Here is a 43005-nt window from a genome sequence, read left to right on the forward strand (position 1 = left end):
TTCAATAGCGGTAAATGCTGCGACATCAATACCAAACATATCAGCCGCATAACCGGACTGGAAGTCGAGGTTTGCGTTCCAGGTGGAGTGAGAAAGGTTAGTCTTGTATTTGTCATGATCGGTAACGTCTTTACGGTCGCGCTCACGCTGCCAGTAATAAATGCCACCCGTTAAGGTAGAGTCATCAATAAAACCTTCGGCGTGAACCTGAGGAGCGACAACAAAACCCGACATTGCTGTGATACCGGCGATAGCCAGCGCCAGCGTACTACGTTTGCCACTAAACGTACGCATATGTTAATCCTCTTTGACGTATAAAAGCTGTCGACAAAAGCGAACAGCGAAAAAGCAAAAATTAAAAAAGTAGCGCTGAGAAAACCTCAGTGACTACAATGAATAGACTATTTTTCGCGACGCGAATTATCAATCTCTTTTTGTAACCAGTATGTAAGAACATGAGCAACCGCACATATTTCATTGCTTTCTGTTACATTTTCATTGGAAGATAAAAAAGCGTTGAATAATTGAAAAAAGACTTGTTTTCCATAAAGATGAAATCGGTTTCAGTCCAGAGTGACTGATAACACAAGGTTTTTGTTAGAAAAATATAAACAGCAAAAATCATTCCTGAATAACAATTATTTCGCTGCGCAAATAGAGTCTGCTAACCATTTTCAGGCGAAAAAAAACGCCGCAGAGTGCGGCGTTTGAAAGGATGCGTAACGACGGTTTATTCGCCTACTTTAGCCCATGTATCGCGCAGACCCACGGTGCGGTTAAACACCAGTTTGTCAGCTGTTGCATAGCGGCTGTCGAGGCAGAAGTACCCTTCACGCTCGAACTGGAACGCTTTACCAGCAACCGCGGCCTGTAGCGAAGGCTCACCATAGCCCTGTTTAATCACCAGCGACTCTGGGTTAATAACGGACAGGAAATCTTCCGCAGCACCCGGGTTAGGTACACTGAACAGACGATCGTACAGACGGATTTCAATCGGCAGCGCATGAGCCGCACTTACCCAATGAATAACGCCTTTTACTTTACGGCCATCGGCCGGGTCTTTACTCAGCGTGTCTGCATCGTAGGTGCAGAAAATAGTCGTGATATTCCCTTCCGCATCTTTCTCTACGCGCTCAGCTTTGATGACGTACGCATTACGCAGACGGACTTCTTTACCCATCACCAGACGCTTGTACTGTTTGTTGGCTTCTTCGCGGAAATCGGCCCTGTCGATCCAGATTTCACCGCTGAACGGTACTTCACGGCTGCCCATTTCCGGTTTGCTCGGATGGTTAGGCATAGTGACCAACTCGCTTTCGCCCTGTGGGTAGTTTTCGATAACCAGTTTCACCGGATCGATAACCGCCATTGCGCGCGGTGCGTTTTCGTTCAGATCTTCACGGATGCAGGATTCCAGAGAAGCGATTTCAATGGTGTTATCCTGTTTGGTCACACCGATGCGTTTGCAGAATTCACGAATTGCAGCAGCCGTGTAACCACGACGGCGCAGACCCGAGATAGTCGGCATGCGCGGATCGTCCCAGCCTTCAACGTGCTTATCAGTCACCAGCAGGTTCAGCTTACGCTTGGACATCACGGTGTATTCCAGATTCAGGCGCGAGAACTCGTACTGGCGCGGGTGAACCGGAATGGTGATGTTATCCAGCACCCAGTCGTACAGACGACGGTTATCTTGGAATTCCAGCGTACACAGTGAATGTGTGATGCCTTCCAGCGCATCGCTGATGCAATGGGTGAAGTCGTACATCGGATAGATGCACCACTTGTTGCCCGTCTGATGGTGTTCAGCAAACTTAATGCGGTACAGCACCGGGTCACGCATCACGATAAACGGCGAAGCCATATCGATTTTCGCACGCAGGCAGGCTTTACCTTCTTCAAAACCACCGGTACGCATTTTTTCAAACAGCGCGAGGTTTTCTTCAACGCTGCGATCGCGGAACGGGCTGTTTTTACCCGGCTGCGTCAGCGTGCCACGGTATTCACGGATTTCGTCGGCAGACAGTTCGTCGACATACGCCAGGCCTTTGTTAATAAGCTCTACCGCGTAAGCATGTAACTGATCGAAGTAATCCGAAGAGTAGCGAATATCGCCAGTCCAGTGGAAACCTAACCATTCAACGTCGTTTTTAATCGATTCAACGTACTCGATATCTTCTTTAACCGGGTTCGTATCATCAAAACGCAGGTTGCACTGGCCCTGGTAATCTTGCGCAATACCAAAGTTCAGACAAATGGATTTCGCGTGGCCAATGTGCAGATAGCCATTTGGCTCCGGCGGAAAACGGGTATGGATAGTGGTGTGCTTACCACTGGCCAGATCTTCATCGATGATCTGACGAATAAAGTTACTCGGGCGGGCTTCAGCCTCACTCATCGTGGATTCCTCAAAGCGTAAACAACGTATAACGGCGTATGATCTTATAAGCAGGACTGACTGACAACCTTTAGTTACGCAAAATACGTATCAGACAGCTATTATGCGGGCAATTGCTGCAAAAAAAAGCGGCGGAGGATTATCCCCCGCCGCTGTTAATCATCTCATCGTGCCGGATGGCGGCGCTTACGCCTTATCCAGCCTACGAGCAATTACTTACCTTTAATCTCATACAGTGGTGTTTGACCGGCAACCACATGACCTTCGGCTTTAACAACCAGACCACCGAAATCATCGCTATTGCTGCAAACAACCGGGCTAATCATGGAACGTGCGTTCGCGTTCAGGTATTCCAGATCCATTTCCAGAATCGGTTGACCTGCTGCAACAACCGCACCTTCTTCAACCAGACGTTTAAAGCCTTTACCTTCCAGTGCCACGGTATCGATACCCATATGGACCACGATTTCCGCGCCTTTTTCTGTTTCCAGACAGAACGCATGGTTGGTGTTGAAGATTTTCACAATGGTACCCGCTGCTGGAGAAACCACGATTTTATCCGTTGGTTTTACCGCCACGCCGTCACCCACTGCTTTGCTGGCGAAGGCTTCATCAGGCACTTGCTCCAGTGCAACCACATCACCGGTAATCGGAGAAACCAGCGCTTCAATGGTGGCTGCATTCGCTACCGCCTGCGGTTTTGCAACCGGGGCAGCCGCTGCAGGAGTACTGTCAGTAGACGCTGCCGCAACCGGGCCACGTGCCACAACTTTCTTCATTTCGTCGCCGATAGATTCAGCTTTCGCACCCACGATGACCTGAATAGTTTGTTTGTTCAGCTTAACCACACCCGATGCGCCTAAACGTTTGCACATCGCATCATTTACGCGGGCAGAATCGCCAACGGTCAGACGCAGGCGGGTGATACAGGCATCAATCGCTTTCAGGTTATCCGTACCGCCAACCGCCGCAATGTAGTTGGTTGCCAGTTGAGCTAAACCTTCTTCGGTATTGCTGTTCGCTTCGTCAGTAACAATCTCGTCTTCTTTATCTTCGCGACCCGGCGTTTTCAGGTTAAACATACGAATAACCGCGCTGAACAGGACGAAGTAAATAACGAAGAACACCAGACCCATGACGACCAGCATCCAGACGTTCTTACTTGCAGCCGGCAGGTTGTACATCAACACGTAGTCAATAGCACCTGCGGAGAAGGAGAAGCCGGCGTGAATCCCCAACAGCGTCGCAACGAACAGGCTGATACCTGTCAGAACAGCGTGCAAGAGGTACAGCAACGGAGCCAGGAACATAAACAGGAATTCCAGCGGCTCGGTAACACCGGTCAGGAATGCGGTGATAGCAACGGACAGCAGCATACCGCCGACCATAGGACGACGTGCTTTCGGCGCGGCGAAGTACATCGCCAGTGCCGCACCCGGCAGACCAAACATCATGATCGGGAAGAAGCCAGACATGAACATACCCGCAGTGCCGTCACCCGCGTAGAAGCGGTTGATATCACCATGGAATACTGTGCCTGCAGCGTTAGTGAATTCACCAATCTGGAACCAGGCGATGGTGTTCAGAACCTGATGCAGACCGGTTGGGATCAGCAGACGGTTGATGAAGCCAAAAATACCGGAACCCAGCGCGCCAGCGCCCACGATCCACTCACCACCCGCATGGATGGCGTTCTGCACCGGCGGCCACACGTAGCCGAAGATAGCAGCCAGCACCAAGCAGAAGAAGCCCGTGGCGATAGGTACAAAACGTTTGCCACCGAAGAAACTCAGGAAATCAGGCAGTTTGATGCCAGACCAACGGTTATACACAGCACCGCCGACCAGACCGGTGATGATACCTGCCAGAACGCCCATGTTGATCGCTGGGTTAATGGTAACCATTGCTTTGGTCAATATGAAATAACCAACCGCACCTGCCAGCGCTGCCGCACCCGCGCTGTCTTTAGACCAGCTGGAAGCCACACCGATAGCAAAAATTAACGCGAGGTTATCAAAGATAGCCCCACCCGCTTGCGCGATGAAGGGTACGTTCAGTAAATCTGGTTGGCCGAATCGCAGCAACAGTGCCGCGACTGGCAGCACCGCGATGGGGAGCTGTAACGCCCTACCCAGCCGCTGGAAAAAACCTAAAATATTCATTTTATTCCCCCTACGAGACCCCGATTAGGCTCCTTTGAAGCCATATTTTTATTGTGCGACCATTCCTAACTGCAACAGCAAGAGATTTTGGAACAACAACATTAACCATTCATCTACATTCAGAGTGTGTGAAAAATTAATTCGTATCGCAAATTAAAAGCGTGTTTTTTGTGATTCCAATCACCAAATATCGTTATTAACCCTCCCTTACACTGGCTAACTACGAAAACTTATTTTATCATTCAAAAAATCGAAACGGATTGATCCTTACCGATGCAAAACCAGGTTACGCTTAATACTGCACAGAGACTCAATCCGCCAACTGCTTACATTTACTTTTGAGGTGAAGAATGAGACTGATCCCCCTGAATACCGCTGAACAAGTCGGCAAATGGGCTGCTCGCCATATCGTTAACCGTATTAACGCGTTCAAACCAACGGCAGATCGTCCGTTCGTTCTGGGCCTGCCAACTGGCGGTACTCCGCTGACTGCCTATAAAGCATTAGTCGAAATGCACAAAGCGGGCCAGGTGAGCTTCAAACATGTTGTCACTTTCAACATGGACGAATATGTTGGCCTGCCGAAAGAGCATCCAGAAAGCTATCACAGCTTTATGCACCGCAACTTCTTTGATCATGTTGATATCCCAGCAGAAAACATCAACCTGCTCAATGGTAACGCGCCGGATATTGATGCAGAATGCCGTCAGTATGAAGAGAAAATCCGTTCTTACGGTAAAATCCATCTGTTTATGGGCGGCGTAGGTAACGATGGTCACATTGCGTTCAACGAACCCGCTTCATCTTTAGCTTCCCGTACTCGTATCAAAACGCTGACCCACGACACCCGCGTAGCAAACTCACGCTTCTTTGACGGCGACGTAAGCCAGGTGCCTAAATATGCACTGACCGTAGGCGTGGGCACCTTGTTGGATGCTGAAGAAGTAATGATCCTGGTGCTGGGTCACCAGAAAGCCCAGGCGCTGCAGGCGGCTGTTGAAGGTAACGTTAACCACATGTGGACTATCAGCTGTCTGCAACTGCATCCGAAAGCGGTTGTGGTCTGCGATGAGCCTTCCACTATGGAACTGAAAGTGAAGACGCTGAAATACTTTAACGAGTTAGAAGCGGAAAATATTAAAGGTCTGTAATGATGTCCCCGCCCTGTCGAAAACGTGCAGGGCGGCATTTTTTTGAAATCGGGGGTCGGAATGTATGCTTTAACCCAGGGCCGGATTTTTACCGGTCACGAAATTCTTGATGACCATGCGATTGTTGTCGCCAATGGCCTGATCGATAGCGTTTGCCCACTGTCTGAATTGCCGCCAGGGATTGAACAACGCTCACTGAATGGGGCCATTGTCTCCCCCGGTTTTATTGATGTGCAGTTAAACGGCTGTGGCGGTGTACAGTTTAACGATACGGCAGAGGCCGTTACCGTTGAGACGCTGGAAATCATGCAGAAAGCCAATGAAAAATCTGGCTGCACCAACTATCTGCCAACGCTAATCACCACCAGCGATGACCTGATGAAGCAGGGCGTTCGCGTCATGCGTGAATACCTCGCTAAGCATCCAAATCAGGCATTAGGGCTACACCTTGAAGGTCCATGGCTGAATCTGGTGAAAAAAGGTACGCATAATCCGAGCTTTGTCCGCCAGCCAGACGCTGCGCTGGTCGATTTCCTGTGCGATAATGCGGATGTCATCACCAAAGTGACGCTGGCGCCTGAAATGGTTCCTGCCGAAGTGATCACCCAACTGGTGAATGCAGGTATCGTGGTGTCTGCGGGCCACTCTAACGCGACGCTGAAAGAAGCAAAAATCGGTTTCCGTGCAGGCATTTCCTTTGCAACACATCTGTTCAACGCGATGCCTTATATTACCGGCCGCGAACCTGGTCTGGCAGGTGCGGTTCTTGATGAGGCCGATATTTATTGCGGTATCATCGCCGATGGCATGCATGTTGACTATGCCAACATCCGCAATGCCAAACGCCTGAAAGGTGACAAACTGTGCCTGGTGACCGACGCAACTGCACCAGCGGGTGCAAACATTGAACAGTTCATTTTCGCTGGTAAAACAATATACTACCGCAATGGACTGTGTGTTGATGAGAACGGCACGCTGAGCGGTTCATCATTAACCATGATCGAAGGTGTACGCAATCTGGTTGAACATTGCGGTATCGCACTGGACGAAGTCCTGCGTATGGCAACGCTCTACCCTGCTCGCGCCATTGGCGTCGACAAACAACTCGGCAGTATCGCGCCAGGCAAAGTAGCCAACCTGACCGCGTTCACGCACGACTTTAAAATTATCAAGACCATCGTTAATGGCAACGAGGTCGTTACTGAGTAAGAGAAAGAATGACACCAGGCGGACAAGCTCAAATAGGTAATGTTGATCTCGTAAAACAGCTTAACAGCGCGGCAGTTTATCGTCTGATTGACCAGCATGGGCCAATCTCGCGAATTCAGATTGCCGAGCAAAGCCAGCTTGCTCCCGCCAGCGTAACCAAAATTACGCGTCAACTGATTGAACGCGGGCTGATTAAAGAAGTCGATCAGCAGGCCTCCACCGGGGGCCGCCGCGCCATCTCTATCGTCACCGAAACCCGTAATTTCCACGCAATTGGCGTTCGCCTTGGCCGCCACGACACCACGCTGACACTCTATGATATGAGCAGCAAAGTGGTTGCCGAAGAGCATTATCCGCTACCCGAGCGCACCCAGGAAACACTGGAGCACGCGCTGCTCAATACGATTGCCACCTTTATTGACAGTTGCCAGCGGAAAATCCGTGAGCTGATTGCAATCTCCGTTATCCTGCCAGGACTCGTTGACCCCGAAAGTGGCGTCATTCGCTATATGCCCCATATTCAGGTTGAAAACTGGGGACTGGTCGACGCACTGGAAAAACGTTTTCAGGTCACCTGTTTTGTCGGCCATGATATCCGCAGCCTGGCGCTTGCCGAGCACTATTTTGGGGCAAGTCAGGACTGCGAAGACTCCATTCTGGTGCGTGTCCATCGCGGAACCGGCGCAGGGATTATCTCCAACGGGCGTATTTTCATCGGACGCAACGGCAACGTGGGCGAAATAGGCCATATCCAGGTTGAGCCACTGGGCGAACGCTGCCATTGCGGTAACTTTGGTTGTCTGGAAACGATCGCTGCCAATGCGTCCATTGAACATCGCGTACAAAATTTACTGAAACAAGGCTATCCGAGCCGTCTCACGTTGGACGATTGCAGTATCAAAGCTATCTGCAAGGCAGCCAACAAAGGTGACAATCTGGCAGCAGAAGTTATCGAGCACGTGGGTCGCCACCTGGGTAAAACCATCGCGATTGCGATTAACCTGTTTAATCCGCAAAAAGTCGTCATCGCCGGTGAGATTACCGAAGCAGATAAAGTCCTGCTTCCGGCAATAGAAAGCTGCATTAATAATCAGGCACTGAAGGCGTTTCGCCACAATTTACCGGTGGTACGTTCCACGCTGGATCACCGTTCAGCGATTGGTGCATTTGCGCTGGTGAAGCGCGCCATGCTCAATGGTTCATTGCTGCAACGTTTGCTGGAAAGCTAATGCTCTCATATAGTAGTGGATTACTATACCCTAAATAATTCGAGTTACAGGACAAAACGCATTAGCGTTTTGAACAGCGCTTGTGCTGGCCCCGTAGGGGTGAGGCCGCTTGGCCGAATAACGCGGCGACGCAGCGAATCCCCTGGAGCGTACACCAGTACGTGACTGGGGTGAGCGAGGAAAGCCAACGCACATGCAACTTGAAGTATGACGGGTATATAAGACTCATAACGAATTCCCTGGGTAGTTCATGACCATTAAGAATGTAATTTGTGATATCGACGGCGTGCTGATGCACGACAATGTTGCCGTACCCGGTGCGGCAGAATTTCTGACCGGCATTCTGGAGAAAGGTTTACCGTTAGTCCTGCTGACGAACTACCCTTCGCAGACCGGGCAAGATCTGGCAAACCGCTTCGCCACCGCGGGTGTGAATGTCCCCGATAGCGTCTTTTATACTTCCGCCATGGCTACTGCTGATTTTCTCCGTCGCCAGGAAGGGAAAAAAGCCTACGTGGTGGGTGAAGGCGCGTTAATCCATGAGCTGTATAAAGCAGGCTTTACTATTACCGACGTTAACCCTGATTTTGTCATTGTCGGAGAGACCCGTTCGTACAACTGGGACATGATGCATAAAGCGGCTTACTTTGTGGCTAACGGCGCACGTTTTATCGCCACCAACCCGGATACCCACGGTCGCGGCTTTTACCCTGCCTGTGGTGCGCTCTGCGCCGGTATTGAGAAGATCTCCGGCCGTAAACCGTTTTATGTCGGCAAACCCAGCCCGTGGATTATTCGCGCGGCACTCAACAAAATGCAGGCGCACTCAGAAGAAACGGTCATTGTTGGCGACAACCTGCGCACTGATATTCTGGCAGGCTTCCAGGCGGGTCTGGAAACTATCCTGGTTCTGTCTGGCGTATCCAAGCTTGATGATATTGACAACATGCCATTCAGACCAAGCTGGATCTATCCCTCCGTTGCAGAGATTGATGTGATTTGATCCCAGGCCGGATAAGACGCACGCGCGTCATCATCCGGCAATGTTGCGGCGTGAATACCGGATGATGGTGTAAGCGCCTTATTCGGCCCACAGAAATACCCCATCTAATAAAATTGCCATTTTATTGATGATTCATCAATAAATGCGCTCATTACGTAATCTTTTTTCACCATTCAACAATCATCATTGAGTTTTTTATTTTCAGCGCGCCAAACTCCTTGCGCCCCCAGCGGCTTTGCGGCATTTTCTTTATCAAGCAAACATAAAAAGCATCACGCAACAGGTTAACGGAGAAGGTTATGTGTTCTATTTTTGGCGTATTCGATATTAAAACTGACGCAGTTGAACTGCGTAAAAAGGCTCTGGAATTGTCCCGTCTGATGCGCCACCGCGGCCCGGACTGGTCTGGTATTTACGCCAGTGATAACGCCATTCTGGCGCACGAACGTCTGTCTATTGTCGACGTCAATGCGGGCGCTCAGCCGCTGTATAACGTGAAGAAAACACATATCCTGGCTGTTAACGGTGAGATTTATAACCATCAGGCGCTGCGTGCTGAATACGGCGATCGCTATCAGTTCCAGACCGGTTCTGACTGCGAAGTGATCCTTGCGCTGTATCAGGAAAAAGGTCCAGAGTTTCTGGATGACCTGCAAGGCATGTTTGCCTTCGCACTGTACGACAGCGAGCAGGACGCTTACCTGATTGGCCGCGATCACATCGGCATCATCCCACTGTATATGGGCTACGACGAACACGGTAACTTCTACGTTGCGTCTGAAATGAAGGCGCTGGTCCCTGTTTGCCGTACGATTAAAGAATTCCCGGCCGGTAGCTATCTGTGGAGTAAAGACGGCGAAATTCGTCAGTATTACCAGCGTGACTGGTTTGATTACGATGCAGTAAAAGACAACGTTACGGATAAAAACGAGCTGCGTCAGGCACTGGAAGATGCCGTGAAAAGTCACCTGATGTCCGATGTTCCTTATGGCGTGCTGTTATCCGGTGGTCTGGACTCCTCCGTGATTTCCGCCATCACGAAAAAGTATGCGGCGCGTCGTGTAGAAGATCAGGAACGCAGTGAAGCCTGGTGGCCGCAACTGCACTCTTTCGCGGTTGGCCTTGAAGGCGCACCGGACCTGAAAGCCGCTCAGGAAGTGGCAAACCACCTTGGTACTGTCCACCACGAGATCCATTTCACCGTGCAGGAAGGTCTGGATGCTATTCGCGACGTGATTTATCACATCGAAACCTATGATGTCACAACCATTCGTGCCTCAACGCCGATGTACTTAATGTCGCGTAAGATTAAAGCAATGGGCATTAAAATGGTGTTATCGGGCGAAGGGTCAGATGAAGTGTTTGGCGGCTATCTCTACTTCCACAAAGCGCCAGACGCGAAAGAGTTGCACGAAGAAACCGTGCGTAAACTGCAGGCGCTACACATGTTCGACTGCGCCCGTGCCAACAAAGCAATGTCTGCCTGGGGTGTCGAAGCCCGTGTGCCTTTCCTGGACAAAAAATTCCTTGATGTGGCAATGCGCATCAACCCACAGGACAAAATGTGCGGCAACGGAAAAATGGAAAAACATGTCCTGCGCGAATGTTTTGAATCGTATCTGCCCGCCAGCGTGGCGTGGCGTCAGAAAGAGCAGTTCTCTGACGGCGTCGGTTACAGCTGGATTGACACGCTGAAAGAAGTCGCTGCAGAGCAAGTTTCCGACCAACAACTGGAAACCGCCAGCTTCCGCTTCCCGTATAACACGCCATCATCTAAAGAAGCGTATTTGTATCGTGAGATTTTTGAGGAACTGTTCCCGGTTGCCAGCGCGGCTGAATGTGTTCCTGGTGGCCCTTCTGTTGCCTGTTCTTCAGCAAAAGCCATTGAATGGGATGAAGCGTTCAAAACCATGAACGATCCGTCTGGTCGCGCGGTTGGCGTGCATCAGTCAGCCTATAAGTAAGCGAATCATCAGCAAAGAGCCCTGCGGGGCTCTTTTTTTATGTCGATTTAACGTGCGAAAAAACAATTAATAACTAATAATTGCCGAATATTGCGTCATGCTGTTCGCAACCTAACCAAACAGTCACATTCCAGCTATTTTCAATGAAAAAGGGGTTGACGCTTCAAGGCTCAATACGCATAATGCGCCCCGCAACGCCGATAAGGTTACGCGAAAAAAAGATGGCTACGTAGCTCAGCTGGTTAGAGCACATCACTCATAATGATGGGGTCACAGGTTCGAATCCCGTCGTAGCCACCATCTTTTTTGCGGGAGTGGCGAAATTGGTAGACGCACCAGATTTAGGTTCTGGCGCCGCAAGGTGTGCGAGTTCAAGTCTCGCCTCCCGCACCATTCACCCGTAAGCGTTGCACGGATGGGGTATCGCCAAGCGGTAAGGCACCGGTTTTTGATACCGGCATTCCCTGGTTCGAATCCAGGTACCCCAGCCATTTTTTCTTCGATAAAGCGGTTCACCGCAACGGTCATTGGGGTATCGCCAAGCGGTAAGGCACCGGTTTTTGATACCGGCATTCCCTGGTTCGAATCCAGGTACCCCAGCCATCGAAGAATATGTTAGTATTTGGCTACGTAGCTCAGCTGGTTAGAGCACATCACTCATAATGATGGGGTCACAGGTTCGAATCCCGTCGTAGCCACCATATTAAGATGTATCGGGTTAATCCGGTAAATCCAAAAAATTGTTGGGGTATCGCCAAGCGGTAAGGCTCTGGTTTCTGATACCAGCATTCCGAGGTTCGAATCCTCGTACCCCAGCCATATTAAAGAAGTCATCCACTTTGTGGGTGCACCCGTTGGGGTATCGCCAAGCGGTAAGGCTCTGGTTTCTGATACCAGCATTCCGAGGTTCGAATCCTCGTACCCCAGCCATATTAAAAAAGCTCGCTTCGGCGAGCTTTTTGCTTTTCTAACGCCGGTTGACGGCAATCCTTACCCGGCCTACATGACTTGTAGGCCTGATAAGCGTAGCGACATCAGGTACTACCCGAGCTACAACCCTAACGCATACTTCAGTGCCTGGCGCTTCAACACGCCTGCGCGTTCTGCAGCCATGAGTCCAAGATTACGCATGATGCGCAGCGGTTGCAGGTTATTACTGAACCCGGCGTAGAACAAATCCATGCCGCTCTGCATGATGAAATTATCGGTCATGCGGCGATTCTGATAGCGTTTCAGTACTGGCTGGCTGGCCCAGGACTCACCGTAGCTGCGGGCATTCACCAGCACGTCAATCAGTGCATCGACATCGCGAAATCCCAGATTTACGCCCTGCCCCGCCAGTGGATGAATGGTATGTGCGGCATCACCGACCAGCGCCAACCCCGGCTGGACATACTGCAACGCATGACGACGTGTCAGCGGAAATGCGCCTGCAGCCACAGGCAGCACGTTACCCAGTCGCGATGGGAAATGTTTGCCTATCTCTGCCTGGAGTTGCGCCATGCTTAAGCTTTGTAACTGACGGATACGCGCCGGGGTGTCGTACCACACCAACGAAGCCCAGTCGTCGAACAACGGTAAAAATGCACGCGGACCGTCAGGGGTAAACTGCTGCCAGGTGCTGTCTCCGGGTGCGTTTTCACACTGGACAGTTATCAGCATACAAGATTGCGCGTATTGCCAGGCATGGATGCCAATCCCGGCCATTTTGCGTACCTGGGAGTTGGCACCATCAGCACCGATCACCAGCTTCGCGTTGATTTTTCCACCATCTGCCAGCTCAAGTTCATGCCGGTCATTATGCCGATGTAAAGAAATCAGCGATGTGGGCACGCGCAACGTCACTTTAGGGTGAGCTTCCAGCGCCTGCCAGAGCGCTTGTTGCAGGACGGTATTCTCCACCATGTAACCCAACAACGGCAGCTTAAGCTCCGCAGCATCAAACACCACATGGGCATTTTCCCATTCCCACGTCTCCAGCCGACGATAAGGATGGCTGCGCATCCCCTGCACCGTATCCCAGACGCCCAGCCCTTTAAGCAGCGATACCGAGGCGGAACTGATGGCCGAAATTCTGACATCCGGCTGTCCGTCAGCCACAAACGGCGCGGGCACGGCATGCTCGATAACCGTTACCGTAAATCCGTGCTGCGCCAGTCCCAGCGCCAGCGCGCCGCCGACCATCCCCCCGCCGACAATGGCAATTTCCGTTGGTTGATTTGTCATGGTCAATCATCCTGTTACATGTATTGTGTAAGTTTACAGGATTTTTTACCCCTTGAGGCTGACATCCGTCATACTGGTCACAACCGCGCCAAAGCAGTACACTATGCGCCCTGCATTTCAGCCACAATTTCGCAAGAGCAAGTCGATGACCAAAAAACTCCATATTAAAACCTGGGGCTGTCAGATGAACGAATACGATTCATCGAAGATGGCCGATCTGCTGGATGCCACTCACGGGTATCAACTGACCGACGTGGCGGAAGAAGCGGATGTGCTGCTGCTGAATACCTGCTCAATCCGCGAGAAGGCTCAGGAAAAAGTCTTCCATCAGTTAGGTCGCTGGAAGCTCTTAAAAGAGAAAAATCCCGATCTCATCATTGGTGTTGGTGGCTGCGTGGCATCTCAGGAAGGCGACCATATTCGCCAACGCGCACACTACGTCGATATTATTTTCGGGCCGCAAACTCTGCATCGTCTGCCGGAAATGATCAACAAAGTGCGCGGTAGCAATACCCGTAGCCCGGTGGTAGATATCAGCTTCCCGGAGATCGAAAAGTTCGATCGTCTGCCGGAACCGCGTGCCGAAGGTCCAAGCGCGTTTGTGTCCATCATGGAAGGCTGCAATAAATATTGTACTTACTGCGTGGTGCCCTACACCCGTGGTGAAGAAGTCAGCCGCCCGGCGGATGATATCCTGTTTGAAATCGCCCAGCTTGCGGCGCAAGGCGTACGCGAAGTGAACCTGCTGGGGCAAAACGTCAACGCCTGGCGTGGTGAAAACTACGATGGCACGATCGGTTCGTTCGCTGATCTACTCCGTCTGGTCGCTGCAATCGACGGCATTGACCGTATCCGATTTACCACCAGCCATCCGATCGAATTCACCGATGATATCGTTGAGGTCTACCGTGATACGCCAGAACTGGTGAGCTTCCTGCACCTGCCGGTACAGAGCGGTTCGGATCGTGTGCTAAACCTGATGGGTCGTACCCATACCGCGCTGGAATACAAAGCGATCATCCGTAAACTGCGCGCAGCACGTCCGGATATCCAGATTAGCTCCGACTTCATCGTCGGCTTCCCAGGTGAAACCACCCAGGACTTCGAGCAGACCATGAAGCTGATCGCTGATGTCAATTTCGACATGAGTTACAGCTTTATCTTCTCTGCGCGCCCTGGCACTCCAGCAGCCGATATGGTTGACGATGTGCCGGAAGAAGAGAAAAAACAGCGTCTGTACATCCTGCAGGAGCGTATTAACCAGCAAGCCATGGCCTGGAGCCGTCGTATGCTTGGCACGACTCAGCGTATTCTGGTAGAAGGTACATCGCGTAAGAGCATCATGGAGCTATCAGGTCGTACCGAAAATAACCGCGTGGTGAACTTCGAAGGAACCCCGGAAATGGTCGGTAAGTTTGTGGATGTTGAAATTACCGATGTCTGGACGAACTCCCTGCGCGGCAAAGTCGTGCGCACTGAAGACGAAATGGGCCTGCGCATCGCAGAAACCCCGGAGTCAGTGATCGCACGCACCCGTAAAGAAAACGATCTGGGTGTCGGTATTTATCAGCCGTAATCCTGCTGAAATACGCAAATAATGCCCGATGGTGCTGCACTTATCGGGCTTACACTTCCAGGCTCGCTGCTCCGGCGGGCCTTGTAATCTGCCCTGGCACCCCCATATTTATCGCAATGCTTGCGCCTTTCCCCCATGGCGTGAATAATTTCCTTAGATGCCGGTAAATGTTCAGCGTCCGGCGAGACATGCATAAGAGGAACAGTTTGAACATAGACACTCGCGAAATTACCCTTGAACCCGCAGACAATGCCCGCCTGTTGAGCCTTTGCGGGCCATTTGATGACAACATAAAACAACTGGAGCGTCGTCTCGGCATCGAAATTAACCGCCGCGATAACCACTTCAAACTGACCGGTCGCCCCATTTGTGTCACCGCTGCGGCTGATATTTTACGCAGCCTGTATGTCGATACGGCCCCAATGCGCGGCCAGACACAGGACATCGAGCCAGAACAAATTCATCTGGCGATTAAAGAAGCGCGTGTGCTTGAACAGAGCGCAGACAGCGTGCCGGAATTTGGCAAAGCGGTGAATATCAAAACCAAGCGCGGAGTGATTAAACCGCGTACGCCGAACCAGGCGCAGTACATCGCTAACATCCTCGATCACGACATCACCTTCGGCGTTGGCCCGGCGGGTACCGGTAAAACGTACCTTGCGGTTGCCGCCGCGGTCGATGCGCTTGAGCGTCAGGAGATCCGTCGAATTCTGCTGACCCGCCCGGCGGTGGAAGCAGGTGAAAAACTGGGTTTCCTGCCAGGCGATCTGAGTCAGAAAGTCGATCCGTATTTGCGCCCACTGTATGACGCGCTGTTCGAAATGCTGGGTTTTGAAAAGGTCGAGAAGCTGATTGAGCGCAACGTCATTGAGGTCGCACCGTTGGCCTATATGCGCGGCCGTACGTTAAACGATGCGTTCATCATTCTTGATGAGAGCCAGAACACCACCATCGAACAGATGAAAATGTTCCTGACCCGTATCGGCTTTAACTCCAAAGCCGTCATTACCGGGGACATCACGCAGATTGACCTGCCGCGCAGCACCAAGTCTGGTCTGCGTCATGCCATTGAAGTGCTGGCCGAAGTCGATGAGATTAGCTTTAATTTCTTCCATAGCGAAGACGTGGTACGCCACCCGGTTGTTGCCCGTATCGTGACGGCATATGAAGCCTGGGAAGAAGCAGAACAAAAACGCAAAGCCGAGCTGGCGGCAGAACGCAAGCGCGAAGCTCAGGAGCAGGAGCAGGAGCAAAAATGAGTCAGGTTATTCTCGATTTACAGCTGGCATGCGAAAACGAATCCGGCTTACCACCAGAAAGTCAGTTTCAGACATGGCTGGATGCCGTGATCCCACAGTTTCAGGAAGAGTCAGAGGTCACGATTCGTTTGGTCGATGACGCTGAAAGCCACGAGCTGAACCTGACCTATCGCGGGAAAGATAAATCAACCAACGTGCTCTCTTTCCCGTTTGAAGCGCCTCCGGGCATTGAAATGCCGCTGCTGGGCGATCTGGTCATCTGCCGCCAGGTGGTTGAGAAAGAAGCTCAGGAGCAAGGCAAACCGCTTGAGGCCCACTGGGCGCATATGGTGGTACATGGTAGCCTGCATTTATTGGGCTACGACCATATTGAAGATGACGAAGCAGAAGAGATGGAATCCCTCGAAACAGAGATTATGCTTGCTCTGGGCTATGAGGATCCGTACATTGCCGAGAAAGAATAAGCATTTCGAAGTCTTGTAGCCTGATAAGCGTAGCGCCATCAGGCAAAACATGCCGTCACAGCTGAGTATACGCATGACGAGCGCCCCATTAACTAACATGAGAACCCATACGACGCCATGAGCGACGACAATTCACACAGTAGTGACACGTTAACCAGCAAAAAGGGATTTTTTTCCCTGTTACTGAGCCAACTTTTCCACGGTGAACCGAAAAACCGTGACGAACTGTTGGAGCTGATCCGTGATTCCGGGCAGAACGACCTTATCGATGAAGATACGCGCGATATGCTCGAAGGGGTGATGGACATTGCGGACCAGCGCGTTCGCGACATCATGATCCCCCGCTCTCAGATGATTACCCTGAAACGCAACCAGACTCTGGACGAATGCCTTGATGTCATTATCGAGTCTGCCCACTCGCGTTTTCCGGTGATCAGCGAAGACAAAGATCACATTGAAGGGATTCTGATGGCCAAGGATCTGCTGCCCTTTATGCGCAGCGATGCCGAAGCATTCAGCATGGAAAAAGTGTTACGCCAGGCGGTTGTTGTCCCTGAGAGCAAGCGTGTTGATCGCATGCTGAAAGAGTTCCGCTCCCAGCGTTACCATATGGCAATCGTCATCGACGAATTCGGCGGCGTGTCTGGTCTGGTGACCATCGAAGACATTCTTGAGCTGATCGTCGGTGAAATTGAAGATGAGTACGACGAAGAAGACGATATCGACTTCCGTCAGCTCAGCCGTCACACCTGGACTATTCGCGCGCTGGCGCCGATTGAAGACTTCAACGACGCCTTCGGGACCCACTTTAGCGACGAAGAAGTTGATACCATTGGCGGGCTGGTTATGCAGGCCTTTGGTCATTTACCCGCTCGCGGTGAGACCATCGACATCGATGGTTACCAGTTCAAAGTGGCGATGGCTGACAGCCGTCGTATTATTCAGGTTCATGTCAGAATTCCGGACGACTCACCCCAGCCCAAACTGGACGAATAAACCCGAAACTGGATCATAGACTACATGGCATTTGCCCCATTAATTGAACGCCAGCGCATTCGCCTGCTGCTGGCGTTATTATTCGGTGCCTGCGGGACGCTGGCGTTCTCTCCGTATGACATCTGGCCCGCCGCGATTATTTCGCTGATGGGTCTACAGGCTCTCACCCTCAACCGCCGTCCACTCCAGTCTGCTGCCATTGGCTACTTCTGGGGAATGGGGCTGTTTGGTTCAGGCATCAACTGGGTCTACGTCAGCATCGCGCAATTTGGCGGCATGCCGGGGCCGGTAAACGTTTTTCTCGTGGTTCTGCTTGCCGCCTACCTGTCGCTCTACACCGGTCTGTTTGCTGGCATTCTGTCGCGTCTGTGGCCGAAAACTAACTGGATTCGGGTAGCGATTGCCGCGCCGGTTATCTGGCAGATAACTGAATTCCTGCGCGGCTGGGTTCTGACCGGCTTCCCATGGTTGCAGTTTGGCTACAGCCAAATTGATGGCCCGCTTAAAGGGCTTGCACCGGTAATGGGCGTAGAAGCAATCAACTTCCTGTTGATGATAGTCAGCGGCCTGCTGGTGCTGGCGTTAGTCAGCCGTAACTGGCGTCCGCTGGTTGTGGCCGTGATCCTCTTCGCACTGCCCTTCCCGCTTCGCTATATCCAGTGGTATACGCTGGAACCTGAAAAAACCACGCAGGTATCGATGGTGCAAGGCGACATTCCACAGTCGCTGAAGTGGGATGAGGGCCAGCTACTTAACACGCTGAAGATTTACCTTGATGCTACCGAGCAAGAGATGGGTAAATCGCAGCTAATTATCTGGCCGGAGTCTGCAATCCCGGATCTGGAAATTAATCAGCAGCGTTTTCTGAGCATGATGGATGACCTGCTGAAATCCAAAAACAGCACGCTGATCACCGGCATTGTCGACGCTCGCCTCAACAAGCAGAACCGTTACGATACCTACAACACCATCATTACGCTGGGTAAAGACAGTCCGTACAGTTATGACTCGACCAATCGCTATAACAAAAATCACCTCGTCCCATTTGGTGAGTTTGTTCCGCTGGAATCGATTCTGCGCCCGTTAGCACCGTTCTTTGATCTGCCGATGTCGTCATTCAGCCGTGGGCCATATGTTCAGCCCCAGCTCCATGCGCATGGTTTCAAACTGACAGCGGCAATCTGCTACGAAATTATTCTTGGCGAACAGGTACGTGACAACTTCCGCCCGGATACTGACTATCTGTTGACCATCTCTAACGATGCCTGGTTCGGTAAGTCGATCGGTCCGTGGCAACATTTCCAGATGGCGCGTATGCGTTCTCTGGAGCTGGCACGCCCGCTGCTGCGTAGCACCAATAACGGTATTACCGCGGTGATTGGCCCGCAGGGGGAGATTCAGGCGATGATCCCGCAGTTTACCCGTCAGGTACTGACCACCAGCGTTACGCCGACCACGGGCTTAACCCCTTATGCCCGTACCGGTAACTGGCCGCTGTGGCTGCTTACCGCACTGTTTGGTTTCGGTGCGGTGGTGATGAGCCTGCGCCAGCGCCGCCGTTAAATTCGCAGGCCGGATAAGGCGGTACGCCGCCGCCCGGCCATCATGCTTCCTCCGCCGGATGGCGCTGCGCTTATCCGGCCTACTCCTCTCTCCTCACCCATTCTGGCACGCCTATTGCTTTGTTATACAAGGCAAACGCTGTTTTGGCTGCATGTGCAACCTGGTCGCACCAAAGTTGAGCGAAGGTAGCACCTGAAAAGTGCAACAGGATATTTTTGCCCCCAAATGGTGCGGCGCACTTCGCAAAAATAAACAATAACACAGCAAATTCTTTACATTCATCCAAACTAAATGTTAACAAACATATACAAGACTGCACGTTTAAGTAGCAAACAATAACAACATCACAATGGGTATCAATGCGTCACCGGCGCAGACGATAAAGGAGTTGGATATGCAATTACGTAAGCTCGCCACAGCCATGCTGGTTATGGGAATGTCCGCTGGTCTGGCGCACGCAGAAGACGCAGCACCAGCGGCAGGCAGTACGCTGGATAAGATCGCTAAAAATGGCGTAATCGTCGTCGGACACCGCGAATCCTCGGTACCGTTTTCTTACTACGATAATCAGCAAAAAGTGGTCGGCTATTCACAGGATTACTCCAACGCAATTGTTGACGCTGTGAAGAAAAAGCTGAACAAGCCTGACCTGCAGGTGAAACTGATCCCAATTACCTCTCAAAACCGTATTCCGCTGTTGCAAAATGGCACCTTCGACTTTGAGTGTGGTTCCACCACCAACAACGTTGAGCGCCAGAAGCAAGCGGCTTTCTCTGACACTATTTTCGTTGTCGGCACCCGTCTGCTGGCGAAAAAAGGTGGCGATATCAAAGATTTCCCTGATCTGAAAGGGAAAGCGGTAGTCGTTACTTCCGGTACCACCTCAGAAGTGCTGCTGCACAAACTGAACGAAGAACAAAAAATGGATATGCGCATCATCAGCGCGAAAGACCACGGTGACTCTTTCCGTACTCTGGAAAGTGGTCGCGCCGTTGCCTTTATGATGGATGACGCACTGCTGGCCGGCGAGCGCGCGAAAGCGAAGAAACCGGACAACTGGGAGATCGTTGGCAAGCCGCAATCTCAGGAAGCTTACGGCTGTATGCTGCGTAAAGACGATGCTGAATTCAAAAAGCTGATGGATGACACCATTGCCCAGGCTCAGACTTCAGGCGAGGCGGAAAAATGGTTTGATAAGTGGTTTAAAAACCCGATTCCACCGAAAAACCTGAACATGAATTTCGAACTGTCAGACGAAATGAAGGCTCTATTCAAGTCACCGAATGATAAAGCGCTTAACTAACTAAAATAAATGGGGCGAGTTCACCTTGCCCTCTCGATTGTTACTTGGCACGGACAGACTATAAGCCTGATGGTCGTTCCCCATCAGGCCTGAAAACCGCTAAACGCTGAATAACAATCTTCGAGGGTAGCGCTGCTACCCTTTTTTTTCTGGAGTAGATTTATGTCTATAGACTGGAACTGGGGTATTTTTTTACAACAGGCCCCGTTCGGCAACACCACCTATCTTGGCTGGCTCTGGAGCGGTTTCCAGGTCACTGTCGCATTATCCATCACCGCCTGGATTATCGCTTTCCTGGTGGGTTCGTTATTCGGCATCTTACGTACCGTTCCAAATCGTTTCCTTTCCGGGATCGGTACGCTGTATGTCGAGCTCTTTCGTAACGTACCGCTGATCGTTCAATTTTTTACCTGGTACCTGGTCGTGCCTGAGTTGCTGCCGGAAAATATTGGCATGTGGTTTAAGTCAGAGCTGGACCCTAACATCCAGTTCTTCCTTTCCTCCATGATTTGTCTGGGGCTGTTTACCGCCGCACGCGTCTGTGAGCAGGTTCGTGCCGCGATTCAATCACTGCCTCGCGGGCAGAAAAACGCCGCACTGGCGATGGGGCTAACGCTGCCACAGGCCTACCGCTATGTTTTGCTGCCAAACGCCTACCGCGTGATTGTGCCGCCAATGACCTCAGAGATGATGAACCTGGTGAAGAACTCAGCCATCGCCTCAACCATCGGTCTGGTTGATATGGCTGCACAGGCGGGAAAACTGCTGGATTACTCTGCCCACGCATGGGAATCATTTACGGCCATTACCCTGGCCTATGTACTGATTAACGCCTTTATTATGCTGGTGATGAATCTCGTCGAACGTAAAATCCGCCTGCCTGGCAATTTAGGAGGCAAATAGTGTACGAATTTGACTGGAGTTCTATCGTCCCTTCCCTGCCATTTTTGTTGGATGGGCTGCTCATCACGCTGAAAATCACCGTTACAGCGGTTGTCATCGGTATCGTGTGGGGAACCCTCCTGGCAGTCATGCGACTGTCGAGCTTTGCGCCGATTTCCTGGTTTGCAAAGATCTACGTCAACGTATTCCGCTCCATCCCTCTGGTCATGGTGCTGCTGTGGTTCTACCTGATTGTGCCCGGTTTTCTGCAAAACGTGCTGGGGCTGTCACCGAAAACCGATATTCGCCTGATCTCAGCAATGGTCGCGTTTTCGATGTTCGAAGCGGCCTACTACTCGGAAATTATCCGTGCCGGGATCCAGAGTATCTCTCGCGGGCAGTCCAGTGCTGCGCTGGCGCTAGGGATGACGCACTGGCAATCAATGAAACTCATCATATTGCCACAGGCATTCCGCGCCATGGTTCCGCTGCTACTGACTCAGGGCATCGTACTGTTCCAGGATACCTCGCTGGTCTACGTATTGAGTCTGGCAGATTTCTTCCGCACCGCCTCCACTATTGGCGAGCGTGACGGTACACAGGTTGAAATGATCCTGTTCGCTGGCGCCGTTTATTTTGTATTCAGTCTGAGCGCATCGTTGTTGGTCAGCTATTTGAAGAAAAGGACAGTTTAATGATTACCCTGAAAAATGTTTCTAAATGGTATGGTCACTTTCAGGTGCTGACCGACTGCTCCACGGAAGTGAAAAAAGGAGAAGTGGTGGTGGTCTGTGGCCCGTCAGGCTCCGGTAAATCCACACTTATCAAGACGGTAAACGGCCTGGAACCAGTCCAGCAGGGCATCATCACGGTTGACGGCACCGTCGTAAATGACAAGAAAACCGATCTGGCCAAACTACGCTCCCGCGTCGGCATGGTGTTCCAGCACTTTGAGCTGTTCCCCCATTTGTCGATCATCGAGAATTTGACACTAGCCCAGGTCAAAGTGCTTAAACGCGATAAAGCGCCTGCGCGTGCAAAAGCGCAAAAGCTGCTTGAACGCGTTGGTCTGGCGGCGCATGCCGAGAAGTTTCCGGCACAACTCTCAGGGGGTCAGCAACAACGTGTCGCTATCGCCCGGGCGCTGTGTATGGATCCTATTGCCATGCTGTTTGACGAGCCGACGTCAGCACTGGACCCCGAAATGATCAACGAAGTACTGGACGTGATGGTTGAGCTGGCCAATGAAGGGATGACCATGATGGTGGTTACCCACGAAATGGGCTTTGCGCGGAAAGTAGCGAACCGGGTGATCTTTATGGATGAAGGGAAAATTGTTGAAGACTCACCGAAAGAAGAGTTCTTCGCCAACCCAAAATCAGACCGAGCCAAAGACTTCCTCGCGAAAATATTGCACTGATCATACTGGCGCGTACATTCAGGTGCGCGCCACCTCACGCTTTATACCTTCACTTCTCGAATCATGTACAGTCCAGCGTTAACCTTGTCACAAAGTCCCACTTACAAGGAGCAACAATGGCACTTCCCATTCTGTTTGATTGCGATCCAGGTCATGACGACGCTATCGCAATTGTTCTCGCCCTCGCCTCACCTGAGCTGGACGTTAAAGCGATAACCTCTTCTGCTGGTAACCAGACACCCGATAAAACGTTACGTAACGTGTTGCGCATGTTGACGCTGCTTAACCGTACCGATATTCCAGTGGCCGGCGGAGCGCTAAAACCATTGATGCGCGATCTGATTATCGCCGACAACGTGCACGGTGAAAGCGGTCTGGATGGCCCTGCGCTACCGGAGCCCGCTTTTGCTCCACAGGCCTGTACAGCCGTTGAGTTGATGGCAAAAACCCTACGCGAGAGCCATGAGCCGGTAACGATTGTCTCCACCGGGCCGCAAACGAACGTGGCGTTGCTGCTGAACAGCCATCCTGAACTGCACGCTAAGATCGCCCGTATCGTTATCATGGGTGGTGCAATGGGTCTCGGGAACTGGACGCCCGCGGCAGAGTTCAATATTTATGTTGATCCTGAAGCGGCCGAGATTGTGTTCCAGTCGGGAATTCCGGTAGTGATGGCGGGGCTTGATGTCACACATAAAGCACAAATTCATCGTGAAGATACTGAACGGTTCCGTGCGATTGGGAACCCCATTTCCACCATTGTCGCTGAGTTGCTGGACTTTTTCTTCGAGTATCACAAAGACGAGAAATGGGGATTTGTCGGTGCACCGCTGCACGACCCATGCACCATTGCCTGGCTGCTGAAACCTGAGCTGTTTACTACCGTTGAGCGGTGGGTCGGGGTGGAAACGCAGGGTAAATATACCCAGGGAATGACCGTGGTGGACTACTACTTCCTGAGCGGCAATAAGCCAAATGCCAGTGTGATGGTGGACGTTGATCGCCAGGGGTTTGTCGATCTGCTGGCAGAGCGTCTGAAGTTTTACGCCTAAACCACGCCGGATGGCGCTAACGCTTATCCGGCCTACAAAATCGTGCAATTTGTAGGCCGGATAAGACGCTTTGCGTCGCCATCCGGCAATAAGCGATTACGGTTCAAACGGCCGGCGCTGGAACTGATCGTGTCCACATTTCGGACACAGCGGCAGCACATCCGGGGTGTAAACCGCTAAATGGAAATGGCACTTCTCGCAGACCAGATTTCCCAGTCCCACCACCTCGCCACTGTGATAAACCCCATGATGGCTAAGGTCCTGAAATACCTCGCGCCATTCAAGCTGCGTTTTGTCGGTGATATCGGCCAACTCTTGCCAGATACTCTCCTTGATAACCCGCATAAAGACGCTGTCACTCTCTTCATCAAGGCTCTCTTCATAGCTAAGAGCGAACTCCTCCAGGTCACGCCTCACGGCCCGGGTAAGCTCTTCCACCTCGGTTCGGGTTAACTCCCCGGTTTGCATCACGCGCTGACGCGCCTGGTCCACCAGCGCATCAATATCGCGTTCGCCATTTCGCAGACGTTCGCTGAGTGACGTCACCAGTTCACGGTAATATTGAGCAACCTTGTTCATCGCTTCGCCTCCTGGGTCGTTAACTGTCTATAATAATAGACGTTATTTACGCTACGCTTTGCAAGACTGTCCACAGAGTGTGTAAATTCGTGCAAGAATTATCCTTGCGGGAATTCAACGCTGAATGCGCGAAAGGCTGTTTTGACGCGGGCGTTTGGGCTATGCTATGCGGATCTGAAACACCACATCTAGAGCTACGTTTGTAGCTGTATTGAAAACAGGACCACTGGCTGCCATGCAAGAGCAATACCGCCCGGAAGAGATAGAATCCAAAGTACAGCTTCACTGGGATGAGAAGCGCACATTTGAAGTTACCGAAGACGAGAGCAAAGAGAAGTATTACTGCCTGTCTATGCTTCCCTATCCTTCTGGTCGACTACACATGGGCCACGTACGTAACTACACCATCGGTGACGTAATCGCCCGCTACCAGCGCATGCTGGGCAAAAACGTACTGCAGCCCATTGGCTGGGATGCGTTCGGTCTGCCTGCGGAAGGTGCTGCGGTTAAAAACAACACCGCGCCAGCACCGTGGACGTACGACAACATCGCTTACATGAAAAACCAGCTCAAAATGCTGGGCTTTGGTTACGACTGGAGCCGCGAGCTGGCAACCTGTACCCCGGAATACTATCGTTGGGAACAGAAGTTCTTCACCGAACTGTACAAAAAAGGTCTGGTATACAAGAAAACCTCTGCGGTGAACTGGTGCCCTAACGACCAGACCGTACTGGCAAACGAACAGGTTATTGACGGCTGCTGCTGGCGCTGCGATACCAAAGTTGAGCGTAAAGAGATCCCACAGTGGTTCATCAAAATTACCGCTTACGCTGACGAACTGCTGCGTGATCTGGATAACCTGGATCACTGGCCTGACACCGTTAAAACAATGCAGCGTAACTGGATTGGCCGCTCTGAAGGTGTAGAAATCACCTTCAACGTGAACGGTTACGACAACACGCTGACCGTCTATACCACCCGTCCGGACACCTTTATGGGTGCAACCTACCTGGCTGTTGCGGCAGGTCACCCGCTGGCGCAAAAAGCGGCGGCCAATAACCCGGAGCTGGCGGCATTTATCGATGAATGTCGCAACACCAAGGTTGCTGAAGCTGAAATGGCGACCATGGAGAAGAAAGGTGTCGATACCGGCTTTAAAGCCATTCACCCGCTGACGGGCGAAGAGATCCCGGTTTGGGCAGCAAACTTTGTCCTGATGGAATACGGTACGGGCGCTGTGATGGCCGTTCCGGGTCACGATCAGCGCGATTATGAGTTTGCGACCAAGTATGGCCTGGCCATCAAGCCGGTAATTCTGACCGCTGAAGGCGCAGAGCCGGATCTGTCTGAACAGGCGCTGACCGAAAAAGGCGTGTTGTTTAACTCTGGCGAGTTTGACGGTCTGGCCTTCGAAGACGCGTTCAACGCCATTGCTGACAAGCTGGTAGCGAAAGGCGTGGGTGAACGTAAAGTTAACTACCGTCTGCGCGACTGGGGTGTTTCCCGTCAGCGTTACTGGGGTGCGCCAATCCCGATGGTCACGCTGGAAGACGGCACCGTACTGCCGACACCAGAAGATCAACTGCCGGTGATTCTGCCAGAAGATGTCGTCATGGACGGTATCACCAGCCCGATCAAAGCCGATCCGGAGTGGGCGAAAACCACCGTTAACGGTATGCCTGCCCTGCGTGAAACCGACACCTTTGATACCTTTATGGAGTCCTCCTGGTACTACGCGCGTTATACCTGCCCGCAGTACAACGAAGGGATGCTGGATCCGGAAGCGGCAAACTACTGGCTGCCGGTTGATATCTACATTGGTGGTATTGAACACGCCATCATGCACCTGCTCTACTTCCGCTTCTTCCACAAACTGATGCGCGACGCGGGCATGGTGAACTCTGACGAACCGGCTAAACAGCTGCTGTGCCAGGGTATGGTGCTGGCAGATGCGTTCTACTACGTTGGCGCAAACGGCGAGCGTAACTGGGTTTCTCCGGTTGATGCGATCGTTGAGCGCGACGAAAAAGGTCGTATCGTTAAGGCCCTGGACGCACAAGGTCATGAACTGGTGTATACCGGCATGAGCAAAATGTCCAAATCGAAAAATAACGGTATCGACCCGCAGGTAATGGTTGAACGTTACGGTGCGGATACCGTACGTCTGTTCATGATGTTTGCCTCTCCGGCTGATATGACACTGGAATGGCAAGAATCCGGCGTAGAAGGGGCAAACCGCTTCCTGAAACGTGTCTGGAAACTGGTTTACGAGCACACCACCAAAGGTGATGTGGCTGCATTGAACGTTGATGCATTGAGCGAAGACCAAAAAACGCTGCGTCGTGACGTGCACAAAACCATCGCTAAAGTGACTGATGATATCGGTCGCCGTCAGACCTTTAACACCGCGATTGCGGCGATTATGGAACTGATGAACAAGCTGGCAAAAGCACCGCAGGAAGACGAGCAGGACAGAGCCCTGATGCAGGAAGCACTGTTGGCCGTTGTGCGTATGCTTAACCCGTTCACCCCACACGTTTGCTTCACCTTGTGGCAAGCGCTGAAAGGCGAAGGTGATATCGACAATGCACCGTGGCCTGTTGCTGACGAAAGCGCAATGGTCGAAGACTCTACGCTGGTCGTGGTTCAGGTCAACGGCAAAGTCCGTGGTAAAATTACCGTCCCGGTAAACGCCACTGAAGAGCAGGTTCGTGAACGTGCTGGCCAGGAGCATCTGGTCGCAAAATATCTTGATGGCGTTACCGTACGTAAAGTGATTTATGTACCGGGTAAACTCCTCAATCTGGTCGTTGGCTAAGCGCGGGAGGAAGCGTGCGACATCTGACAACATTGTTGTTATCCCTGGTGGTGCTTGTCACCGCCGGGTGTGGCTGGCATCTGCGTAGTACTACGCAGGTTCCCCCCACGATGAAAACCATGATTCTGGTCACGGGTGATCCGAACGGCCCGTTAAGCCGTGCGGTGCGTAATCAGCTGCGTTTGAATGGCGTTACACTGCTGGAAGACAGCTCAACGCGCAAAGACGTTCCGTCCTTACGCCTTGGTGCAGTCAGCATTTCGCAGGATACCGCGTCCGTGTTCCAGAACGGTCAAACCGCTGAATACCAGATGGTGATGTCCGTTAGTGCTTCAGTCCTGATCCCGGGCCATGATATTTACCCGATCAGCGCTAAAGTCTATCGTTCATTCTTCGACAACCCGCAAGCGGCACTGGCGAAGGATAACGAGCAGGAGATGATCGTTAAAGAGATGTACGACAAGGCGGCCGAGCAGTTGATTCGTAAACTGCCAAGCGTACATATTGCTGATGTTCAGTCATCCAGTGATGACGTCGAGCCTGCAGTGAAAACTGCAGCGCCAGCGTCCTCCTCTCCGGCGCGTGTTTCCACCACGCTGGGTAACTGATGCTCAAGTTGTACCCTGAACAACTCCGCGCACAGCTCAATGAAGGGCTGCGCGCGGCGTATTTATTACTGGGCAATGACCCCCTGTTGTTGCAGGAGAGCCAGGACATCGTCCGTATGGCTGCCGCCGCACAAGGGTTCGAAGAACACCATACGTTCACCCTCGATACCAGCACCGACTGGGGCGCAATCTTTTCCCTTTGCCAGGCGATGAGCCTGTTTGCCAGCCGTCAAACGTTACTCCTGCAGCTGCCAGAAAATGGCCCCAATGCCGCCATTAACGAACAACTTGCCTCGCTCGTCACGCTGCTACATGACGATCTGCTGCTTATTGTTCGTGGTAACAAGCTGACCAAAGCCCAGGAAAACGCCGCATGGTATTCCGGACTGGCGAATAACGCGGTGCTGGTCAGTTGCCAGACACCTGAACAGGCACAGCTTCCGCGTTGGGTAGCTGCAAGGGCGAAACATCATAATCTGCAGCTGGATGACGCCGCCAACCAGCTCTTATGCTATTGCTACGAAGGCAATCTGTTAGCGTTAGCGCAGGCGCTGGAGCGGTTGTCGCTACTTTGGCCTGACGGTAAATTAACGCTGCCTCGTGTGGAGCAAGCCGTTAACGATGCCGCGCACTTTACCCCCTTCCACTGGGTAGATGCGCTGCTGATGGGCAAAAGCAAGCGCGCGCTGCATATTCTGCAACAGCTCCGTCTTGAAGGCAGTGAACCCGTTATTTTGTTACGTACTCTGCAGCGGGAATTATTACTGCTGGTGAACCTGAAACGGCAGTCGGCCCATACCCCATTACGGGCATTGTTTGACAAACATCGGGTATGGCAAAATCGCCGTGGCATGATGGGAGATGCGTTAAACCGACTGACCCCCACGCAGTTACGTCAGGCGGTCACGCTGTTAACACGTACGGAAATTACGCTTAAACAAGACTATGGTCAGTCAGTGTGGGCGGAGCTTGAGGGACTTTCCCTGTTGCTTTGCCATAAATCACTGGCAGATGTTTTTATTGATGGTTGATATGAAATCATTGCAGGCTCTGTTCGGTGGCACCTTTGATCCGGTGCATTATGGTCATCTGAAACCCGTTGAAATTCTGGCTAATCTGATTGGCCTGTCTCGGGTTATTGTCATGCCCAATAACGTGCCACCACATCGTGCGCAACCGGAAGCCTCCAGCGCCCAGCGTAAACATATGCTTGAACTGGCCATTGCCGACAAACCTTTGTTTTCACTGGATGAGCGCGAGCTAAAACGCGATACCGCCTCGTACACCGCACAAACACTGCAAGAGTGGCGCGTGGAACAAGGCCCGGATGCACCGCTGGCATTCATTATTGGTCAGGATTCACTGCTGACCTTTCCTTCCTGGCATGATTACGACACGATTCTGGATAACACCCATCTTATCGTGTGTCGACGACCGGGTTATCCCCTTGAGATGGCACAGGAACAGCACCAGCAGTGGCTGGAGCGCCATCTGACCCATACGGCAGATGATCTGCATAACCTGCCGGCAGGTAAGATTTACCTTGCTGAAACGCCCTGGTTCAATATCTCCGCTACACTTATCCGCGAACGCCTGGAAAAAGGCGAGCCGTGCGACGACTTACTGCCACGCGCCGTGCTCGACTATATCAACCAGCAGGGTTTGTACCGCTAAGCGTGTTGGTTAATGCCGCCAGCAGGCGGTCATTTTCTTGCTGACTGCGAACAGCAACCCGGTAATAACGCGCGTCCAACCCCGGGTAATTGGCACAGCTACGGATCAAAACATGTTGTTCCAGCAGTGATTTTTGCAAATCGATATCCGGTCGATCGCAGCGTAACAGCCGATAGTTAGCCCGACCGGGATAGACGGTCAGGCCGGGCAGCGTTTGCAATTGTTGATCAAATCGCTGTCCTTCCTGTACCAGCCATTGCCACGTCGCCTGCTGGTAGGCGCTATCGCTAAGAATCATCTCTCCCGCCAGCGCGGCAAATGCGTTAATTGACCACGGCATTTGTCGGCTGCGCATCCGTGCCACGGCCTGTTCGTCGCTATTGACCAGATAACCCAGTCGCAACCCCGGTATCGCATAGAACTTGGTTAGCGAACGAAGAACCCAAATGTGCGGATTCTCTTGTAGCCGCGGAATAAAACCTTCCTCCCCGGCAATAAAATCGATAAAGGCTTCATCCAGAATCAAGGTAATCCCCAATTCAGCGCAGCGCGTTGCTATCGCAGCAAGCAGACGATCATCGGGCAATAGCCCTGTCGGGTTGTTGGGCGTACAAAGAAAGAGGCAGTCCAACTGCGGCGTTAACGCATCAAGGATCGTGGCGGTGAGCTGCCAGCCATCCTCCTCGCGCAGCGCAAACTCATGGATCGCACATTCGCCCCATTCCAGCGCCCGGCGGTATTCAGCAAATCCGGGGGCAACAATCATCGCATGGCGCGGCTTGAGCCCATTAACCAGGGTGAAGATAGATTCTGTTTCGCCATTCCCCGCGAGGAGCCACGAAACAGGTACCTGATGATGCTGCGCCAGCGCCGCATGCAACTGGGTGTAGTCAACGTCCGGGTAGCGTTCAGCCCTGTCCAGATTGTCGATAAGCGCGCATTTTAAGGTTGCGGGCATACCCAGCGGGTTAATATTCGCGCTAAAATCCAGCAATTGCTCAGGCGGGATGCCCAACAATGCGGCGGCTTCTCGGGTATTACCGCCGTGCGCGCTCTTCAATAAAGACATCGTGCCGCTCCAGTCAAAAGAGGGTATTTTATTGAAAAAATCTCTGCGCAATCAGGGCAAGCATCATATTTTGTGCGAATAGCCCCAAGAGGAAAAAATGAGACTCTGGTTAGTACGTCACGGAGAAACCGAAGCCAATGTCGCTGGGTTATACAGCGGTCATGCCCCCACACCGCTAACGGAACGGGGGATTGCTCAGGCGCAATCACTGAGTGGGCTGCTACGCAATGTCCCTTTCAACAACGTTCTGTGCAGCGAACTCGAACGCGCCCGCCATACAACCCAACTGATTCTGGCGGAACGCGAGGTTCCTGTGCGTGTCATGCCTGAACTTAATGAGATGTTCTTTGGCGACTGGGAAATGCGCCATCATCGCGATCTTGCACGTGAAGACGCTGAAAATTATGCCGTATGGTGTAATGACTGGCAGAACGCAACCCCAACCAATGGCGAAGGATTCCAGGCATTTTCACAGCGTGTTGAACGTTTCATTGCGCAGCTTGCTGATTACAAAGACAGTCAAAATCTGTTGGTGGTGAGTCATCAGGGCGTGCTGAGCGTGCTGGTGGCCCGGCTGCTGTCCATGCCCGCGGCCGCCATGTGGCACTTTCGCATCGAACAGGGTTGCTGGAGTGCAATTGATTTTTGTGACGACTTTGCGGTTCTGAAAGTTCTCAATAGTCGCGCCGTGTGGCACGAGGGTGAGTGAATGCACTGTTTTTTCTGCCGATGGGCCTCTCTCCCATTGACACCCTATGACAGGCTGCTATTCTCCGCAACCTGACTTTTCCCGCCTTTCAGAGCTTTGCAGAAATTGTTTTACAAAAATGGCGATGCATTCTGTTGCGTGGGGTGGGATGATAGCGCACCGCAAAAGCGCTTTCGGAGACATTTGTCCCGATATCGCCTCTGGTTCAGGTATACTAACAGACGTTTTTAACTCTTTTTCACCCAGGGGGAACACTTGCAGGGTAAAGCACTCCAGGATTTTGTAATCGACAAAATTGATGACCTGAAAGGTCAAGACATCATCGCCTTAGATGTTCAGGGCAAATCCAGTATCACCGATTGCATGATTATCTGCACTGGCACGTCCAGCCGCCATGTCATGTCTATCGCCGATCACGTTGTTCAGGAATCTCGCACCGCCGGTCTGCTGCCGCTTGGCGTAGAAGGCGAAAACGTAGCTGACTGGATCGTTGTCGATCTTGGCGATGTGATTGTCCACGTTATGCAGGAAGAGAGCCGTCGCCTGTATGAACTGGAAAAACTCTGGAGTTAATACGTGAAGCTGCAACTTGTCGCCGTGGGTACGAAGATGCCTGACTGGGTGCAAACCGGTTTTACGGAGTACCTGCGCCGGTTTCCAAAAGACATGCCCTTTGAGCTGATCGAAATTCCGGCAGGAAAACGCGGCAAGAACGCGGACATTAAACGCATTCTCGACAAAGAGGGTGAACAGATGCTGGCCGCCGCAGGCAAAAACCGCATCGTCACCCTTGATATCCCAGGCAAACCCTGGGACACGCCACAACTGGCGACCGAGCTGGAACGCTGGAAACTGGATGGTCGTGACGTCAGTCTGTTGATTGGCGGACCGGAAGGGCTGTCCCCCGCCTGTAAAGCGGCTGCGGAGCAAAGCTGGTCACTCTCTGCATTAACCCTTCCCCACCCTCTTGTTCGGGTGCTGGTCGCAGAGAGTCTGTACAGGGCGTGGAGCATTACCACCAACCATCCTTATCACCGTGAGTGATCATTGATTCTTGAGTAGATTAAGCAGCGGATGAAACTACAGAATTCTTTTCGCGACTATACGGCTGAGTCCGCGCTGTTTGTGCGCCGGGCGCTGGTCGCTTTTTTGGGGATTTTGCTGCTCACTGGCGTGCTGATCGCCAATCTTTATAATCTGCAAATCGTTCGCTTTACTGATTATCAGACCCGTTCGAACGAGAACCGCATCAAACTGGTGCCTATCGCCCCCAGCCGCGGCATCATTTATGACCGCAACGGAATTCCTCTCGCCCTTAACCGCACTATTTATCAGATAGAGATGATGCCGGAGAAGGTCGACAATATTCAGGATACCCTCGACGCGCTACGCAACGTCGTGGATCTGACCGATGACGACATCGCAGCCTTTAAAAAAGAGCGAGCCCGCTCGCACCGCTTCACCTCGATCCCGGTAAAAACCAACCTGACTGAAGTTCAGGTCGCACGCTTTGCCGTGAATCAGTATCGTTTCCCCGGCGTCGAGGTCAAAGGCTATAAACGCCGTTATTATCCATACGGTTCTGCACTGACCCACGTGATTGGTTACGTATCGAAGATCAACGACAAAGACGTTGAACGTCTGGATAAAGACGGTAAGCTGGCCAACTACGCAGCCACACATGACATCGGCAAGCTGGGTATCGAGCGCTATTACGAAGACGTACTTCATGGTCAAACAGGTTATGAAGAGGTTGAAGTCAATAACCGTGGCCGCGTCATTCGACAGCTCAAAGAAGTCGCCCCGCAGGCCGGGCACGATATCTATCTGACGCTTGATTTAAAACTCCAGCAATACATTGAAACGTTGCTGGCGGGTAGCCGTGCCGCCGTCGTGGTCACAGACCCGCGTACTGGCGGTGTTCTGGCTCTGGTCTCTATGCCGAGCTACGATCCGAACCTGTTCGTGGACGGCATCTCCAGCAAAGATTATTCCGGGTTACTCAATGACCCCAATACCCCACTGGTCAACCGCGCCACGCAAGGTGTTTACCCTCCGGCGTCCACGGTTAAACCTTATGTTGCGGTCTCTGCGTTAAGCGCAGGCGTTATTACTCGCAATACTGGGCTATTCGATCCCGGTTGGTGGCAATTACCCGGTTCAGAGAAACGTTACCGTGACTGGAAAAAATGGGGACACGGTCATCTGAACATCACCCGTTCTCTGGAAGAGTCCGCTGATACGTTTTTCTATCAAATCGCCTATGATATGGGGATTGACCGTCTTTCTGAGTGGATGAGCAAGTTTGGTTACGGTCATTATACGGGCATCGATCTCGCTGAAGAGCGCGCCGGAAACATGCCAACCCGCGAGTGGAAGCAAAAACGGTTTAAAAAGCCCTGGTACCAGGGTGATACAATCCCTGTCGGTATCGGTCAGGGCTACTGGACAGCAACACCTATCCAGATGAGTAAAGCGCTGATGATCCTCATCAACGACGGCATGGTGAAAGTTCCGCATCTGCTGATGAGCACAGCGGAAAACGGCAAGCAAGTGCCGTGGATACAGCCACATGAGCCTCCTGTCGGTGACATTCATTCTGGCTACTGGGAAATCGCCAAAGACGGTATGTACGGTGTAGCGAATCGCCCTAATGGGACTGCGCACAAGTATTTTGCTGGCGCACCCTACAAAATTGCGGCGAAATCCGGTACCGCGCAGGTATTTGGCCTGAAAGCCAATGAAACCTATAACGCACATAAAATCGCCGAACGTTTACGCGACCACAAACTGATGACTGCATTCGCGCCCTATGACAAACCCGAGGTCGCTGTCGCGATGATCCTCGAAAACGGTGGGGCCGGTCCGGCGGTAGGTACACTCATGCGCCAGATCCTTGACCACATTATGTTGGGCGACAACAACACCAATCTGCCTGCTGAAAACCCGGCGGTTGCAGCAGGTGAGGACCAATAATCGTGACGGATAATCCGAACAAAAAGACATTCTGGGACAAAATTCATATCGATCCCACAATGTTGCTTATCTTGCTGGCTCTGCTGGTATACAGCTCGCTGGTCATCTGGAGCGCCAGCGGCCAGGATATTGGCATGATGGAACGTAAGGTCGGCCAGATCGCTATGGGGCTGGTCATCATGGTCGTGATGGCGCAAATTCCCCCCAGAGTCTATGAAGGCTGGGCGCCGTACCTCTATATCTTCTGTATCATCCTGTTGGTTGCTGTCGATGCCTTCGGCGCTATTTCCAAAGGCGCACAACGTTGGCTGGATTTGGGCATCGTGCGTTTTCAGCCCTCGGAAATTGCCAAGATAGCCGTCCCGTTGATGGTGGCGCGCTTTATCAACCGCGATGTCTGCCCACCCTCGCTGAAGAATACGGCTATCGCGCTGGTGCTCATTTTTATGCCCACGCTGCTGGTTGCCGCGCAGCCTGACCTTGGAACCTCAATCCTGGTTGCACTTTCCGGCCTGTTTGTCCTGTTCCTCTCCGGGTTGAGCTGGCGTCTCATCGGCGTTGCTGTGGTTCTGGTGGCCGCATTTATTCCAATACTGTGGTTCTTCCTGATGCATGATTACCAGCGACAACGCGTGATGATGCTTCTCGACCCGGAAACCGATCCGCTGGGCGCGGGCTATCACATTATTCAGTCTAAAATTGCTATTGGTTCAGGTGGGCTACGCGGCAAAGGCTGGTTGCATGGTACGCAGTCGCAGTTGGAGTTTTTGCCCGAACGTCATACTGACTTTATCTTTGCAGTACTGGCGGAAGAGCTGGGTCTGGTTGGGATTTTAATCCTGCTTGCCCTGTACATTTTGCTGATAATGCGCGGATTGTGGATTGCCGCCCACGCGCAAACAACCTTTGGTCGCGTTATGGCCGGTGGTTTAATGTTGATATTATTCGTTTATGTCTTCGTAAATATTGGTATGGTGAGCGGTATTCTGCCTGTAGTTGGGGTTCCACTCCCACTGGTCAGTTACGGAGGCTCTGCACTGATCGTGCTGATGGCCGGGTTCGGGATTGTCATGTCGATCCACACCCATAGAAAAATGTTGTCGAAAAGCGTGTAAGGGGTACGCAATGCGTAAGCAGTGGATTGGAATCTGCATCGCAGCAGGAATGCTCGCGGCGTGTTCAAGTGATGATGGTCAGCAACAGGCTGCCGTCGCGCCGCAGCCTGCGGTGTGTAATGGTCCGATTGTTGAAATCAGCGGAGCCGATCCGCGCTTTGAACCCCTGAACCCGACGGCGAATCAGGACTATCAGCGTGACGGTAAGAGCTACAAGATAGTCCAGGACCCCTCCCGCTTTAGCCAGGCTGGACTGGCCGCCATTTACGATGCAGAGCCAGGAAGTAATTTGACCGCCTCAGGTGAAGCGTTCGACCCGATGCAGCTGACCGCTGCGCACCCAACGCTGCCTATTCCAAGCTATGCCAGAATTACTAACCTGGCAAACGGTCGAATGATCGTCGTACGCATTAACGATCGTGGTCCCTATGGCAACGATCGCGTCGTTTCGCTGTCGCGAGCAGCAGCCGATCGTCTGAATACCTCTAACAACACGAAAGTGCGTATTGATCCTATCATTGTCGCACAGGATGGCTCTCTGTCCGGCCCAGGTATGGCCTGTACGACAGTGGCCAAACAAACCTATGCCCTGCCCTCACGCCCTGACTTAAGCGGCGGCGGCAGCATGCCTGCTACACCGGATGCGGGTCAGCCACAAGGTGATATCCGCCCGATCAGCAATTCCACGCTGAAAAGCGATGACCCTACCGGAGCACCAGTAAACAGCGGTGGTTTCCTCGGCGCACCGACCACGCTCGCTTCCGGCGTGCTTGAAGGTAGCGAACCGACGCCAGCGCCACAGCCGGCCGCCCCTGTGACTGCGCCAGCCACAACACCAACTGTCGCAGCAGCACCAGCCGCCGCCGTTGCCACTCCGGCAGCTGCAGCCAACGGTCGTTATGTCGTTCAGGTTGGTGCGGTAAGCGAGCAGGCGCGTGCACAGCAGTATCAAAAGCGTTTAAGTCAGCAGTTTGGCGTTCCGGGCCGGGTTGTGCAAAACGGTGCCGTTTGGCGTATTCAGATGGGGCCATTCGCCAGCAAGGCTGAAGCCTCCACACTGCAACAGCGTCTGCAATCCGAGGCGCAATTACAGTCCTTCATCACCGGCGTGTAATAACGTAAATCAGGCATCTGAGTTGTCAATTTCTGTAAACGACATTAACAAAGTCACGCGGAAAGTCAGATGCCTGTGAGTTATGCATTTGCTATAGTAGGGCACTTTTTTAATTTCACCACGGACGTCGTAGTTCAGACCATGAAGACCACTTTTTCCGCTCGTTTCGTGCAGCGCATGGCGCTCACCGCGGCTCTCTGCGCAGCCTCTCTTTCTGCTGCCCATGCAGATGACCTGAATATTAAAACCATGATCCCGGGTGTTCCGCAGATCGATGCGGAGTCGTATATCCTGATTGACTACAATTCAGGCAAAGTTCTGGCAGAACAGAATGCGGACTCTCGCCGCGATCCCGCCAGCCTGACCAAAATGATGACCAGCTACGTCATCGGACAGGCAATGAAAGCCGGGAAATTCAAAGAAACCGATTTGGTCACCGTCGGCAACGACGCCTGGGCTACGGGCAACCCTGTCTTTAAAGGTTCCTCCCTGATGTTCCTCAAGCCGGGTATGCAGGTTCCGGTATCGCAGCTAATCCGTGGTATCAACCTGCAATCCGGTAACGATGCTTGCGTGGCAATGGCAGACTTTTCTGCCGGAAGTCAGGACGCTTTCGTCGGCCTGATGAACAGCTATGTTAATGCGCTGGGGCTGAAAAACACCCATTTCCAGACCGTACATGGCCTGGATGCAGAAGGCCAGTACAGCTCAGCTCGCGATATGGCGCTGATTGGTCAGGCGCTGATCCGCGATGTGCCTAACGAGTACTCTATCTATAAAGAAAAAGAGTTCACCTTTAACGGTATCCGCCAGCTCAACCGTAACGGTCTGCTGTGGGATAACAGCCTGAATGTTGACGGTATCAAAACCGGCCATACTGACAAAGCGGGTTATAACCTTGTTGCCTCCGCGACAGAAGGTCAGATGCGTCTGATCTCCGCCGTGATGGGCGGTCGCACCTATAAAGGTCGTGAAACCGAAAGTAAAAAGCTGCTGACCTGGGGTTTCCGTTTCTTTGAAACCGTGAACCCATTGAAAGTCGGCAAAGAGTTTGCCTCTGAGCCCGCCTGGTTTGGTAATACCGATCGTGCGTCGTTAGGTGTCGATAAAGATGTCTACCTGACTATTCCACGCGGCCGCATGAAAGATCTGAAAGCCAGCTATGTTCTGAACACCACGGAACTGCATGCCCCGCTGCAGAAAAACCAGGTTGTCGGCACCATCAACTTCCAGCTTGATGGCAAAACCATTGAGCAGCGTCCACTGGTGGTTCTGCAGGAAATCCCGGAAGGCAACTTCTTTGGTAAAATCATTGATTACATTAAATTAATGTTCCATCACTGGTTTGGCTAAAAATCGAACACTTGAAAGTGTGATTTACGTCCCCATATACTAAGTATCCAGATAACTCCCACGCTCTGTGGGAGTTATTATTTTTTGATGTAACGCCGGAGCTGACATGAAAACCAAACTTAACGAACTGCTTGAATTCCCTACTCCATTTACTTACAAAGTAATGGGGCAGGCGTTGCCTGAGCTGGTTGATCAGGTGGTTGAAGTGGTACAGCGCCATGCGCCAGGTGATTACTCCCCAACGGTAAAACCGAGCAGCAAAGGCAACTACCACTCGGTCTCAATCACTATTAATGCGACACACATTGAGCAGGTTGAAACGCTGTACGAAGAATTAGGTAATATCGATATCGTACGTATGGTGCTGTAAAAACCTGTCGGTTACCCGCTGCATCCCCGCTCGGGTAACCCCACCCTCCTGTGATATACTTTTCCCCTCTTTAACATTCTCTACTCTGTGTGAGTATCTACGGAGATACCGTTTTGTATCAGGATAAAATTCTGGTCCGCCAGCTCGGTCTTCAGCCCTACGAGCCAGTCTCTCTGGCCATGCACGAATTCACCGATACCCGCGATGAAAACAGTCATGATGAAATCTGGCTGGTAGAGCATTATCCTGTCTTTACCCAGGGTCAGGCAGGTAAAGCAGAGCACGTACTGATGCCCGGTGATATTCCCGTTATCCAGAGCGATCGGGGCGGCCAGGTGACATACCACGGACCGGGTCAGCAGGTTATGTATGTTCTGTTGAACCTCAAACGCCGCAAACTGGGCGTACGTGAACTGGTAACACTACTGGAACAAACCGTGGTGAATACGCTTGCGGAGATAGGTATTGACGCCCATCCGCGTGCTGATGCGCCGGGGGTATATGTCGGGGAGAAGAAAATCTGCTCATTAGGGTTACGTATCCGTAGAGGCTGCTCGTTTCACGGCTTAGCGCTCAACGTAGATATGGATCTATCACCTTTCCTGCGCATCAACCCCTGTGGCTATGCGGGAATGGAAATGGCAAAAGTCTCGCTGTGGGACAGTACGGCAACAACCGAGAGCGTGCGCCCTCGTCTGCTGGCTAATATTTTAGCGCTGTTGGGCAATCCCCCCCACGAGTACATTGCAGACTGAAAAAAAGGTTATAGTTTGCCGCAGCATATGTTGTGGCAAATGGCACAAAACAACAACTATTTTACATTTTGCCAGCCTGTCAGGCTGCTTTCTGGCCCGTTTCAATGATATACTGCGTATCACTAATTCAAAAATAGTTGATAAATGCAACATTCCCTTGAATTGAAACGCTTTCCTTCGTAATTCGCAACTGGAACACGCAAGCTATGAGTAAACCCATTGTGATGGAACGCGGTGTTAAATACCGCGATGCCGATAAGATGGCTCTTATCCCGGTAAAAAATGTAGCAACAGAGCGCGAAGCCCTGCTGCGTAAACCGGAATGGATGAAAATAAAACTGCCAGCGGACTCCACTCGCATCCAGGGTATCAAAGCAGCGATGCGCAAAAATGGCCTGCACTCTGTCTGCGAAGAAGCGTCCTGCCCTAACCTGGCAGAATGTTTCAACCACGGGACCGCGACCTTTATGATCCTCGGCGCAATCTGTACTCGCCGCTGCCCATTCTGTGACGTTGCCCACGGTCGCCCGGTTGCCCCTGATGCTAACGAACCGTTAAAGCTGGCTCAGACGATTGCGGACATGGCGCTGCGCTATGTGGTCATTACCTCCGTTGACCGCGACGATCTGCGCGACGGTGGCGCCCAGCACTTTGCAGACTGCATCACCGCTATTCGTGAGAAAAGCCCGTCGATTAAAATCGAAACGCTGGTACCTGACTTCCGTGGTCGTATGGATCGTGCGCTGGATATCCTCACGGCCACCCCGCCAGACGTGTTTAACCATAACCTCGAGAACGTTCCGCGTATATACCGCAACGTACGCCCTGGGGCTGATTACAACTGGTCACTGAAGCTTCTGGAACGTTTCAAGGAAGCGCACCCTGAGATCCCAACCAAATCCGGCCTGATGGTAGGTCTGGGTGAAACCAATGCTGAAATCATTGAGGTTATGCGCGATCTGCGCAGTCACGGCGTGACAATGCTGACGCTGGGCCAGTATTTACAACCCAGTCGTCACCACCTGCCGGTTCAGCGCTATGTAAGCCCGGACGAGTTTGATGAGATGAAGGCGGAAGCCATGGCAATGGGCTTTACCCATGCAGCCTGCGGCCCATTTGTTCGTTCTTCTTACCATGCGGACATGCAGGCGAAAGGGTTGGAAGTGAAGTGATCGTGTAATACTCACTTACATTTCAGCAATAAAAAAACCGGCAATTGCCGGTTTTTTTTCATGCAGAGTATGCAGTATGAGCATCGTGCTCCTGACATTACTCTTTATGGGAAAGCTTCTCAGTCTGAACGCTACCGTCAGCATCTTTCTTAGCATCGGCATTATCATCGTTCATCGCTTTCTTGAAGCCTTTAATTGCCGTTCCCAGGTCTCCACCCAGTGTACGTAACTTCTTGGTACCAAACAGCAGAACGACCAGTGCGGCAACCACCAGCAGTTTGGTAATACTAATCTCACCCATAGATACCTTCTTAACTTAAACCAGGCTGCATAAAGCGCCATATTAACCTGAGAATATTAACGGCCTTTCGACGCGCGCACACAATAGCAATCTGTAACAAGGTGAATCAAGCCTTGTTTAAAAAAACGTCATAATAATTGCGGTGGCGCAAAGCGGCGGTTCCGTAACACAGGAAGTTGCGCCCTGACCTGCCTCACCCGCTCAGCAGAAACCTCCGTCATTATCAGCGCGGGCGTTTCCGCCGCAGCGGCAATCGTCACGCCAAACGGATCGATAACCCGGCTTTGACCGATATTCTTGTTACCACACTCCCCCGCGGCAATCACATAACAGGTTGCATCCAGGGCTCTTGCCGCCAGCAGCGTTGTCCAATGATGCTCTTTCAGCGAACCACGAACCCAGGCAGCCGGTAAGACCAGGATTTCAGCCCCCTGTAACGCGAGCGCCAATGCCAGCTCAGGAAAGCGCAGGTCATAGCAGGTCATTAACCCTACCTTTAATCCGCCTACGTCCAGCAATGGCGCTACAGCCTCACCTGCATCGACATTCCGCGACTCCTGAATCGAAAAGGCGTCATAGAGATGTAATTTTGCGTAATGGGCAACAACCCGGCCTGCCCGTAGCGCAACCAGCATGTTCAACGCCCGGCCAGGTACAGAGGGAACATGAATCGTCAGAATCGTCGTCATCTCGTTTTGCGCGCTCTCTTGCTGTAGCCGCGTCAGAAAACCGCCCTCCAGTAGCTGAGCCGACTTCACCGACAGGTCGGGGTCGAGATCGTCACGGGCCAACAGCGCTTCCGGCAGCACCAACAGAGATGCTCCTTCTCCTGCGGCCTGTGACATCAACTGGACACACGTTTCCGCATTTTTCTCCCACGAGGGACCCACGGCAAATTGCCCTGCTGCAACAAACATATTCCCTCCAGAAAAATGGGTTAAGCTCGCCAACAACAATTATTCAGCGTTACACTCACGCTATATACAATCAAATAGCAGGATTACACAGTGTTACAACTCCTTTTAGCAGTTTTTATCGGTGGCGGTACAGGAAGCGTAGCAAGATGGATGTTAAGCATGCGGTTCAATCCGCTGCATCAGGCCATCCCATTCGGTACGCTGGCAGCAAATCTGATTGGCGCGTTTATTATCGGTATGGGGCTGGCGTGGTTTAACCGCATGACAAACATTGATCCAATGTGGAAAGTACTCATCACCACCGGTTTCTGTGGCGGACTAACGACGTTTTCAACCTTTTCGGCAGAAGTGGTGTTTTTACTACAGGAAGGACGTTTTGGTTGGGCAATGGTGAATGTGCTGGTTAACCTGTTAGGGTCATTTGCGATGACGGCTCTGGCATTCTGGCTGGTTTCGGCCTCTCCTGCACACTAAACGAAAAAAAACCCGCAATTAAGCGGGTTTTGAATTCTTGCTGTCGTATGCTTACAGAGCGATTACGTTTGCAGCAGAAGGGCCTTTGGCACCGTTAGTGATTTCGAACTCTACGCGCTGACCTTCAGCCAGAGTTTTAAAACCATTGGTCTGGATTGCAGAGAAGTGTACGAACACGTCTTTGCTGCCATCTTCCGGAGTAATGAAACCGAATCCTTTGGACTCATTAAACCACTTAACGTTACCTTTAATCTTAGACATCAAAATTACCTTTACATGAAAAATAGACACAAATGCTGTGTCGGGTATCAGTACAACAATTGTGGTGCACTTTGTCCAGTCGAACTTTGTCAAAAAGTGATAAATGTCGCGTTATTTTTCAGACACCCAACATATCCATCTGTTTTTAAACAAATTTATAATAATCTACCTGACAATACAGGTAGTCTGTCAAAACTGGAAACGCATCCATGCAAAGTAGACATTTCCGTTGTTATACGTACCCGGAATGTAGGTCATCTGGAACGTTGCCGGACCATAGCCTATCGAGGCCAACGGCAGGATCAATGGCACGGGAATATAGTTCCAGTTATCGCGCGCGGTGAAACCGGCTGTATAGCCCAGCCCAAGACGAAAATTATCATCGGCCAGCGGTCGCCAGGTCTTTTCCCAGCCATAGCCGCCAATCGGCTCCCATTTATTGAAGGAGTCCTTGAAGGCCATAATATAGAGCCCGTGCCAATTACCTTTATCATCCCAACGGGACTGACCAAATCCTGCCCCCCAGGGACGTTCGTTGTACCGATCGGTTTTCTCTTTATCGTAGGCAAAACGCGCATGCCAGGTAATGGCCGGCACATACAGATCATAATGTTCGGGCTGCTGCCAGGTTTCACTGACATTATCTTTAAAAGTATCAAACCACCCTTTATCCTCAGCAAACACCTGGGGAATAAAGGCTAACTGAATAAAAAGAAATGAAAAAATGAGAAAATAACGTTTAGCGACAATCACGACTTAATTACCATCCTGGGAGTTAGTATTAATTGTAGCAAACAAAACCTTAATGTTAGCTTAACAAAGATGCGCTAATAAAAAATCAGAATATTCTCCACATATAAATTCCAGATTATTACCATTATAT

General features: G+C 51.8%; 40 protein-coding genes and 7 tRNA genes (1 of these 47 cut by a window edge). 37 read left to right on the forward strand and 10 right to left on the reverse strand.

Annotated features, from left to right (window positions below; translation table 11 throughout):
- The 3 genes from chiP to nagE all read right to left on the reverse strand — a co-directional run.
- Positions 1-294: the start of a chitoporin ChiP gene (gene chiP, locus NNO08_RS11555; RefSeq protein WP_137384491.1), read on the reverse strand. It extends 1113 nt beyond the left edge of the window; 294 of the gene's 1407 nt are visible here — the first part of the coding sequence; it begins with the start codon at positions 292-294; its stop codon lies off the left edge, out of view.
- Positions 295-730: 436 nt separating this feature from the next.
- Positions 731-2398: a glutamine--tRNA ligase gene (glnS, locus tag NNO08_RS11560; RefSeq protein WP_137384492.1), complete on the reverse strand. Its 1668-nt coding sequence runs from the start codon at positions 2396-2398 to the stop codon at positions 731-733.
- 212 nt (positions 2399-2610) lie between these two features.
- The gene (nagE, locus tag NNO08_RS11565; protein ID WP_271441582.1) at positions 2611-4560 is read right to left on the reverse strand and encodes a PTS N-acetyl glucosamine transporter subunit IIABC; all 1950 of its coding nucleotides are present in this window, start codon (positions 4558-4560) and stop codon (positions 2611-2613) included.
- 350 nt (positions 4561-4910) lie between these two features.
- Here nagE and nagB point away from each other — a divergent pair, with 350 nt between their 5' ends.
- From nagB to NNO08_RS11625, 12 genes are all read left to right on the forward strand, one after another.
- Positions 4911-5711: a glucosamine-6-phosphate deaminase gene (nagB, locus tag NNO08_RS11570; RefSeq protein ID WP_003022803.1), complete on the forward strand. Its 801-nt coding sequence runs from the start codon at positions 4911-4913 to the stop codon at positions 5709-5711.
- A gap of 60 nt (positions 5712-5771) precedes the next feature.
- Positions 5772-6920, forward strand: a complete 1149-nt coding sequence (nagA, locus tag NNO08_RS11575; protein ID WP_271449861.1) for an N-acetylglucosamine-6-phosphate deacetylase — start codon at positions 5772-5774, stop codon at positions 6918-6920.
- An 8-nt stretch (positions 6921-6928) separates the two neighbouring features.
- Positions 6929-8149 carry a DNA-binding transcriptional regulator NagC gene (gene nagC / locus NNO08_RS11580; RefSeq protein ID WP_137384495.1) on the forward strand — a complete coding sequence of 407 codons (1221 nt, stop codon included), beginning with the start codon at positions 6929-6931 and terminating at the stop codon, positions 8147-8149.
- Between the two features lie 250 nt (positions 8150-8399).
- Positions 8400-9152: a ribonucleotide monophosphatase NagD gene (nagD, locus tag NNO08_RS11585; protein WP_137345352.1), complete on the forward strand. Its 753-nt coding sequence runs from the start codon at positions 8400-8402 to the stop codon at positions 9150-9152.
- A 299-nt stretch (positions 9153-9451) separates the two neighbouring features.
- Entirely contained in the window at positions 9452-11116 is a 1665-nt protein-coding gene (gene asnB, locus NNO08_RS11590) for an asparagine synthase B (protein ID WP_202039142.1), read from the forward strand.
- A gap of 223 nt (positions 11117-11339) precedes the next feature.
- Positions 11340-11416, forward strand: a tRNA-Met gene (locus NNO08_RS11595).
- 8 nt (positions 11417-11424) lie between these two features.
- Positions 11425-11509 (forward strand) — tRNA-Leu (locus NNO08_RS11600).
- Positions 11510-11532: 23 nt separating this feature from the next.
- A tRNA-Gln gene (locus tag NNO08_RS11605) sits at positions 11533-11607 on the forward strand.
- A gap of 37 nt (positions 11608-11644) precedes the next feature.
- Positions 11645-11719 (forward strand) — tRNA-Gln (locus tag NNO08_RS11610).
- A 21-nt stretch (positions 11720-11740) separates the two neighbouring features.
- A tRNA-Met gene (locus NNO08_RS11615) sits at positions 11741-11817 on the forward strand.
- Positions 11818-11860: 43 nt separating this feature from the next.
- Positions 11861-11935: transfer RNA gene (locus NNO08_RS11620), tRNA-Gln, on the forward strand.
- A gap of 36 nt (positions 11936-11971) precedes the next feature.
- Positions 11972-12046 (forward strand) — tRNA-Gln (locus NNO08_RS11625).
- A gap of 120 nt (positions 12047-12166) precedes the next feature.
- Here the strand turns inward: NNO08_RS11625 and ubiF are convergent.
- Positions 12167-13342, reverse strand: a complete 1176-nt coding sequence (gene ubiF / locus NNO08_RS11630) for a 3-demethoxyubiquinol 3-hydroxylase (protein ID WP_271456759.1) — start codon at positions 13340-13342, stop codon at positions 12167-12169.
- 145 nt (positions 13343-13487) lie between these two features.
- On the opposite strand from ubiF, the gene miaB reads away from it, so the two are divergent.
- From miaB to rihA, 10 genes are all read left to right on the forward strand, one after another.
- A complete protein-coding gene (miaB, locus tag NNO08_RS11635; protein WP_202039144.1) occupies positions 13488-14918 on the forward strand; it encodes a tRNA (N6-isopentenyl adenosine(37)-C2)-methylthiotransferase MiaB in 1431 nt (476 codons plus the stop codon).
- A 206-nt stretch (positions 14919-15124) separates the two neighbouring features.
- Entirely contained in the window at positions 15125-16177 is a 1053-nt protein-coding gene (locus NNO08_RS11640) for a PhoH family protein (protein ID WP_174330473.1), read from the forward strand.
- Positions 16174-16641, forward strand: a complete 468-nt coding sequence (gene ybeY, locus NNO08_RS11645) for an rRNA maturation RNase YbeY (protein ID WP_137384499.1) — start codon at positions 16174-16176, stop codon at positions 16639-16641. Before NNO08_RS11640 ends, ybeY begins: the two co-directional genes overlap by 4 nt.
- A gap of 117 nt (positions 16642-16758) precedes the next feature.
- The gene (corC, locus tag NNO08_RS11650) at positions 16759-17637 is read left to right on the forward strand and encodes a CNNM family magnesium/cobalt transport protein CorC (protein WP_006685515.1); all 879 of its coding nucleotides are present in this window, start codon (positions 16759-16761) and stop codon (positions 17635-17637) included.
- A gap of 24 nt (positions 17638-17661) precedes the next feature.
- On the forward strand, positions 17662-19200 hold the full coding sequence (lnt, locus tag NNO08_RS11655; protein ID WP_271441579.1) for an apolipoprotein N-acyltransferase: 1539 nt from the start codon (positions 17662-17664) through the stop codon (positions 19198-19200).
- Between the two features lie 394 nt (positions 19201-19594).
- A complete protein-coding gene (locus NNO08_RS11660; protein WP_271441578.1) occupies positions 19595-20503 on the forward strand; it encodes an amino acid ABC transporter substrate-binding protein in 909 nt (302 codons plus the stop codon).
- Positions 20504-20665: 162 nt separating this feature from the next.
- A complete protein-coding gene (gene gltJ, locus NNO08_RS11665; RefSeq protein ID WP_271441577.1) occupies positions 20666-21406 on the forward strand; it encodes a glutamate/aspartate ABC transporter permease GltJ in 741 nt (246 codons plus the stop codon).
- A complete protein-coding gene (gene gltK, locus NNO08_RS11670) occupies positions 21406-22080 on the forward strand; it encodes a glutamate/aspartate ABC transporter permease GltK (RefSeq protein ID WP_271449864.1) in 675 nt (224 codons plus the stop codon). The genes gltJ and gltK overlap by 1 nt, the downstream gene beginning before the upstream one ends.
- Entirely contained in the window at positions 22080-22805 is a 726-nt protein-coding gene (gene gltL, locus NNO08_RS11675; RefSeq protein ID WP_042309800.1) for a glutamate/aspartate ABC transporter ATP-binding protein GltL, read from the forward strand. Before gltK ends, gltL begins: the two co-directional genes overlap by 1 nt.
- Positions 22806-22921: 116 nt before the next feature.
- A complete protein-coding gene (gene rihA, locus NNO08_RS11680) occupies positions 22922-23857 on the forward strand; it encodes a pyrimidine-specific ribonucleoside hydrolase RihA (RefSeq protein WP_271441576.1) in 936 nt (311 codons plus the stop codon).
- A 96-nt stretch (positions 23858-23953) separates the two neighbouring features.
- Here rihA and NNO08_RS11685 read toward each other — a convergent pair whose 3' ends face one another.
- Positions 23954-24436: a zinc ribbon-containing protein gene (locus NNO08_RS11685; protein WP_271449865.1), complete on the reverse strand. Its 483-nt coding sequence runs from the start codon at positions 24434-24436 to the stop codon at positions 23954-23956.
- A gap of 235 nt (positions 24437-24671) precedes the next feature.
- On the opposite strand from NNO08_RS11685, the gene leuS reads away from it, so the two are divergent.
- The 4 genes from leuS to nadD are packed head-to-tail and all read left to right on the forward strand — an operon-like array spanning position 24672 to position 29536.
- On the forward strand, positions 24672-27254 hold the full coding sequence (gene leuS / locus NNO08_RS11690; protein WP_271456760.1) for a leucine--tRNA ligase: 2583 nt from the start codon (positions 24672-24674) through the stop codon (positions 27252-27254).
- 14 nt (positions 27255-27268) lie between these two features.
- Positions 27269-27862 (forward strand): LPS assembly lipoprotein LptE, encoded by a 594-nt coding sequence (lptE, locus tag NNO08_RS11695; RefSeq protein ID WP_271441574.1) that lies wholly within the window; start codon positions 27269-27271, stop codon positions 27860-27862.
- Positions 27862-28893, forward strand: coding sequence for a DNA polymerase III subunit delta (holA, locus tag NNO08_RS11700; protein WP_271449867.1), 1032 nt, complete (start codon positions 27862-27864; stop codon positions 28891-28893). The genes lptE and holA overlap by 1 nt, the downstream gene beginning before the upstream one ends.
- 1 nt (position 28894) lies before the next feature.
- On the forward strand, positions 28895-29536 hold the full coding sequence (nadD, locus tag NNO08_RS11705) for a nicotinate-nucleotide adenylyltransferase (protein WP_137384696.1): 642 nt from the start codon (positions 28895-28897) through the stop codon (positions 29534-29536).
- On the opposite strand, the gene cobD is transcribed toward nadD, so the two are convergent.
- On the reverse strand, positions 29511-30605 hold the full coding sequence (cobD, locus tag NNO08_RS11710; protein ID WP_271456761.1) for a threonine-phosphate decarboxylase CobD: 1095 nt from the start codon (positions 30603-30605) through the stop codon (positions 29511-29513). The genes nadD and cobD overlap by 26 nt on opposite strands.
- Positions 30606-30702: 97 nt before the next feature.
- Here cobD and NNO08_RS11715 point away from each other — a divergent pair, with 97 nt between their 5' ends.
- The 10 genes from NNO08_RS11715 (at position 30703) to lipA (ending at position 40169) form a co-directional block, all read left to right on the forward strand.
- A complete protein-coding gene (locus tag NNO08_RS11715) occupies positions 30703-31314 on the forward strand; it encodes an adenosylcobalamin/alpha-ribazole phosphatase (RefSeq protein WP_271449869.1) in 612 nt (203 codons plus the stop codon).
- A gap of 255 nt (positions 31315-31569) precedes the next feature.
- A complete protein-coding gene (rsfS, locus tag NNO08_RS11720; protein ID WP_003022728.1) occupies positions 31570-31887 on the forward strand; it encodes a ribosome silencing factor in 318 nt (105 codons plus the stop codon).
- Between the two features lie 3 nt (positions 31888-31890).
- Entirely contained in the window at positions 31891-32358 is a 468-nt protein-coding gene (gene rlmH, locus NNO08_RS11725) for a 23S rRNA (pseudouridine(1915)-N(3))-methyltransferase RlmH (protein ID WP_003022725.1), read from the forward strand.
- Between the two features lie 30 nt (positions 32359-32388).
- Complete coding sequence (gene mrdA, locus NNO08_RS11730; protein WP_271449870.1) at positions 32389-34290, forward strand: peptidoglycan DD-transpeptidase MrdA; 1902 nt, start codon at positions 32389-32391, stop codon at positions 34288-34290.
- A gap of 2 nt (positions 34291-34292) precedes the next feature.
- Positions 34293-35405 (forward strand): peptidoglycan glycosyltransferase MrdB, encoded by a 1113-nt coding sequence (mrdB, locus tag NNO08_RS11735; protein WP_003022718.1) that lies wholly within the window; start codon positions 34293-34295, stop codon positions 35403-35405.
- 10 nt (positions 35406-35415) lie between these two features.
- On the forward strand, positions 35416-36519 hold the full coding sequence (gene rlpA, locus NNO08_RS11740) for an endolytic peptidoglycan transglycosylase RlpA (protein ID WP_271449871.1): 1104 nt from the start codon (positions 35416-35418) through the stop codon (positions 36517-36519).
- 141 nt (positions 36520-36660) lie between these two features.
- Positions 36661-37872 carry a D-alanyl-D-alanine carboxypeptidase DacA gene (gene dacA / locus NNO08_RS11745; protein WP_137384513.1) on the forward strand — a complete coding sequence of 404 codons (1212 nt, stop codon included), beginning with the start codon at positions 36661-36663 and terminating at the stop codon, positions 37870-37872.
- A gap of 106 nt (positions 37873-37978) precedes the next feature.
- Positions 37979-38242, forward strand: a complete 264-nt coding sequence (gene ybeD / locus NNO08_RS11750) for a DUF493 family protein YbeD (RefSeq protein WP_000850547.1) — start codon at positions 37979-37981, stop codon at positions 38240-38242.
- A 113-nt stretch (positions 38243-38355) separates the two neighbouring features.
- Positions 38356-38997: a lipoyl(octanoyl) transferase LipB gene (gene lipB / locus NNO08_RS11755; RefSeq protein WP_271441569.1), complete on the forward strand. Its 642-nt coding sequence runs from the start codon at positions 38356-38358 to the stop codon at positions 38995-38997.
- A gap of 206 nt (positions 38998-39203) precedes the next feature.
- Complete coding sequence (gene lipA / locus NNO08_RS11760) at positions 39204-40169, forward strand: lipoyl synthase (protein WP_003022702.1); 966 nt, start codon at positions 39204-39206, stop codon at positions 40167-40169.
- 97 nt (positions 40170-40266) lie between these two features.
- Here the strand turns inward: lipA and tatE are convergent, their stop codons facing one another.
- Positions 40267-40470, reverse strand: a complete 204-nt coding sequence (gene tatE, locus NNO08_RS11765) for a twin-arginine translocase subunit TatE (protein WP_048212302.1) — start codon at positions 40468-40470, stop codon at positions 40267-40269.
- Between the two features lie 128 nt (positions 40471-40598).
- Complete coding sequence (locus tag NNO08_RS11770; RefSeq protein WP_271456762.1) at positions 40599-41387, reverse strand: deaminated glutathione amidase; 789 nt, start codon at positions 41385-41387, stop codon at positions 40599-40601.
- Positions 41388-41477: 90 nt separating this feature from the next.
- On the opposite strand from NNO08_RS11770, the gene crcB reads away from it, so the two are divergent.
- Positions 41478-41861 (forward strand): fluoride efflux transporter CrcB, encoded by a 384-nt coding sequence (crcB, locus tag NNO08_RS11775; RefSeq protein WP_043015566.1) that lies wholly within the window; start codon positions 41478-41480, stop codon positions 41859-41861.
- Positions 41862-41912: 51 nt separating this feature from the next.
- On the opposite strand, the gene cspE is transcribed toward crcB, so the two are convergent.
- Both cspE and pagP read right to left on the reverse strand, forming a co-directional pair.
- Positions 41913-42122, reverse strand: a complete 210-nt coding sequence (gene cspE, locus NNO08_RS11780; RefSeq protein ID WP_000034825.1) for a transcription antiterminator/RNA stability regulator CspE — start codon at positions 42120-42122, stop codon at positions 41913-41915.
- Between the two features lie 189 nt (positions 42123-42311).
- Complete coding sequence (gene pagP / locus NNO08_RS11785) at positions 42312-42875, reverse strand: lipid IV(A) palmitoyltransferase PagP (protein WP_369124578.1); 564 nt, start codon at positions 42873-42875, stop codon at positions 42312-42314.
- Between the last annotated feature and the right edge of the window lie 130 nt (positions 42876-43005).

It is taken from the genome of Citrobacter sp. Igbk 17, assembly GCF_028069775.1.
Taxonomy (GTDB): domain Bacteria; phylum Pseudomonadota; class Gammaproteobacteria; order Enterobacterales; family Enterobacteriaceae; genus Citrobacter.

Excerpts from the sequence above, each read along its gene's own strand:
- glnS (WP_137384492.1), bottom strand. The coding sequence starts at position 2,398 with ATGAGTGAGGCTGAAGCCCGCCCGAGTAACTTTATTCGTCAGATCATC.
- nagE (WP_271441582.1), bottom strand. The coding sequence starts at position 4,560 with ATGAATATTTTAGGTTTTTTCCAGCGGCTGGGTAGGGCGTTACAGCTC.
- nagB (WP_003022803.1), top strand. The coding sequence starts at position 4,911 with ATGAGACTGATCCCCCTGAATACCGCTGAACAAGTCGGCAAATGGGCT.
- nagA (WP_271449861.1), top strand. The coding sequence starts at position 5,772 with ATGTATGCTTTAACCCAGGGCCGGATTTTTACCGGTCACGAAATTCTT.
- nagC (WP_137384495.1), top strand. The coding sequence starts at position 6,929 with ATGACACCAGGCGGACAAGCTCAAATAGGTAATGTTGATCTCGTAAAA.
- nagD (WP_137345352.1), top strand. The coding sequence starts at position 8,400 with ATGACCATTAAGAATGTAATTTGTGATATCGACGGCGTGCTGATGCAC.
- asnB (WP_202039142.1), top strand. The coding sequence starts at position 9,452 with ATGTGTTCTATTTTTGGCGTATTCGATATTAAAACTGACGCAGTTGAA.
- ubiF (WP_271456759.1), bottom strand. The coding sequence starts at position 13,342 with ATGACAAATCAACCAACGGAAATTGCCATTGTCGGCGGGGGGATGGTC.
- miaB (WP_202039144.1), top strand. The coding sequence starts at position 13,488 with ATGACCAAAAAACTCCATATTAAAACCTGGGGCTGTCAGATGAACGAA.
- ybeY (WP_137384499.1), top strand. The coding sequence starts at position 16,174 with ATGAGTCAGGTTATTCTCGATTTACAGCTGGCATGCGAAAACGAATCC.
- corC (WP_006685515.1), top strand. The coding sequence starts at position 16,759 with ATGAGCGACGACAATTCACACAGTAGTGACACGTTAACCAGCAAAAAG.
- lnt (WP_271441579.1), top strand. The coding sequence starts at position 17,662 with ATGGCATTTGCCCCATTAATTGAACGCCAGCGCATTCGCCTGCTGCTG.
- NNO08_RS11660 (WP_271441578.1), top strand. The coding sequence starts at position 19,595 with ATGCAATTACGTAAGCTCGCCACAGCCATGCTGGTTATGGGAATGTCC.
- gltJ (WP_271441577.1), top strand. The coding sequence starts at position 20,666 with ATGTCTATAGACTGGAACTGGGGTATTTTTTTACAACAGGCCCCGTTC.
- gltL (WP_042309800.1), top strand. The coding sequence starts at position 22,080 with ATGATTACCCTGAAAAATGTTTCTAAATGGTATGGTCACTTTCAGGTG.
- rihA (WP_271441576.1), top strand. The coding sequence starts at position 22,922 with ATGGCACTTCCCATTCTGTTTGATTGCGATCCAGGTCATGACGACGCT.
- NNO08_RS11685 (WP_271449865.1), bottom strand. The coding sequence starts at position 24,436 with ATGAACAAGGTTGCTCAATATTACCGTGAACTGGTGACGTCACTCAGC.
- leuS (WP_271456760.1), top strand. The coding sequence starts at position 24,672 with ATGCAAGAGCAATACCGCCCGGAAGAGATAGAATCCAAAGTACAGCTT.
- holA (WP_271449867.1), top strand. The coding sequence starts at position 27,862 with ATGCTCAAGTTGTACCCTGAACAACTCCGCGCACAGCTCAATGAAGGG.
- nadD (WP_137384696.1), top strand. The coding sequence starts at position 28,895 with ATGAAATCATTGCAGGCTCTGTTCGGTGGCACCTTTGATCCGGTGCAT.
- cobD (WP_271456761.1), bottom strand. The coding sequence starts at position 30,605 with ATGTCTTTATTGAAGAGCGCGCACGGCGGTAATACCCGAGAAGCCGCC.
- NNO08_RS11715 (WP_271449869.1), top strand. The coding sequence starts at position 30,703 with ATGAGACTCTGGTTAGTACGTCACGGAGAAACCGAAGCCAATGTCGCT.
- mrdA (WP_271449870.1), top strand. The coding sequence starts at position 32,389 with ATGAAACTACAGAATTCTTTTCGCGACTATACGGCTGAGTCCGCGCTG.
- rlpA (WP_271449871.1), top strand. The coding sequence starts at position 35,416 with ATGCGTAAGCAGTGGATTGGAATCTGCATCGCAGCAGGAATGCTCGCG.
- dacA (WP_137384513.1), top strand. The coding sequence starts at position 36,661 with ATGAAGACCACTTTTTCCGCTCGTTTCGTGCAGCGCATGGCGCTCACC.
- ybeD (WP_000850547.1), top strand. The coding sequence starts at position 37,979 with ATGAAAACCAAACTTAACGAACTGCTTGAATTCCCTACTCCATTTACT.
- lipA (WP_003022702.1), top strand. The coding sequence starts at position 39,204 with ATGAGTAAACCCATTGTGATGGAACGCGGTGTTAAATACCGCGATGCC.
- tatE (WP_048212302.1), bottom strand. The coding sequence starts at position 40,470 with ATGGGTGAGATTAGTATTACCAAACTGCTGGTGGTTGCCGCACTGGTC.
- NNO08_RS11770 (WP_271456762.1), bottom strand. The coding sequence starts at position 41,387 with ATGTTTGTTGCAGCAGGGCAATTTGCCGTGGGTCCCTCGTGGGAGAAA.
- cspE (WP_000034825.1), bottom strand. The coding sequence starts at position 42,122 with ATGTCTAAGATTAAAGGTAACGTTAAGTGGTTTAATGAGTCCAAAGGA.